Source organism: Acinetobacter sp. PFS20 (assembly GCF_052261015.1).
Taxonomy (GTDB): Bacteria; Pseudomonadota; Gammaproteobacteria; order Pseudomonadales; family Moraxellaceae; genus Acinetobacter.
Window position 1 is genome coordinate 1,210,711 of the sequence record NZ_JBPVZE010000001.1, and the last position, 57,671, is coordinate 1,268,381.

A 57,671-nucleotide genomic window follows, 5' to 3' on the forward strand; every position below is an offset into this window, starting at 1 on the left:
TCCGTTCTTTTAGCCATGTTTGTACATCTTGCAAACGTTGGGCAAGCACTGGATTATCGTGATAATTAAATGTTTTATATTGTTGTAAAAGTTCATCAAAAGCAGCGAGTTTAGACATTTAAGGCTCTAATATTGGGCTATTTGTAAAAAATCATAAGAGGCATTGTAACCTTGTACTATGGCGAGTAGATGTAAAAAAAATGATTCATGCGTCAATTCTTAGACAGATTTTTGTCGCAATGACATAATTTGTATAGCAATTCATCATTTAACCGCATAAGTTAAAGATCATCGAAATTAAACAATAAAATATTAGAGCCGTGGACTATGAGTGAACAACAACCAAAATTTGAAATTCGAGATGAAGAACTGCTTTCAGTTGACTTGATTGAAGCACAATATGCGTTAAAAGAAAGTCGGGGAAAACCCAATGCGAAAAGCACGCTGATTTTAATGAGTGGTATTGAGCTGGCAGGTAAAGGGGAGGCAGTTAAGCAGCTCCGTGAATGGTTAGACCCTAGATATTTACGAGTCAAAGCAGACGCGCCACGTGTGCTGACAGATACAGAAGCATTTTGGCAATCTTACTCGGAGTTTATTCCTACCGAAGGTCAAATTGTGGTGATGTTTGGTAATTGGTATAGCGATTTGCTCGTTACAGCAACACATGTGTCTGAACCTTTAGATGAAGCACGCTTTGATGCTTATGTTGAAAATATGCGGGCATTTGAACAAGATTTGAAAAATAACTATGTCGATGTCGTTAAAGTCTGGTTCGATCTTTCATGGAAATCACTACAAAAACGTTTAGACAAAATTGACCCGTCAGAGCAACACTGGCATAAGCTCCATGGTCTAGATTGGCGTAATAAAAAACAATACGACACTTTGCAAAAGTTACGCCGTCGCTTTACCGATGATTGGTACATTATTGATGGGGAAGATGAAAAACAACGTGATCAATTTTTTGCTCAATACCTTTTACAACATATGCGCCAACTCCCTGATCATGAAACTGAAGTAAAGGGGAAATGGCCTCAGGCAAAAATTCCAGAGAGTTTATTAAAGCCTTCTAATGAACCACTTGAAAAAGCTGACTATAAAAAAGAGCTCGATAAATTAAGCAAAAAAATTGCTGATGCCATGCGTTTCGATAAACGCAATGTCGTCATTGCTTTTGAGGGAATGGATGCTGCCGGTAAAGGGGGTGCAATTAAGCGAATTGTTAAAAACCTAGACCCGCGTGAATATGATATTCACTGTATTGGAGCACCTGAGCGCTTTGAAGCACGACATCCTTACTTATGGCGCTTTTGGAACCGCATTAATGAAGCCGAGAAAATCACGATCTTTGACCGGACATGGTATGGACGTGTACTCGTTGAACGTGTTGAAGGATTTGCTTCACCTTTAGAATGGCAGCGTGCCTATGACGAAATTAACCGATTTGAAAAAGATTTGTTTGATAGTCAAACCATTGTGGTAAAAATTTGGCTTGCGATTAGCAAAGATGAGCAAGAGCAGCGCTTTAAGGCTAGAGAAGAAACACCGCATAAACGTTTTAAAATTACCGCAGAAGATTGGCGTAATCGTGATAAGTGGGACGATTATTTAAAAGCGGCAGCAGATATGTTTGAGCGAACCAGTACTGACTACGCACCTTGGTATATTATTGCAACTGATGATAAATATACAGCACGTCTAGAAGTATTAAAGGCGGTGTTAAAACAGCTGAGAGCAGATTAAGCTCTCAGCCATAAGGCATAGATTAATTTACAATGGTGGTGCGGCTTTTTTGCTGAATACGTTTTGCAAGATTGTAACTGTCAGTTAGATGTGTTTCTGCTATTTTTTTCATCATGAAATAGCCTAAACTAGCTGCTACAATTTGTCCGCCTAGCGGTATAAATTTAGTGACTTGTTTCGTTACGATTTTGCCAAAAAAGCCATTAAATGTTTTTTTAACGGTAGTGCGTGCCACTACAAAGCCTGAAAATTCAAAACCGCGTTTACGTAGCTCATCCCAGTGAATTGTTTTAGTTTTTGGGTCATAGACACTTACGTGTTCAGGTGCTAAACCAAAACGGGAATTGATATCTGGAATGAGGTGCGACAAAATTCCTAAATCTACCACCACGTCAAAAAATGGAATCGGTACAATTGCCGCCCCAGCTGACATGTAAGCTCTTTTTTTGATGAGGTCATGACACTCATCGCGAATTTGTTCCAGATTTAGGCTAGGATCAATATAGTCAGGAATATTATCAATTTTCATCATGTTTACCTGTATCAGTTTCTTGATGCTTCTTCAAAACCAAGTGTAAGTGACACTTAAAGTTAGATTATGCTGTGTTTAAACCAACGTGACATAGTCAGATTCAGTTGTATAGTAATGAATGTTTATGATTTTGTGCATAAATTATGCAAGCAGGAAATGAAATAAATGGGGATCCACGTTATTCAAAGTCAACGTATTGATGTGTTGTTACAAGGTGTATTGGCGTCTACATCTCAAGCTTCAACGCATCCATTACAGGTTTTGAAAACCCAGCATTTTATTGTTCCAAGTCCTGCGGTCGAGCAGTGGCTGATACAAAAACTTGCAGAACAACAAGGCATGAGTGCCAATTACCAGTTTCACCAACGGGTACGCGGCTTCCAGTGGTATGCCTATCAGCAAGTTTTAACTGCGCATAAAGAACAGGTCCGTAAAGCTAACATTCCACGTTTGATTTTTAAATGGCGGGTTCATCAGGCTCTACACGAATTTATTCAACCTGACACGATGAGCATAGACACGTCTCATCCTTTACATTCTATTGTTCAGCGTATTTATGACAGTGCAGATCGACTCGAACAAGGCATAGATAAGCAATTAAAAAAACAAAAAATGCTGTATTGGGTCGCTGAGCAGGTTGCTGATCTATTTAGCAACTATATGATTTATCGGGGACAGTGCCAGCGTGGTTGTGAAAATAGTTGTACTTGCCCAGAAAACTGGTTGTCTGCTTGGGGGCAGGGCCGATCACTAGATATTGAAAAGTATATTGTACAAAAAGATGAAGAAGTGACTGCTTTTGCATTGCATCAAACGCAAGAGCTAGAACGTTGGCAGCGTTGGTTATGGCAACAACATTTTCATGATGACTTTTTGCAGATGCAGCAAATCGATGAGTTGTTTTGGCAAGACTTAGATCATCCGGACCGTAGTAAGCGTGCTATTTCAAGATTACCTAATCAAGTGGTGATCTTTACGTTGTTAGATTTACCGCCAAGCCAATTACAGTTTTTGCGCCGTTTAGGTCAATATATTGATGTATTGATTTTGCACTATAACCCTTCACAAGAATATTGGGCCGATAGTGTCGACCCACTCTGGAAGCAGCGATATGACTTAGGGGTAAAAGAGCGGTTTATTACGAAAAATCCAAAGGCAACAGATGCTGAAATTAGCGATTTCTTTAATAAATTTACGCTCAACTTTAATGCTGAAGCGCGTGAGTCCAGACATCCGCTTTTAACCAGATTGGGTAAACAAGCCCGCGACCACTTTTCACTATTATCGAATTTGTCTACGGGCGAAGAAGGTAAGTGGGTTGATGCTTTTGTGGATGATTTCCCTGAAAGTTTACTCGGTAAAGTTCAGTCAGATATTTTGCATTTAGTGGAGCCGCAAGCTAAACAATATGAGCTTGCCTCCGATGATGACTCTATTCAGATTCATGTTTGTCATTCGACTCTACGTCAACTTGAAGTATTAAAAGAGCAATTAATCTGTTGGTTGGCTAAACCACATGAGCAGCCGCGCCGTCCAAACGACATTTTAGTTTTAGTTCCTAATTTGGCCGACATAGAGCCTCTAATTCGAAGTGTATTTCCCGCTACTGCCACTGAACAGGGAGTGCATTTGCCCGTAAAAATCGCAGGTGTTGCATCACTCGATGCACTTAATGCTTGGCGTGCCGTGATTGGACGTATTCAACTGATGCAGGGGCGTTTTAGCTTTGATGATTTTGCTGACTGGTTAAGTTTGCATGCGACCCAGCAACGTTATGAACTTGAGTATGTTCAGGTTGAGCGAATTTTAAATTTACTTGCCGATGCGGGCTTTAAACGAGGGCTAGATGCAGAGCATCTCAAACGCAGTTTATGTGAAGGGGATGACGATTACCGATATAGCTTTAAATTTGCATTAGAGCGATTGGCTCTTGGTATTGCCGTGCCTGTACATGCGACGTTTAATCAGGTCTTGAGTTATGCCAAAGTTCAGCCCAGTGATTTTGAGCTGGTTGGTACACTTATTCAGATTTATCAAGATTTGAATGAGCGCCGTGATTGGTTAACTCTACATGAACAAGGGAAAGTCTATACGGTTGAATATTGGCTTCAAGTGCTAGGCAAAGATATTGTTGAATTTGAGCAGGTCGGTGTTGCAGCTTTAAAAGCTGTGCGGGAAATTGTTAAAAAACAAGAACGAATGTTGACACTCGCAAGCTATTACGCCGAGACAGAAACAGGAACTTTGCGCAAAATTACCTTGCCTCTGCCTTATATTATTGAAGAAATTCAACGAACTTTAGAAAGCCAAAGTGCACAAGCTGAACCGACAGGGCAAATTACCTTTGCTCAAATTGGACACATTCGACCATTACCTTATCGCTTAATGGTCATGCTAAATCTAGATGCAGGGCAATTTCCAAACCGTGACACCCATGTGCCATTTGATTTAATGGATGCACTGCGGCAACAGTTGGGTGATCGCTCTCGACTTGAAGATGATCAAGGTGCTTTTTTAGATGCTTTATTATTGGCCCAAGACAATTTATGGCTGTTTTATAACGGCTTTGATGTGAACGATGGTGAGGTGCGAGAACCTTCCAGTATTCTTCAAGAGTTCTGTGAACACCTTGCCCTGATTGTGAAAGCTGAAGGTGACGTACCTGAAAATGTAGTTATTGAAGGAATTGAGATTCCATCACAGTTAACACAACTCTATCACTTACATGACTTACAGCCCTTTGACCCAAAAGGATTTACTGTAGAAAAAAGTGTGATCCGTTATCAAGATCACTGGTTTAAGGTCGCTTCACAAATTCAGCAAGTCTCAGGAAACCGCCAACCTTGGGCGAATACGACCTATCCGCTACAAGCCCCTGATATGCTGGTTTTAGATAGCCAGCAGTGGATACAGGATGTGACGTTCCCTGCACGGTTATATTTGAAAACTTTAGGGGTAGAAAACTTAGGAAGTGTCGGAGTGCTCGACCAAAATGAACCTTTATTATTAGATGGTTTAGGGCGTTATGCGATTCGACATTTTTTACAGCAATCCGAACAGCAAGCACAACCTGAAGTATTAATTGATCAGTTACCTGTAGGTAAAGTCAAATATAGCGCATGGCAACAAGGTGTGTTTGAGCAAGAATGTTTACTTGAACGCCTACATCATTATGCACCCGCAGTGACACAAACCACGCAGCGTATTTGGCGCATTGCTAAACAGCTTCATATGAATATTACGGTTCCAAAGTCTGAAACTCAGGATTGGGTGAGTATGGAACCTTCAAGCGCCCGAGCAAAAAGACGCGCTAAAGTCTGGCTGGAACACCTACTTTGGTTAGCTTATTTGAATGAGGGAAGTGCAGGAGCTGAAAAACGTCGTATTGTGGTTTTTAGCGATCAAACTGTGATTTGTAGTGGTGTAAGTTCTGAGCAAGCTCGGCAATATTTACAACCATGGTTTAAAATCTGGCGCCACGCACAGCAACAACCATTGGTTCTACCAGCAGCCTTATTATTAAAACCATTAGAAAAAGCCAAAGAATATCAGTGGGAAACAACAAATCAGGCAGAAAAAGCAAAACTGGATGAGAAGAGCTATGCTGAGCTGTTAAAATACTGGAATGAAACAGGGTCATTTACCACAATGGATATGACTCAAAATGAAGCTTGCAAGTTGCATCGAGACTGGAGCTTTATTTTACAAGAACAAGATGCACAAGCTTTGCTTCAACATGCTTGTGATGAGTTTGCGTATGATCTGTATCATCCGGTTTTTCAATTTCAACATTCGGAGTAAGGCATGAACTCAAGAGTACAGGTGTCTTATCAACCTATTATTGATATTGAATTTAGTGGCTTACACTTAATTGAAGCTTCGGCAGGTACAGGAAAAACCTATACCTTATCAAGTTTGATGGTCCGTATCTTTCTTGAAAAATACTTGCCTAGACAAGTCATTGCGACCACATTTACCCGTGCTGCCGCTGCTGAGTTAAAAAGTCGTATTCGCGCCCGTTTGGTCGAAACGTATCGTTACTTAGAGACCAAGCGTAGTTTTACAGAACACGAATTAATTACACAGGCCGAGCAAGAGCCAGACTTATTACTTCAACATATTCTAAAGCATTTTGCGACGCGTATTGCCTACGCGTGTGAACGTTTAAAACTGGTTATAGATCAATTAGACGAGTTATTTGTTGGAACACTTGATAGCTTTAGCCAAAAACTATTACGTGAGTTTGCCTTTGAGAGTGGCAAAATTGAACGCGCTCAAATTACCGATGATGCCAAAACTTATAGTCGACAACTAATTCATGATGTTTTACGTGAATGGATACAGTCTCAACCTCAGACCGTGATTGATGCGTTATATCTGGCAGGTGAACTCAAGAGTGTCGATAGTTTTGTCAAACTTGTTGAAGACTCACTGAATTTTAGTTCGGCTCACTTTAAACTTCCTGAAAAACCAACCATTCAATTTGAACAACTTGCACAGCTCAAACAGTTAGCAACAGAAATTGACTTAAGCCTTTTAGAGCCGTATTACTTGCTTGATGGCGAGCACTATAAGCATGTGAGCGGGACAGTATTTAGAAATGGGGCATTTAATAAACTATTTAGTGAATGTTTACCGCAGCTACTACAAGTTCTAAAGCAAAGCGATATTATTTTAGTTTTTGACGGGTCATTAGCCGCACAACGAGAACTTATTTTTAAGTTTTTAGGTCAACTTGCCGATCAGAAAGTTTTTAAGAAATGTCCTGCTGAAATTTCAGATGATTTCTATCAACATCCTTGTATCCAACAGATTCAACAGCTATTTGGTGTGCTGAAAAACTACGCCGAGCAGTTCGACCAGCTTCATATTTTTTTAAAAGCCTATTTGTGTGTAGAGGTGAAAAAACGTTTACCTCAGGTTTTGCAAAATAAAGGTGAAACTACTTTTTCTCAGCAAATTCGTACACTTTCTGAAGCTTTAAAAGGTGAGCAGGGGCAGCGTTTTGCTGTATTTGTTCAGGCACGTTATCCCTTAATTCTGGTCGATGAATTTCAAGACACCAACCAAGATCAAGACGACATGCTCGCCAGCATTTGGCGTCATCCTGAGCGCTACCAAAAAGGTTGCATGATTATGGTGGGTGACCGGAAACAGGCGATTTACGGTTTCCGCGGTGGGGATATGCTCACCTTCTTAAATGCCTATAAGGATATTCAAACTAAACATGGTCGTGAATATAAGTTAATTCATAACCATCGTTCCGTTGCAGATCTGGTTGAAGTGGTCGATGCCTTATTTCAAAGACAAATTGATTTCGGCGAAGAGGTTCAATATGACCCAATTCGAGCAGGAACTCGGCCTCATCCTGTATTAATTGAGCAGAACAATCATAATCCTCACCCTTTACGCTGGTTAATGCTCAAAGATAAAGAAACAGAGGCTCAGCAAGTTGCATGGAAGATTCGAGATCTACTTAACCAGTCACATGCTGGACAACTATATTTTCAAAAAGATACTCAGACTCAAACCTTAAACGAAGATGATATTGCGGTATTGTCCCGTAATCATGATGGCCTCGATAAAGTTCAATTTGAGCTAGAACGTTTAGGAATTCGGGTTAACAGGCCATCAAAACGAAGTGTTTTCGATTGCACGATTGCCCGAGATGTTGGTGCTTTGTTGACAGCCATACTTCATCCTTACGATGAGGCAAAAGTGAAACGAGCTTTAATTAGCCGTCTATTTGCCATGGATTTAAAACAACTCTTGCAGCTTGAGCAGACAGCCGAAGGGTTAAGCCAGTTTATGACCGGTTTTGATACTATTAGAGAGTTGTGGTCCGCTCAAGGTTTTTTAGTGGCATGGCAACAATGCCTCATCCAGTTTGATATATGGCAAAATTTGGTTGCAGCTCAAAGTAAAGATAATGAGCGGGTTGTGGTGAACTTGCGTCATTTAACTGAAATTTTGAGTCAGCACAGTGAAAAATACTCAGGCGCTCAGAACCTTTATCACTGGTATCTCAAACAGTTACGTTCTCCTCTTGACCGTGATTGGGAGTTAGAACGTAAATTATCGAGCGAAGCTGGTGTTCAGCTTATGACAATTCACCAGTCGAAAGGACTGGAATTTAAGATTGTATTTTTATTAGGTGCAGATAAGCCCTTTCGAGAAAATAATAAAACACTCAATTTTTCAACCCAAGATATTGTCAAACCAGACTCAAACCAGACTTTGACTCAACGTGTCGTTGCGATTGCTGACAAAACTTATTTGAATGAGATTGAACTTAAGCAACATGAAGAGCGAGCACTCGCTGAACAGAATCGTCTTTGGTATGTCGCTTTAACGCGAGCAAGCCATCGCGTCTATGCTGTTTTACAAGATATTGATGGTAAATCGGTATCAGGTCTCGCATTTTGGAAAAATAGAACTGAACCTTTTCAACACCGTTGCTGTACGGATGAAATGGTTTTGGAACAGATTCCACAAGCAATTCATTTAACCAAGCAAACCAGTGTTATTGAAATACAAGCAAAACGGTTTCCTGAACAACGTTTTTATTCGAGAGGGAAAACCAGTTTCAGTTATTTGGCACAGCATTTAAAACATAAGGCTGGCACAGATTTATTGGTCAGTCAGAGCAATGATGCTGTGTTAGCAGAAGATGAGTTGGACTTAATTCATACTGCTGAAGCAATCAGTGCTCAGCCGATTGACTGGATCAAGAGTAACTTTCCGCGAGGAACGCTTGCTGGTAATTTCTTACATGAAATCTTTGAGCATATCGATTTTCAATGTTCAGATGACTGGGTAAGTGAAATACGTCGTCGTTTTAAAAATGACTATAGTAGTCTTTGGCAAGATTTACTTAATAAATATAACGAGAGCTTCCCAGAACAGGAAGATGCCGAAAATCTGCTTTACCAGTCAGTTGCAGAATGGCTGAAAGACATTTTGCAAACGCCACTTTATCAAGGTTTCCAACTAAATCAGCTTCAACAAGAGCAGTATTTGTCAGAGTTTCCTTTTTATTTGGCATTGTCAGATCGGGTTCTAGCGATGACACGTATTCAGCAGCTTTTCGCTGAGTATGGTTTGAATATGCCTGAATTACTTGAAGCACGTTCAGCGCGTTACCTCAATGGTTCTATCGATTTGGTTTATTTTGATGGACAGCGTTACCACATTGCCGATTATAAAAGTAATTACTTAGGTGATGATCTTGCAGATTATCGTAGTGATAGCATTGCTCAAAGCATGTCTTTAGCAAGTTATTGGCTACAGGCTGGTTTATATCTCGTTGCATTACATCGCTATTTGCAAGTCAAAATGCAGGATTACCAAATTGAGCAACACTTAGGTGGGGCAACTTATCTTTATTTACGTGGCATGAATGGTGAAGCTGAGCAGGGCTATTATTACTGGCAGCCTAGCATTGAGTTTATTCTGCGTCTTGATGCCATTTTAGGGTATTTTGCTGAGGATAAAATTGCATGAAAAATGCTGATAAAGTATGTAATTTTAATATTAACAAATATTTGGCATGTGGATAAGCCTGTCTATAACCATGTGGACAAGCGTGTGGAAAACTAGGTGGATAAGTGTGTGGACAATCTAAATAGCTCTGAACAGGCCGATTTAAGCTGGTTAACAACGTGGAGTAACTTCTTAAATCAGGCTCCATTTACTGAGCAATCGCAAGTGTCAGAAGCCACTTGTTACTTGCAGCAGCTTATTGAAGCGAGCTTACAAGGCGATAGCTGTATCGATGTCAGTTTTGAGCAAATTGCAGCACTTGGTCAGCTTGCTATATCTGCCGATCAAGCAACCTCAAATGTTGCCCCATGCGTCTACGATGAGCAGGGGTTGGCATTATACCGATATTGGCACCTAGAGCAACGACTTGCAGAACAAATTTGTCGATTAAAACAACAATTAATTCAACCTGTATCTTGTGATGACCACTTAGACTTACTCACAGACCCGCATCAACAGGCGGCTTTACAAATGGTTGCTCGGCAGAGCCTGAGTATTATTACGGGTGGGCCAGGTACGGGTAAGACCTATACGCTTGCACGTATTATTGCTGTACTTAGCCAAGCGATTCCGAATATTCGTGTAGCGATGGCTGCTCCAACAGGTAAAGCAGCACAGCGCATGCAAGAAGCCTTACAGAACTCGTTTAATGACCCTAAACTGCTTGAGTCTGGATTAATTAGCGAAGAGCTAAGGAATCAGGGAACACAAACCATTCACCGATTATTAGGGATGGGACATAGTCAAACACCACGGTTTAATCAAAAACAACCGCTTCCTTATGACGTGATTGTCGTGGATGAGGCTTCCATGCTGGATTTAAATCTAGCTACTCTTCTATTTGAGGCGGTGCCAGAGTCTTGTCGAATTATTTTATTAGGAGATGCAAATCAGCTCGCTTCCGTGGACGTCGGAGCGGTACTTGCTGACTTGCAACAAATACAGGCGTTGGCCGACAACAGGGTACAATTACAAACCAGTCGCCGTTTTGCTGAAGGGGCGTTGATTGGGCAGGTTGCTAAATTTATTCAGGCACAAACCTATCAACAGGATCATGCAGCTGTTTTGCAACAGTTTGAAATTGATATTGTTGAGGTTTCTGAATTAAAGCCTATAGTTTTACAAAGTGACATGCCAGATGTGGTTCAGCTTGAGTATTTGCCGGAAGGGAATCACGCAGAAGTCGAAATTTATTATCAGAAGCTCATGCTCGGTTTCCAAAGCTATGTAAAAAGCCTGAAAAATTATTTAAAAGAAGAGCGTTCAATTGAACAGGTCCAAAACGTAGTAAAAGCATTTGATGACTACCGTATTTTAACGGCTGTTCGTCATGGTCCATTTGGGTTACAGCAGTTAAATCAATATGCGCAGCGTTGGATACAGCAACAACTTTCAATAGTGACAGCAGGGGGATGGTATGTCGGTCGTCCGGTAATGATGACTTATAACGACTATCAGCTCGGTATTTCAAATGGTGACATTGGTCTGTGTTTTGAACACAGAACTCAACCTCAGCAGTTTGAAGTATATTTTCCAAGTTTGAATAAATGGGTGGCTGCAAATCGATTACCTAAAAGTATTCAAAGTGCTTTCGCTTTAACAATTCATAAATCGCAAGGGTCTGAATTTACACACACTGCTGTCGTTTTAGATCAAGCCGCAAAGAATTTATTAAGCCAAGAGCTTATTTACACTGCGATTACACGCGCTAAAAAAGTAGTAAGTCTTTTGGTTCATCCCGAAGCTTTACTACAGTCCTTTACAGTTCGTACGACACGAAAAAGTGGTTTAGTTCAGAAAGTTAATCGATTAGTTCGTTAAGCCAAACTTAATATTTTTATCCTTGTAAGAAAAAGCTTACATAGATTCGAGATATTTGCTGCTAGAGTACACCCCACGTTTTTGAGATTATAAACGCACAACGAGCTTGGCAAGGAATGTCGGGCAAAATCGCACAATAATAATAGCTTAAGTCGAGAGACTGCGAACTTACAATGACGTAGGTGTATAAAGAGGAAACTTACAGCCGCTAAGCCTTGTAGTTTTGGGAGAGACTACAGGGCTTTTTTATATTCTCAATTTTATTTACTTCTAAAAATTATCAGAAAAGTTCGGATTTAAGCCAATATTGAATGTAATTTCTTTTAAAAATTTATATCAATAATATCAATATATTTATCTGTAATATGATTTTTAAACAGCCATTTTTCCTGTGAATTGTTAAGTTAAATGTTATACAGAACTGTACGATAATGGGGCAAAAACCGTTATTTATTAAATATTAGACAGACCTGTACGTTTTTTCTTACATGATGATAAGAAAAATACTACTTTTCTTCATAATTGGATGTGTCACAATACATCACATAAGGAAATAGAAACAAAACAACGGAAGTCAGTTAAAACAACAAGAAGGATGTGACTAGCATCTCACCAACGATAATAAAAATAGAAATAACACGATAAACAAAAACTACAGCGCAAAAAACCCAAGCAGAAATGCTTGGGTTTTTTATTTGATTTACACTAAGTTCGTTTCATGAGCGTCGCTGCCAAACAAAGATCGGCGCTGATCTCTAGGAATGCGTGGGCATTGGGTTGAAATCTGATAAAGCACGTTGGCTAAAGCAGGAAGGTGAGTGCCCACGACCGATTTGCCCGTTGTTAATAAAGAAACACTAATATCTCTTTCAGGGTCGGCCCAACATAAAATGTTGGAGAATCCTAAATGACCAAAAGCTTGCCCCGTCATTGGACCAAAAAGGCCTATAGGATTACTACCTAACATTGGACCTAAGGCATAGCGCATTGGAATGAGTAAAGTACGGTCAATATTAACGCCTGTGGTCGGCAGTGTTGCCCTGAAAATCGTTTTCTCACTGAAGATTTGCTGACCGCCATAGCTTCCACCACTTAAAAGCATTTCAAAGAAACGTCCAGCTTGTTCTGCACTGGTATAAATGTTGCCGGCTGGGCAAATTGTGTCCATGAAACGACTATCGTTAGTCACATCAACTGCAAGTTGTAACCCTCCACCTAATACATGGTTCAGGTAATGATCTGTACCAAGCCGAGGGTGTAGACCCGTTGCACAGTTTAAGGCTACCTCTGAGCGGTATTCTGGTTTTAAGCCATAATTGAAATAAGGCATTCCCATTGGCTTTTCGATAGTTTGATGCACAAACTCACGTAAATCTTGCCCAGTCACTCGCTCAATGACTTCTCCTAAAATATAACCCGCCGTAACCGCATGATAAGCAAGATGGTTACCAGCCGGAGATACAGGCTTGGCAGCATATAAACGTTTTAAAATTTCGTCTTTATCAAATAGAAGTTCGGGCGTGACATCGCCATCAATATAGGGGATGCCGCCACGATGTGCTAATAAATGAAAGAGTGTTGCACGGCGCTTACCATTTACGCCGTATTCCGGAATATAGTAGCTCACAGGATCAAGTAAATTGATTTCGCCCTTTTCATCTAGTAGATGAATCAGCATGGCCGTGATCATCTTCGATGCTGAAAACAGACAAACGGGTGTATCTGGAGTCGCAATCAGAGCATTCTGTTGTAATCCTGCCGGAGAGTTCCCTTGAGCATATCCAATGCTTCTGTTCAGCAAAATTTTACCTTGTCTACGTAAGCAGAAGGTAATGAGTGGATAATTTCCGGTTTTATATAGTGCTTCTATACTGTTCCAGATTTTTTGAACCTGGCGCTCAGTCATTCCACCCTGTTCAGCAGCAACTTCATCTTGACGACGAATAACTTGCTCAATATTGTCCGGTACTGGACAAGTGTTGGTTGAAAAAATTTTCACACGTCCCTCGCGCTTCTTTCTTTTTATTCAAAGCTAGTGTGCAGGGTTAGTATGCTTGTGTCAGTGTCTAAAATGACAAGTTACTGAAAACTATTTTGCAATCCACCTATAGATACCTTAAAATAGGCAACTTGCTGTAGTGATGCACGGCAGTCAGTTGCCTCAACTGATTCATATCGTTTACTTTTTTAAGCATCTCGGAGAAATCGAATGGCTTTAACTAATGCAGACCGCGCAGAGATCATTGCTAAATTTGCTCGCGCTGAAAATGACACTGGTTCACCAGAAGTACAAGTAGCTTTATTGACTGCTCAAATCAATGATTTACAAGGTCACTTTAAAGCTCACAAACACGACCATCACAGCCGTCGTGGTTTGATTCGTATGGTTAACCAACGTCGTAAATTGCTCGACTACTTAAATGGTAAAGACCACGGTCGTTACACTGCTTTGATCGGTGCTTTAGGTTTACGTCGTTAATTCGATTTTCACTTTGTTTTCGCTATTTCGCATGTCGCAATGCTTTATCGCTGAAAAGAGAGTTTCACTTAATTTTAGGTTAAGTGATGTTTAGAAGGGGCGCTTGTGCGCTCCTTCTTTGCGTTTAATATTATTTAAAATTTTTGGCCTAGTGTGATGGCTTCTAAGCTTTGTCATTTATCTACCAACAGTTGTAGTCTGAATGCCAAACCTTAGGGGTCTCACTAGAATAAAATTAGGAAAATACAATACATGTCAATGTTTAATATCGTTCGTAAAGAATTCCAATTCGGTCAACATCAAGTCGTTTTAGAAACGGGTCGCGTTGCACGTCAAGCAAACACAGTTTTAATTACAATGGGTGGCGTAACTGTTTTAGTTGCAGTTGTTGCTCAACCTAAAGCAAAAGCGGGTCAAGACTTCTTCCCGTTAACAGTTAACTATCAAGAAAAACAATATGCAGCTGGTCGTATCCCTGGTGGTTACGGTAAGCGTGAAGGCCGTGCTTCTGAAGCTGAAACTTTAATTTCACGTCTTATTGACCGTCCAATTCGTCCATTGTTCCCAGAAGGTTACTTCAACGAAATCCAAGTAACAGCAACAGTTGTTTCTTCTGACAAAACTATGGATGCTGATATTGCAGCAATGCTTGGTACATCAGCAGCATTATCTATTGCTGGTACTCCTTTCCGTGGTCCAATCGGTGGCGCACGTGTTGGTTTAATCAACGGTGAATATGTTCTTAACCCGAACTTTGAACAGTTGAAAGAAAGTGATCTTGACCTTGTTGTTGCTGGTACAGAATCTGCTGTATTAATGGTTGAATCTGAAGCGAAAGAGCTTTCAGAAGACCAAATGCTTGGTGCTGTGCTTTTCGGTCATGACGAAATGCAAATCGCGATTCAAGCAATTAAAGAATTTGCTGCTGCTGCTGGTGCAGTTGAATCAACTTGGGTTGCTCCAAGCAAAAACGAAGCACTTCTTGAGCAATTAAAAGCAGCTTTCGAAGCTAAAATTTCTGAAGCATATACAATTGCGGTTAAACAAGACCGTTATGCAGCACTTGATGCACTTTATGCAGAAGCTGTAGCTCAGTTCGTTCCTGAAAATGACGAAACTGGTATTGCTGACGAAGTAAATGAATTATTTGAAGACCTTAAATACCGTACAGTACGTGACAACATCTTGTCAGGTAAACCACGTATTGATGGCCGTGATACTAAAACTGTTCGTGGTATCGACGTTCAAGTTGGTGTATTAGACCGCGCTCACGGTTCTGCATTATTTACACGTGGTGAAACTCAAGCGTTGGTAACAACAACTTTGGGTAATACTCGTGATGCATTAATGGTTGATACATTGTCAGGTACTAAAACTGACAACTTCATGTTGCACTACAACTTCCCTGCATACTCTGTAGGTGAAACTGGTCGTGAATCTGGCCCTAAGCGTCGTGAAATCGGTCATGGTCGTTTAGCTCGTCGTGGTGTTCAAGCTGTTCTTCCTGCTGCTGACCGCTTCCCGTACGTAATCCGTATCGTATCTGACATTACTGAATCTAACGGTTCATCTTCAATGGCTTCTGTATGTGGTGCTTCATTATCACTTATGGATGCGGGTGTTCCACTTAAAGCACCAGTTGCTGGTATCGCAATGGGCTTAGTGAAAGAAGGCGAGCGTTTTGCAGTACTTTCTGACATCTTGGGTGACGAAGATCACTTAGGTGATATGGACTTTAAAGTAGCAGGTTCTGCAAACGGTATTACTGCGCTTCAAATGGACATCAAGATTGAAGGTATTACTGAAGAAATTATGGAAGTTGCATTAAACCAAGCATTTGCTGGTCGTATGCACATCCTTAATGAAATGAATAAAGTGATTTCACGTGCTCGTGCTGAAATCAGTGCTCATGCACCGACGTTTGAAGTGATTAACATCAATCCAGACAAGATCCGTGATGTTATTGGTAAAGGCGGCGCAACGATTCGTGCCATTACTGAAGAAACTAAAGCTGCAATTGATATTGAAGATAACGGTACAGTTCGCGTATTTGGTGAAACTAAAGCTGCTGCTCGTGCTGCGATTGCAAAAATTCAAGCACTTACTGCTGAAGTTGAACCAGGTAAGATCTATGACGGTAAAGTAATCCGTATTGTAGAATTCGGTGCGTTTGTAAATATCATGCCGGGTACTGATGGTCTTCTTCACATTTCGCAAATTTCAAATGAACGTATTGCGAACGTAACTGACGTTCTTAAAGAAGGTCAGGAAGTGAAAGTACAAGTTGCTGATGTTGATAATCGTGGTCGTATTAAATTGACTATGAAAGACATTGAACAAGCATAATTGTTCTAGTGACATGAAAAAGTCCGCTTGATGCGGACTTTTTTTATGGCATGATGCAAGTAATATAAAAACAGATCGTTGTGGTATGCAGGTTTATTATTTTTATCGCCATCAAGCTGACGGCTATGTCTTTTTAAGCCGAGAACAGCATAGTGAACATGTTCTGGAGTTTTTCTGGATTGACAGTGTCAGAACGGATGTGGTGAATCATAACGAAGAATGGCAACAAAGGATTCATCAGCTTTCGGGTGTGGTTATTAATGAGTTTCATATGCGGGATATTGCCAATATTGAACATCCCTGTGCATTTGACACACTTGAAGAATATGACCTGCTCATTTTTAAAAAGCTGGTTACACCTGATGATGAAATTAAACATGCTGAATCCCAAGATAGTGTTTTTGGATTAGCGACGACACCCATCAGTTTTATCTTGACGCCTGATGTACTGATTAGCGTGCGTGAGCAGGGCAATAAGTCGATTGAAAACTATATTCAACGTCTCGAAAATATTTTATGTAAAACTTTAGAAGAACAAAACAAAACCCGTAAATTACCGAATTCACCCGTCGATTTATCGTTACGCTTGTTAAATAGTATGGTTGATGGTTATCTTGATATCCGTTCACCATTGACGAGAAGAGTCGAGCATTGGCAGCAACAACTATTACAGGGTAATCGTCGTTTTAAACAATGGCACCAGTTGTTCCATGAAAATATGGCCTTTCAACAGGTCGAAAATTTATGTGAAGAACAAATCGAAACCCTTCAAGAATTTCGAGATGAAATTGTAGAAAATTACCATCATGTGGTTGGTGGACATATCCGCAATTCACAAGATATTCTACTAGTTCGTTTAAATGATTTAATGAGTCATGTGGAACGTATTCAGAAACATACTTTACGGTTACGTAGCGCAATTCAGTCGGCCATTGATTTACATTTTTCTGCTATTGCAAACCAAACCAATGAAAACATGCGGATTCTTGCAATTATCACGGCAGTTTTTGCGCCGCTCACCCTTTTAACGGGCATTTATGGAATGAATTTTGAGTTTATTCCTGGTCTTAAATCACCAGTTGGTTTCTGGATTATGTTAGGGGTCATGCTACTGAGTACGATTTTGCTTTTGTACTATTTTTATCGGCAGCACTTGGTTGGGCGTGGTGAAAAAAGTGTGATTGATTTACTGGCTCAACAGCATCGTCAAGATCGGATGAATTTGTTTTGGTTTTTGGAATATGAGCCGATTAAACAGACTGTGAAGGAATTAGAGAAGATTACTCGGTTGAAGTAATAAGAATTTTCAAAAATCAGTAAATTTGAGTTGTTAGTACTGCCTCAAATTTAAGGATGAATTAGATGTTTTTTGTATAGGCGTATCCTTACTTTTGACTGGGCAAAAGTAACAAAACCCCTTTATTGGACTAACGGTACATCCATATTACCGCAGTCCAAAAGGCGGCATCCATGCCGCCCATCACGTTAGCTCATGCCTTTTTGAAAAAGCTATTGAGAAAAAATCTTAATGAAAATGCTTCAACTGTTTTCTAAGTTGTTGTACTTCATCAATCAAATCTAGCATCACCGCAACTGCTGCCAAACTTGCGTCAAAGTCACGTTGCAGACGATATGCTTTACGTGCACGTGCGACATCTTCGCCCATAAACTGATGTGCTTCAGGCGTATTGTCGACCGATAAAATGTCATATTCAATTAACTGAATAATCCAGTCAGGGCTTTGACCACAAGCTTGAGCAAATTGTTGCAAGTCAAATGTAGATTGTTCATCAACGACCTCCGCACTAAAGGTACGGCCGTCATATACAATTTCGCGATAATGAATGGTTGTCATGATCTTGCTCCCTAATGAGATGAACGAGGTTCGAATGAAGCGAAGGCTTCAGCCAGTTGCTGATAAGCTTGTTTTTCTTTTTCAGAATGTGCTGGTGGGAATACAATATTTAAAATTAAATAGAGATGGCCTGGCGTTTTATTTGGTATCCCTTTGTCTTTTAAACGTAGCTGTTGTCCTTGTTTTGCGTTGTGAGGTAAGTTGACGTTTAAAGGTCCAGCTGGTGTTTTTACCTCAATACCCTGACCTAATGCAGCTTCCCACGGCGCCACATCTACAGTCAAATATACATCGCTACCTTCAACATGAACGCGATCTGTATCTTTATACTGAATTTCAATATAAAGATCGCCGTTGGCACCGCCATTGATACCACTTTGTCCTTGTCCACTTAAGCGGATTTGCTGACCTTCTTTCATACCTTTTGGTATTTTCACCTGCAAGGTTTTACGTTGAACTTCAGGCTCGCCATAAGCATTCATGGTCGGGATTTGCAGGGTAATCTGTTGCGTTGATCCATGATAGGCAATATCAAGATCGACTTCTATGCTGGCATGTTGGTCTTCACCGCGATAACTACGCTGTTGTCTTTGGTACTGCTGCTGACCACCACCAAATCCTGCACCAAAGCGCCCAAATAAATCTTCAAAACCGCTAAAGTCTGCTTGTTCACCACCTGTAAAGCCTTGGCGATAAAACTGTGCTCCATCAAAACCACCTTGTGCAGCACCCTGACCAAAGTTATTAAAACCTTGAGGATGATCTAACATCTGGTCATATTCAGCTTTTTTTTCTGCATTGCTTAACGTGTCATAGGCAACATTAATGGCCTGCATCTTTTCTTCTGCATCTTTTTCTTTGCTGATGTCAGGATGATATTTACGGGCTAGTTTCCGATAAGCTTTTTTAATTTCATCAGCAGAGGCTTTGCGTGTAACCCCTAATTCTTCATAATAATTTTTTGCCATAATGTTTTATCACGATGGAGTTGTTTATTTCATTATGAAACGATTTTTAGAGTTTTCAATAAGCTAGATTGTATAAGAGTTGTTCTATTCCAAAATAAAATTAATAGAAAAAGGTATAGGCAAATGAGGCTCATACCTTTCATGATTTAGATGAAACTTTGATATAAGCCGTAAAGGGCAATAAGTAAAAGTAATAAACCGCATAGCCCTAATATTTTTGGGTATAAATGACTGTTAGAAAGGCGACGGAAGAATATATAAACCAAAGATAAAGTGAGGAAGTCTAAAACAATCCATGTCAGGGTCAGTATGGTTAGACTTAAATTTAATTGTGGGGTAATAGACACAAATTGCGGAAAGAAAGCCGAGAAAAAAATAATATCTTTAGGGTTTGAAATACCGACGAGAAAGCCTTTTTTAAAGCCGCCATTTTGTGCTGAAACTGTTTGTATTGCTTCTGGGTGAGGTGCTTGAATGACTTCTTTGAGAATACTAAAACCCAAATAACCAATATATAGGCAGCCTAAAATACGAATGATATTGAGATAACTATCGTTAACGCTCAGTACTCCCTTTAAAACGAGTACTGAAATAAAAATTAAGACAAGGGATGCGAGATTTGTACCAAAAATGGTTTCAAGTGCTTTTTTATAGCCTCCTTTAAGTCCAGCGCTTGCAACTAAAATCATGACGGGGCCAGGGGTCGCAATCATAATAATTACGCTAAAAATAAAGAGAAAATAATCAAAATAATTCATGGCGTTTTAAGCATCTATTTATAGGCTATAAAGTAGCCTTATCTTATCCTATTTAAAATAAAATATTGAAAACTATCATCAAAAGTACAGATAAATAAAAAGGCGGTAAATCCGCCTTTTTATAAATTTTAATAATTAACTTAAATGTTCACCAAATAATGCTAAAGCTTCTTCAGCAGTAAAGGTGTATTGAGTATTACAGAACTGACAATCCATACGAATAGGGTTCTGTTCTTCTAAGGTTTCATGAACAGCGTCTACACCAATTTGAATCAGCGCATTTGCACAGCGTTCTTTTGAACATGTACAGCCAAATTTTAGTGCTTCAATTTCTGGTAAACGAACTTCTTCTTCGTTATATAAACGATATAAAATTTCGTTTGCATCTAAATTGGTCAGCTCTTCGGCTTTTAATGTTTCGGTCAACATCGTCAAACGTGGCCATAAATCTTCATCGACCAAGTTTTGCTCTTCTTCATCATGACGTGGTAAAAGCTGAATCAGTAAACCACCAGAGCGTTTGGTCGTACTTGCTAACACAATGCGAGTTGGAATTTGTGCAGACAAATCGTAATACTGCATTAAACAGCCAGCTAAAGTTTTTTGATCAAGAGGGACAATCCCTTGATAACGCTCACCAAATTCAGGTTCAATATTAATAAATAAAACTGGATTAACTAAAGCGCCAAGAACTGTACTACTGTCTGTTGCTTCGATGAAGCGTGGGTCTGTTTCGTAATCAGCTAGAGCACGGACTTCACCCAAATGATTACATTCAGCCATTGCCCACTTAAAGGTGCCGCTAGCCTGGATTTGCAAGCTGATACGGCCTTTGATTTTTAGTGTACTTGCAAGTAATGCAGTCGCACTCAACATTTCACCTAACAGAATTTTAACCGCAGGCATATAGTCACGTTGAGCTAAGATAGTTTGTAGTGCTTCTTCTAGATGAACTACTTCCCCACGAACCGGAAAGTTCTCAATATAAAAGCGTTGGCGTAAATCAGACATAATATTCTCCAGGGCCCTAAGCAGAGTATAACTATTTCGTTTTAATCAAGCTTAGGAAATGCAGCGAAGCCGCAAGCCGGACAGGGGCAGCTTTGTGCCCATTGTCCAATTATTTAGGCAATGTGAATAAGTCCTTAATATAGCCATTTTCTGAAATCTCAAGTTATTCTAGATGATCTCTTGTAATGTCGATGCGATTTGGCTGTAAATGACGCTTTAAATTCACATCATGTTTTGACGTAGCCTGTTGCTGTGCATCACTTTCAAACAAATGTTCAAGTTCGGCTAAGGCATTACGATGTGTTTCAAAGATCTTCTGTTCATCAGTATAAATACTTTGCTGCTGTATGAGCAATTTCTCATCATAATCCCGAAAGATTTCGATATTGTTATAGGCTTGTTCATCTGAGATGCCGAGTTCTCGTAAGGCGCGATAAGCCATTCCTAATGAAGATAAATACGTCTCACGCCAAATGTATTCAACACCTAAATCTCTTAAAAGATGTACATGGTGACGGTCACGAGCACGAGCCAACAGCTTTAAGTTTGGATAATTTAATCTAAGATGGCGAGCGACATTCATTGAATCTTCGACATCATCAATCGCTAAAATAAATACTTTGGCTTTTTCAATACCAGCAGAACGCAATAAATCTGGCTGGGTCACATCGCCATAATAAAGCTTCCCGCCGTATCGACGAACAAAGTCCACTTGATGAAGATTGTTGTCGATTGCGGTAAAGCCCAAATGTTGCAGGCGGGCAATACGCGCGATAATTTGTCCAAATCGCCCAAAACCTGCAATGATAATCGGATTATCCTGCTGAGGAATTTCATCGTACTCAGGTGGACGTTCTTTATTAAACAGAGGAATGACCTTGGTTGCCATAATCCAGTAAATCACTGGGGTAAGTACCATCGACAACGTCACAATAAGGGTCACTGGTTCTAATAGAGCTTGAGTTAAAATTTTCTCACTTTTGGCAAGACTCAGAATTACAAAAGCAAATTCTCCGCCTTGTGCCAAGCAAGTGCCCAAAAGCAAACTATTGTTCCAACTGTATTTTTTATAGCGGGCAATGGCAGTCAATATCAGTGTTTTGATGAGCAATAAGCCGACTGCTCCACCAATAATAAGTAAAGGCATTTCAATCAGTAATGACAGTTGAGTGGTCATACCCACGGTCATAAAGAATAAGCCAAGTAGTAAACCTTTAAATGGTGCAATACTCGCTTCAACTTCGTGACGAAATTCTGAATCGGCTAATAATACACCTGTGAGGAACGCGCCTAACGTCGTGCTAATTCCTAAAGTATCCATAAGCAAGACAACAGCAAGAATAATAAATAATCCTACTGCTGTAATAAGTTCAGTCGCGCCACTTTTGGCAACAAAGCGGAAGAATGGACGCATCACATAGCGACTAAACAAAAACAAACCCGTAAAGGTTGCAATAATCGCCGCAAAATAAGCAATCCCATGATGGGTTGATTCTGTTCCTGCCAATAATGGAATGATGGCAAGTAAGGGAATCGCCGCTATATCTTGAAAGAGCAAAATCGAAAAAGACTGCTGACCATAAGTCGTGTTGAGTTGCTGCTTTTCAGTCAGAAGCTGTAATACAAAAGCGGTAGAAGACAGTGCAAGGGCAAAACCAATGACAAAGCTAATAGAAAGCTGCTGCTTAAAGAGTAATAGTATGATCAGCATAAGTACGCCACCGCTAATGAGGACTTGCAGACTTCCCATTACAAAAATAGAGTCACGCATTTCCCACAACCGCTGTGGTCTTAGTTCTAAACCAATCAGGAACATCAATAAAATGACACCGAATTCGGCAAGTTCCATAATTGCTTCAGGGTCATGTGCAATATTTAAAACACTAGGACCTAGAAGTATTCCTGTAAATAAATAACCTAAAACTGTTGCTATCCCTAGGCGTTTGCCAAGAGGGACTAAAATCAGAGAAGCTCCAAGAAAGATTGTTGCTTGCAGTAGGAATGACATTCATTGCCTCGAATGTATTAGTCTCTTTTAAGTGTAAAGCCAAAAAGGCTTCTTCACACCATGATATTCAAATCATCTAATTAAATTCTTGCGGATCGACATCAATTGATAGCCTGAGTTGATGCTGTCTTGGTGCATGAACCAATTGAGACCACCATTGTCTTAAGTAAAAATGTAGGCGAGCACGGTCGGCAGATAAAATAACCATGTGAGCACGATAGCGTCCCGCTTTACGTTCCATCGGTGCAGGAATAGGTCCCCAAATATCAACAATCTCACCAGCGACTTGGCGAAGTTGCTCGGCAGCTTCATTTAAAAATTGTAAGGTATAGTCTCGATCTTTGGACTCTGCACGTATTAGTACGGCATAGCGATAAGGTGGCAGCAAAGCTACTTTACGTTCAGCCAGCGTTTGTTTGGCAACCGCGCGATAATCTTTTTCGATGAGTGTAGTCAGTAAAGGATGATCAGGTCTTAGCGTTTGTAAATAAACATGGCCTTTGTGTTCACCACGGCCTGCACGACCAGCGACTTGTACAATTAACTGGGCAGTACGTTCAGGCGCACGGATATCTACGCTGAGTAAACCCGCATCAATATCTAAAATGGCAACTAAGGTCACATGTGGAAAATGATGACCTTTTGCCAACATTTGAGTGCCGAGCAAAATTGTTGGTTTGTTTTGATGAATACGGTCATAGATTTTTTGCCAGCTCCCGACACGACTGGTACTGTCACGATCAACCCGAATAACATCATGATCTGGAAATAATTCTTGTAAGTGTTCTTCAACTTTGGCTGTTCCTGCGCCTAAAGTTTTTAAACTCTTTTGCTGACATTCAGGGCAATGATCTGGCAAGCGATGAATGGTCCCACAGTGGTGACAATGTAAATAAGAATAAGGCTGAGTGTGCAAAGTAAAATGCGCGTCGCAATGCGGGCAATTTGCTTGCCATCCACAGCTTTCACAAACCAGTACAGGTGCATAGCCACGACGGTTTAAAAAGATTAAAACCTGTTCTTTTCTAGCTAATGTATGTTTGATTTGTTCAATAAGGGGCTGGCTAATTCCATGCTGTTTTTTGACAATTTTAAGGTCTATCAAATGCATTTTAGGCAAAAGTGCATGTCCAGCACGTTTGTTGAGTTGCAGTGTAGTTAATTTGCCAGTCTCGACCAAATAATAACTATCAATACTTGGCGTTGCTGAACCTAAAATAACAGGGCAGCTTTGCAAGTGACCGCGGTACAGTGCGACATCACGTGCATGGTAACGGAAGCCTTCTTGCTGTTTATAAGACAAGTCATGCTCTTCATCTAAAATAATGAGGCCCAAACGTGGCAGTGGCGTATAGATGGCAGAGCGCGTTCCTAAAATAATAGACGCTTTTCCGGTCTGTGCCTGTTGCCATGCTTGTAAGCGTTTGGAGTCATTTAAGCCAGAGTGCAATAAAGCAATATCACAGTTAAAACGAGACTTAAAACGGGAAATCGTTTGAGGAGTTAAACCAATTTCAGGTACTAATACCAGTACTTGTTTACCTTGCTTTAGCACCTCGTGCATGATGTGCAGATAAACTTCAGTTTTACCACTTCCTGTTAAACCATCTAGCAAAAATGCTTGGTATTGATGTTGTGCGTTTACGACGTGCTGGGTTGCTTGCTTTTGGTCTTCATTTAGCGTGAGCGGCATTTGGGCTAATTGAACAGGTGTCGGGCTAAAGTCGTGTGGTTCGAGCGTGCAGTCAACCAGTCCTTTCTTTTGAAGCGCTTTAAGAGTGGCTGTTTCTACACCACTTAAATTTAGAATATTCTCTGTGGTGCCGGCAGGGTGTAATTTTAAAATTTGATACGCATCTTGTTGCTTAACAGAACGCTTTAGTAGGGCTTCAACATTGTCACAGGGTGTGATTTTCCAAAGATGGAACAAAACATCCATCGGTTTGCCCTGACGCAATAACGCGGGTAGGGCGGTTTGCATGACCTCACCAATTGGAAATTGGTAATATTGTGCGGACCATGTCAATAAACTTAAAACTTGTTCATCTAAAATTGGTTCTTCATCTAAAAGTTCAGAAATGGCTTTAAGCTGAAATTTGCCTGTAAATGGCTCATGTGGATCTACTTTTTCTGTAATGATGCCAATCAGGTTTTGGCGTCCAAAGGAAATAGCGACGCGTGAGCCTACGTGAGCCCGTTCATATTGTGCTTGGGTGAGTGTATAGTCAAAAGTGTCGTACAGATGCACAGGTACGGCTACACGCACACGATAAACAAGTGAATCAGGCTTTGGCGTTATGGTCATAGAGGCTCATTTCGTCAATTTTAAAAAACGGCATAGCGTCGTGAAGAGGACTTGGGTATTCTACACAGGCTATAGAACGAATATGAATGATTGCGTAGCATAGATGCAACAGCAGCGACTATTATTTTTGGAAAATTAGAACATTACCATGCCTGCATATCAATTTACTGCCATTGATGCTTCAGGGAAGCAGCAAAAAGGAGTGCTTGAGGGAGACTCAGCACGCCAGATTCGCCAACAATTACGTGATAAAGCATGGACACCAATTAGTGTTGACCCTGTTGAACAAAAAGATAAACATCAGAGTCAGGGATTATTCCAAAAAAAGTTTAGTGCTTATGATTTAGCGCTCATGACCAGACAACTATCTGTTTTGGTTGCAGCGGCCATTCCTCTAGAAGAAGCTTTACGTGCGGTGAGTAGGCAAAGTGAAAAACCGCATGTGCAAAACCTTTTATTATCTGTCCGTTCTCGCGTTTTAGAGGGGCATTCACTCGCACAAGGTATGCAGCAATCTGGACGGTTTCCTGATCTTTATATCGCAACGGTCGCAGCAGGTGAGCGTTCTGGGCATTTAGATCTAATTTTAGATCAGCTTTCGGATTACACTGAAAACCGTTTTGCCATGCAAAAGAAAGTTCAGGGCGCTATGATTTACCCAATCATTTTAATGCTGATGTCTTTTGGTATTGTGATGGGTTTAATGACTTATGTTGTGCCAGAGATTGTAAAAACGTTCGACCAAAGTAAAGATGCCTTGCCGTGGATTACAGTTGCTTTAATGAAAGCCAGTGATTTTATCCGTCATGCTTGGGTGTTTATTATTATTTTTGCAGTTGTGGGAGTTGTCGCATTCGTAAGATTTTTAAAAACGACTGCTGGGCATTATGCTTTTGATCGATTAACACTCAAATTGCCATTATTCGGTAAACTGTCACGTGGTATTAATTCTGCACGATTTGCCAGTACATTATCTATTTTGACTCGTTCAGGCGTACCTTTGGTCGATGCCTTAAAGATTGGTGCAGCAGTGACCAGTAATTGGGTCATACGCGATTCAATTGCCCATGCAGCTGAGCGTGTTACTGAAGGTGGTAACTTGGGTACACAGCTTGAGCGCAGTGGTTATTTCCCACCAATGATGGTACAAATGATTCGAAGTGGTGAGGCATCAGGCGAACTGGACCGCATGTTAGAACGTGCATCGACCATGCAAGACCGTGAGGTTACAACATTTATTTCAACCTTACTGGCATTACTTGAACCACTTATGCTGGTTCTAATGGCAAGCATTGTACTGGTTATTGTAATCGCGGTTATGCTGCCAATCGTAAATATGAACAATATGATTTAATAACTTTGATATTAGAGATAATGATGAAAGTAAAAAATATTCAAAGCGAAATAGCGATGGAACAACATAGTGAATCTGCGGTTCCAAATCAGTTTGAGCCAACGTGCCATTCCGAGCATAACTCTCAATCAGATGTTTGCTCCTCAAGCACAGCTTTCGGACTTGCGGCACGTTCGAGCGGTGCTCGAATGAAACGTGCCTCAGGATTTACCCTCATTGAAGTCATGGTCGTGATTGTAATTTTAGGCGTGTTAGCAGCGTTAATCGTACCCAATGTCATGGGGCGTAGTGAAAAAGCTAAAATTGATACCACCCAAATTACATTAAAAGGTGTAGCTGGTGCTTTAGATCAGTACAAGCTTGATAACGGACATTTCCCAACCATGCAAGAAGGCGGACTAGATGCTTTAGTTAATCAACCTGCAACAGCGAAAAACTGGATGCCGGGTGGCTATGTAAAAGGTGGTTATCCTAAAGACAGTTGGAAAAACGATGTTCAATATGTAATTCCAGGGGCGGATGGTCGCGCTTTTGATTTGTATTCATTTGGCGCAGATGGCAAAGATGGTGGTGAGGGTAATGATGCGGATATTTATTATCAGCCTTAATTGAAAATATAATAGAGATTATCAATTCAGTTAAAAAGATAAACCGATAAATTCGAATTGATAATCTCTCTCAATCAGAAAAATATAATAAATATTTGAAAAATATAAATTAAAATTAATAATGATATTTGAGATTTATAATAAGAATTATTCCCATATTTAATAGTTACAAGAAAGTTAAAATGTAGAGAAAAATAAGCTATATATTTAAATAAAAGCTTTGCATAATAAATAAAAAGCACTTTATTCAATTAAAAAGGAGAGATTAAATGAAAGCATTTCTCATATTAGATGAACTGACTCAGTTTCATTGGGTAATGCTCAAGTCTGTCCTATTGATTTTGGGTTTATTGCCGCTTGCTGAATTTTCATTAAAGCTATGGCTGAGTACAGAGGGAAGTAGCCAAATTATGATTGGCTTCTTTGCATTAAGTATTGTGAGTGCATGGTTGATGGTGAGCTTCTTTACCGCATTAAAAGCGAGTGTCTGGCAAGTTAAACAAATATCTACTCAATATGAGCAATTACTGTTTAAAGCTTATCGTTATGTCCCAATGGCCTTTTTATCAAGCTTAGTTGCTTATTTATCTTTGGAACTATCTATCGCTTTTTAATGATATTTTAAAACCAGATTTTTAAATAAAACGTAGACTCAACATCTACGTTTTATTTTTTAACTGGAAATAAAAAGAGGGTGTTTCTTTATTTGTACATATTATATGCTTCAAATCAGATATTTAAGAACATGAGAAAAAGTAAATGGAACAAATCGATTGGAATGATTTTTTAAAAGTAGAGCTTCGCGTTGGTAAAATTATTGAAGCTGAGGTTTTTGAAAAGGCGCGTAAACCTGCCTATATTTTGCATGTAGACTTCGGTGAAGAATTGGGTGTGCGTAAATCAAGTGCACAGATTACCAAGCTCTATCAGCCACAAGATTTAATTGGTAAATTAGTTGTTGCTGTAGTGAATTTCCCTAAAAAACAAATAGGGCCTATTCAGTCAGAATGCTTGGTGACAGGGTTTCATAACGCAAATGGGGATGTCGCACTTTGTATCCCAGAGTTTGAAGTTCCTCTGGGTACAAAACTATTATAATTTAGCGACGTGATTTAAAAGAAACGTCAACTTTACGTGGACGATACACCCAACCTAAAATCAGCAGTAATACTGCAAATCCTAACACTGGATAATCACCTAAACGGTTATAAAGGGTTTGACCTTGCATGGCAGGTAAATCACCTCTCAAGACAAACTCTTTATCGAGCGGTGCTTGTTCAGTGATATGACCATTTTGATCAATAAAAGCTGTTACACCAGTGTTGGTTGCACGAATAAACCAACGTCCATTTTCTTTAGCACGCATCTGCACCATCTGTAAATGTTGCCACGGCCCAGCAGTACCCGTAAACCAAGCGTCATTAGATACAGTAACCAAGAAGTCGCTGTCTTCTGCATTACGTCGGGTAAGGTTCGGATAAGCCACTTCATAACAAATCGCAGCAGCAAGCGCATGTCCTTTGATCATGAGGGGTTTCTGGTTACTCTCCCCACGTGAAAAACCGCTCATGCTAATATCATTTTGCATGGCTGGTAATACCCATGAGAGTAAACCTGACAGTGGAATATATTCACCAAACGGCACAAGACGCTGCTTTTTATAGAGACCGCTTGAGTCGCTACCAGAAGCCATAATACTGTTGTAATACAGCGGGCTACCAACTTCATGAGATTTGGTAACATCCCAGTAGGGAATTCCGGTTACCCATGCAGTGTGGTTTTTTTTAGCTTGGGCATCCATTGCATCCAAAAACGGTTCAATATCAGTTTGGAAGAGTGGAATTGATGATTCAGGCCATACAATTAAGTCACGGCCCCATTCAGATTGAGTCAGACCAGCGTAAATTTCTAATGTTCTAACTTGATATTCAGTCAGCCATTTTAAATCTTGTGGAATGTTGCCTTGAATGAGCGAAACACTAAGCGGTTTGGCAGCTTTAGGTTTTACAAACTGTATATATGATGCTCCCCATGCACCCAAAACCAACAGGGCAGAAGGGATAACCCAGAAAATACGCTTGCGTAGAACTTCAACTAAAGCACATGCTAATACAATGACAACGAAGGAAATTGCGTAAATACCGAATAGAGGTGCGTAACCATCGAGTAAACGTTCAGTAAAAGCGTAACCTACAAACAGCCATGGGAAACCTGTAAATACCCAAGTTTTTGCCCACTCAAAAACAATCCAGAGTGGTGCAAAAGTCAGGGGTGTTTCAGGGAAGAAACGTCGGTAAACCCAAGTCTGAAGTGCGGTAAATAAACCCATCACAAGGGCCATAACAGCAATCATACCCACGCTTAGAACAGCATTGGTGTCGCCATATACATGGATGGAAGTGTAGAGCCAAAAAGCCCCCACAAACCATAAGCCGAAGCCATAGCTCCAACCAATAGCAAATGCTTGTTTGGCCGAACGTTTATGTAATGATGCATAGAGTAGGGCTGGAGATAAAATTGCCAACCACCACCAATAATAAGGTGCCAGTGAAAAACTGAACACGGCACCTGAAAATAAAGCAATGAGTAAAGGAAAAATTAAAGGAAGCTGTTTTTGTTGTTGCGAAGAATCTAACAGCTTTTCAAAGTATGCTCTCATTGACGTACAGCTCGAATCAGATGAATAGTGCGTGCATCTGCTTCAACGATTGTAAATAACCAATTTCCAAGCTCAACAGTTTGACCTTGTAAATCACTTACCAGACCAATCTCTTGAAGCAATAAACCGCCGACAGTTTCTACTTCATCGTCAGAAAAATCAGCATCTAAAACAGTATTAAAATGTTCGATTGGTGTAAGTGCTTGCACCATCCATGCATTTGCTACGGTATGGTCATTGTCTGGAACAATGTACTGAGCATCTTCATCAGCAGTGTCATGTTCGTCTTCGATTTCGCCAACGATCTCTTCAAGAATATCTTCAAGCGTCACAAGACCCGCTGTTGAACCATATTCATCAATCACAATAGCAATGTGAGTCTGAGTATGTTTCAACATGCGTAGTACCTGATCGGAACGTGCACTTTCTGGAACAAATAAGGGCTGACGCATAAGAACTCGAATATCAACTTTGGTATTCGGTTCGGTTAGAAACGGCAACAAATCTTTTGCGAGCAAAATCCCGACAACATTATCAGGTTGATCAGAAGAGAAGACTGGAAAGCGTGAGTGAGCAGACTCAACCAGTACATCAAGAATATCAAGTAACTGATCATCTTCTTGCAAACTGATCATTGCTGTTCGTGGTGTCATGACTTCACGAATTTTTGTAGCTGGAAGGTCAAGAACGCCTTCAAGCATGGCAACAGTATCTGGTTCTAAAAAGCGGCGTGAATTTTGGACTAATTTTAATAATTCATCACGGGTTTCTGGTGCTGTACCTAACCATTTTCGTAAGCCGCGCATTCCCCACGACGGACCTGGTTCCTCTTGCATGATCTTTCCTAAAGACTCAATCTATCAAATGAATACTTTGAATCATACCGAAGAAAAGATGCTTATGCATCTATAAAACAAGCTAAAAGACAAAACGCATATTGTTATGTAAAAGCCAGTTACAGTTAACAGCTCAGTAATTTGTTTATGCTAAAATGTGAAAATTCTATTTGTTCGAGTTTGTTATGTCAGAGCAACCCATTTCACCTACTGTACAACTCAATACGCGTGGTTTACGTTGTCCGGAACCTGTCATGATGTTGCATCAAGCCATCCGCAAATCTAAATCTGGGGATGTGGTTGAAGTCTTCGCAACAGATAATTCGACCTCGTGGGATATTCCTAAATTTTGTATGCATTTAGGCCATGAGTTGTTGTTGCAAGAAGAACGCTTAGATGAAAATGGTCATAAAGAATTTCATTATTTGGTGAAGAAAGGGTAATAGAATAATAAGGCTTCTAATAAAGACGATTAGAAGCCATTAATAATTCACATTTAATTTGAAATGATAATTTTTTACAAATAAGAATCGTTATATAATTTATAAAATTAAGTATATAAATGTCGTATAAAAATGAATGAATATTTTGTAAAACGAAGCTTATTTATTTTTCTTTGGTTTTTCTCTATTGCTGGTTTATTAAATCTAAAAACCCCTTGGTTATCTGAAACTGTTGCTACCATTATTTTAGTTACTGTTATTATTGTTGGCTCAATTCTGTTGGGCTATAGAAATACATATTTTGCTCCCAAACCAAAAATAAAGATGAGTCTGATTTTGCATACAAGATTCATGGGGTTCATGTTAATTCTTGATTTATTGTTTGGGAAATCAGTTTGGTATTTCGATTTAGCACGAAACTTTGGTTTTCTTGGCCTGTTTTTATTAGGTACATTTATTTTCTATAAAAAGAACTTCAATTTAAACGTAGCAAAAATACCGCCTTTTCAATAAGCAGATTCCAATAAAAAAGCCCCAAATAATCGGGGCTTTTTTTTATTACATATTAGGGTAATTTGGACCACCGCCACCTTCTGGCGTTACCCATGTGATGTTTTGAGATGGGTCTTTAATATCACAGGTCTTACAGTGAACACAGTTTGCTGCGTTAATCTGGAAGCGTTTAGAGCCATCATTATCTTCCATAATTTCGTAAACACCAGCAGGACAGTAGCGCTGTGCAGGCTCATCCCATTTCGGTAAGTTTACGTTCACTGGAATTGAAGGATCAGTAAGCTTCAAGTGAGCTGGCTGGTTTTCTTCATGTACAGTGTTTGAGATAAACACAGAAGATAAACGGTCAAATGTAAGCTTGCCATCCGGTTTTGGATAGTTTGGCTTAAAGCTGGTTGCATCAACAGTTTTCAATGCAGCGAAGTCTTGCTTCAAGTCATGTAAAGTGAATGGCACTTTAAAGACATTCTGGTCGATAAAGTTAAATGCACCACCAATCCATTGACCAAACTTATGCATTGCTGGACCAAAGTTACGAGAGCTGTAAAGCTCTTCTTTTAACCAGCTGTTGTTGAATTTGTCAGTGTATGAAGTTAATTCTTTAGTGAATAAATCTTCGCCTTCAGTCACACGTGCAATCGCAAGGTCACCGCCTTTTTCTACACCAGCAGCAATTGCTTCAAATACAGCTTCACCACATAACATGCCTGATTTCATGGCAGTGTGTGAGCCTTTGATTTTTGCAAAGTTTAAGAAACCTGCATCATCACCAATCAAGCAGCCGCCCGGGAAAGTCAATTTAGGCAATGAGTTGAAACCGCCTTTCACTACAGCACGTGCACCGTAAGAAATACGCTTACCACCTTCTAAATATTGTTTAATGAGTGGGTGTGTTTTCCAGCGTTGCATTTCCATGAATGGATACATGTGTGGGTTTTCGTACGACAAGTCCACGATCATACCCAAAGTCACTTGGTTGTTTTCAGCGTGGTATAACCACCAGCCACCAGAAGAAGCTGTTTCAGCCAATGGCCAGCCAGCGCCGTGCATGACTAAGCCTGGCTTATGTTTTGCTGGGTCAATTTCCCAAAGCTCTTTAATCCCGATACCGTAGTGCTGTGGATCAACATTTTTATCGAGGTTGTATTTAGCAATGAGGCGTTTGCCTAAGTGACCACGGCAACCTTCAGCAAAGAGGGTGTATTTAGCGTGAAGCTCATAGCCCGGAGTAAAGTTATGCGTTGGTTCGCCATCTTTACCAATACCCATGTCACCCGTTTGAATACCTTTTACAGTACCGTCTTCATGATAAAGCACTTCAGATGCAGCAAAGCCAGGGAAGATAGAAACTTCTAATTCTTCAGCTTTTTGACCTAACCAGCGAACCACGTTACCTAATGAGATAACATAGTTACCGTCATTGTGCATGGTTTTAGGAACCATCCAGTGAGGTACTTCTTTAGAAGTGGTGTCTGAAAGTAAGAAGAAAGTTTTGTCTTCAGTTACTGGTACGTTAAGAGGCGCGCCTTCTTCTTTCCAGTTCGGGAAAAGTTCATTGATGGCACGTGGCTCAAGCACAGCACCAGACAAGATATGCGCACCTACTTCAGAGCCTTTTTCAACTACACAAACAGAAAGATCGGGTAAGTTTTTTTCAATCGCTAATTGACGGATCTTAATCGCAGCAGACAGACCGGCAGGTCCTGCACCTACGATGACAACGTCAAACTCCATCGATTCACGTTCGATGTGTTCCATGTAGGACTCCTCAATACTTAAAGGTGGCAACCGTCATATTCAGAAATTCGGTGCTGCCGTGAGTGTTTTAATCCATAGGCGCAAATATGCTATTGTGCCTTTTATCGTTTTGGCTAGTATAGTTTTAAACCATGATCTAGCCAATTGGCTGAGTCGTCATATTTTTTCGTCAGCAAGGCATAAACTATGGTAAATCAAAATAATTCCCCATCGGATATGGGAAAAATACCGTTATCTGATGATAAAAACTTAATGAACATTGCACAATACTTAAAAGGTGTACAGCAAAGTCACAAAAGGTCAATTCCACCTTTAGAGCAGTGGCATCCAAAGCATTGCGGCAAAATGGATTTGACGGTTAAAGCCAATGGAGAATGGTGGCACGAAGGTCAATTAATTAAGCGCCAAGCCCTATTAGATCTATTTACCAAAGTCCTATGGAAAGAAGAAGGGAAATTCTACCTGAAAACCCCCGTAGAACAAATTGAAATTGAGGTTGAAGATGAACCTTTATTAGTCAATCAGGTCGATCAAGTTGAAATTTCAGGTGATCAATTTTTACAACTGACCACGACCAATCAAGATGTGATTTTGGTTGATGCCGAACATCCAATTTTTATGCGTGAATATGCAGGGGAGTTACGTCCTTATGTGCATGTCCGATTTGGTATTAATGCGCTTATTCAACGCCAGTCTTTTTATCACTTAGTGAACTATGGAACACTCATCGAAAAAGAGAATGGTGAAACCGTTTTAGAGTTAAAAAGTGGTAATTTGCTCTTGCAATTAGGCACTTGAGGTTTAAGCTTTAGGAAGTGAAATTTTCTGACACTTCAGTACAGCTATGACCGCCATACAACCCCTATTTACCGATCTAGAACCTATGCCTAAAGCATCAGCAGATGCCCCAATTGGTATTTTTGATTCGGGAATTGGGGGAATGTCTGTTGCAGCAGAAATAGCTAGATATTTGCCGAATGAACGCATTGTGTATTATGCCGACACAGCCTACGTTCCTTATGGCCCACGTTCTGATGAAGAAATTAGAGAGCTCACAGCTCGCGCAGTCGATTGGTTATACCGCCAAGGTTGTAAAATTGCAGTGGTTGCCTGTAATACAGCTTCCGCATTTAGCCTTGATCATTTGCGTGAGCATTATGGTGAGCACTTTCCAATCGTAGGGTTAGTTCCAGCATTAAAACCTGCCGTATTACAGACACGTTCTAAAGTGGTTGCTGTGTTGGCGACACCTGCTACTTTTCGTGGGCAACTCATTAAAGATGTTGTCGAGAAGTTTGCTGTTCCGGCGGGTGTTAAAGTGATGACCTTAACCAGCCTTGAACTTGTTCCTTGTGTAGAAGCAGGACAGCAAATGGGAGAGGCATGTTTAACGGCATTAAAAGCGGTTTTACAGCCTGCTGCTGAGCAAGGTGCAGACTATTTAGTGCTCGGTTGTACGCATTATCCTTTCTTAAATGAAGCAATTCATCATCTTTTTGATAACCAATTCACACTGGTTGATTCGGGATTCGCAGTTGCCCGACAAACAGCCCGTATTTTAATAAAAAATGCGTTATTATGTGACCAAATAGGTCAGAATGTTGCACGTATTGAATGTTACGTCAGCGGAAATAATGCTGATGCACTGCAACCTGTTTTACAACATATGATTCCACAAGAGTTAACTTGGACACTTTATAATCTGAATTGATCTTTTAGCATCATTTAGAAAATAGTGTTTTTTTATATTTATTATTTTATTTGGGGCGGTTCATGATCTTGGCTGATTTTAAGTCATGTACAGATCGTGGGGCGAAAGGGTATTGTTATGCTCGATACACGCTATCAGATTTTTATTTCAACGTCTGGCCGCGATATGCAGCCAGAGCGAATGGTTTTATCTCAAACCTTGGTGGGGATGGGTTTCTTTGCTTGGGGACTAGAACATCGAACACCTTTAACAACCACACTTGCACGTCGACAAATTGATGAATGTGATTATGTAATCTTACTTCTAGGAAGTCAGTATGGAGAACAATCGATTTCTGGTGTGAGTTATCTGTCTTTAGAATATGAATACGCGTTAAGTCAGGCTAAACCTATTATTGTGTTCATGCATGAACAGCCTGAAAGCCGCGAAATAGATTTACAAGAAACACATCCACAACTTAAAGATAAATTTCTCGCATTTAGAAAAAAGTTATTACACGAAGCAAAGCATATTTTTTACTTTAAAACTCCACGTGAATTGGAGTTGGCTGTCCGTTTAAATATTCCTTTAATGGTTGAGCAACATATGGGACAAGGTTGGGTTCCTGCTCATCAAGCTCAGCAGTTAGAAGATGAAATTAGACTCTTAAGAAGTAAAATTTTGCATTTAGAACAGCGAGTAACTGAGCCATCAATACAGTTAAAGGAAGTTGCACCGCAAGATATTTTTGCATTTGAATATCAGATTCAAGCATTTCAGGATGGCAACTTTAAAGAGCTTAAACGACAGAGACAAATGACATGGTCTCAGTTGTTGAGCGTGCTGGCAAAACGCTTTGAAACAGCTGTGCCAGAAGAGAATTTTGGAATTTGTCTGAATGAATATTTAAATCAGGCAGGCTTAGAAGATGCTCGTCAGGAATTACCTCGTGCACATGCAGTGGCTGGTGCACAGATTAATCATAAAGCGCTGTTTCGAATTAAAAATCAAATGCAATCACAAGGCTGGATTGTCCCAACACAAATTGAGCAATCATATGGCCTTTGGAAACTAACCACTAAAGCTCAAAAGATATTGCTTAGTTATAAATGGAATCATCGAGGCGTTCGATTAAAAGCTTAGAGCGATTCAATTTATATATGACACTGAAAACTGTTACATTAGTGTCATAAGATGAACTGAAAGGCATTTACACATGTCGTTTGAACAAAAACCGAAAGTTACTGTCATTTTAGCGAATTTAGGCACACCAGATGAGGCGACTGTGCCTGCGGTGCGCCGTTTTTTAAAGCAGTTTTTATCTGATTCACGCGTGATCGAAATACCGAAACTGATCTGGTGGATTATTTTAAATCTGTTCGTTTTACCTTTTCGCCCGAAAAGAGTAGCGCATGCCTATGCTTCGGTATGGTCAGCAGATTCGCCAATGCGCGAAATTGTGTTTGAACAAACCAAACGTGTGCAGGCTTATTTAGAGCAAGAAAATAAACAGTTTGATTTAACCGTTTTACCCGCAATGACTTATGGTAATCCGGGTATTGATGCAGTTTTAGAAAAATTGGCGACGAACCCACAAGAGCATGTCATCTTATTGCCTTTATTTCCTCAATATTCTGCAACGTCTACTGCGCCGTTATACGATGCATTTGCCAAGTGGATTCCAGCTCAGCGGAACTTGCCGGGTCTGACCATTATTAAAGACTATTATCAGCATCCTATGTTTATTCAAGCATTGGCAGAAAGCGTTTTAGCCTACCAAGAGCAGCACGGTAAACCTCAAAAACTGTTGATGTCATTTCACGGTATTCCACAGCCGTATGCAGATAAAGGCGACCCTTATGCAGACCGTTGTCGTATTACAGCAAAGTTAGTCGCTGAAGCCTTACATTTAAAAGATGATGAATGGGCAATTAGTTTCCAATCACGTTTTGGAAAACAAGAATGGGTTAAACCTTATACAGACCAGCTTTTACAAGATTGGGCGAAGCAAGGCGTTAAGTCTGTTCAGGTATTAAGCCCAGCTTTTTCTGCCGATTGTTTAGAAACACTTGAAGAGTTAGCCATTCAAAACGCTGAGTTATTTCAAGAAGCAGGTGGTGGTAGCTATGCTTATATTCCAGCTTTAAATAGCGATCAGGCTCATATTGATTTGCTTGCAGGTTTAGTTCAGGCTAATCTTGATGCCCTTACCCATACCTTAGCCCACCGTTAATTGCGTTTTAGCCAGAGGTTCTTATGCTGCAAGTCAAAATTGTTCCCGTTACTGCATTTGCTCAAAACTGTTCCCTTGTTTGGGACAGTGAAACGAAAGAAGCAGTTTTGATTGATGCAGGTGGCGATGCTGCAGTTTTGAAAAAAGAAGTAGAAGCCTTAGGTTTAAAAGTGAAGGCTTTGTGGCTAACTCATGGGCATTTAGATCATGCGGGAGCGGTAGGCGAGCTTGCCAAAGAATGGAGCGTTCCGGTTATTGGTCCGCATAAAGAAGACCAGTTCTGGCTAGATATGATTCAGGAAGTATCAGCACGTTATGGCTTTCCAATTCCACAACCTGTCAAAGTCGATCAATGGCTCGAAGGCGGTGAAGTGCTAAAACTGGGTGAAGATGAGTTTGAGGTACGTTTTGCCCCAGGGCATACGCCAGGTCACGTAGTTTTCTATAATAAAAATCATGGCTTGCTTTGGACTGGTGATGTCTTGTTTAAAGGCTCGATTGGCAGAACAGACTTCCCGCGTGGTAATCACGATCAGTTGATTGAATCGATTAAACGTGAGTGTTTTAGTTTGCCAGATGATACTCAGTTTATTTCTGGACATGGTCCAATGAGTACCATTGGCTATGAAAAGCAATTTAACCCGTTTGTCGCGGGTAAAGCAGGTTAATCCTCATAATCATCTTCATTTTGACTACCCTTGTTTTGCTGAGGAGCATCTTGGGTAGGCAGTCTATATTCATCATTTGCCCAAGCACCTAAATCAATTAATTTACAACGCTCTGAACAAAATGGACGAAATTCATTGCCTTCCCAAACACTTGGTTCACCACAACGTGGGCAGGGAAATGTACGTGGCATAAAGCGATATCCTCAAAGTGAAGAGAAATAGATTAGGCAAAAGTCAGGTGACTTGTTAGACTTATGCCGATTTTTATTTAGTTTGATGTGATTATGCCGATTCGTCAATTTCAAGCACAACGTATGCAAGCGCCTCGCGATTTTACTCCAATTGAAAATACCCCAATTTGTGTAGAAATTGGAGCGGGCAAGGGTAAACATGCTTTGCTTTTTAGTGGGCAACAGCCACAGCACACGTTGTATGCGATTGAACGAACCCGAGAAAAATTCTTGGCAATGCAAAAGCAGCATGGTTTAGAACCAAGAGATAACTTGGTGCCTGTACATGCAGATGCTTTACCTTGGGTAGTGTATGCTTTGCATCCTGCTCAAGTTGAACATTTCTTTATTCTCTACCCAAATCCAGAACCACATAATCCAGCACAGCGCTGGTTGAATATGCCATTTTTTGAGTTCTTAATCTCGCGTCTGCAAACAGGTGGAACCATTACTCTGGCAAGTAATATTCCCGAATATATTGAAGAGGCAGAGCAGCAGTTATTAAATATATGGAAGCTGCCTTATCAAAAAGAAAAAATTGCCCAAACCTCTGCACGTACTCATTTTGAGATTAAGTATTTAGAGCGTGGTGAGCTTTGCCAGCAACTCATTATGACCAAGCCTGAGAATTATAAAACTCGATTTGATGAGTTCGCGCCATTGCAAGGGCAAACACATGGCGAATAAGCGGGTTGCCATTATTGGGGCAGGCCCAGCAGGTCTTATGGCTGCTGAGGTGCTTAGCCAATACGCTTATGATATTGATGTCTATGAACAAAAACCTTCAGCGGCACGCAAGTTTTTGATGGCAGGTAAAACGGGCTTAAATATCTCACATGCTGAACCTTTAGCCCAGTTCATTGAACGTTATGATCATGTAGAATGGCTCAAACCGTGGGTTGAAAAATGGGATGCACTCTGGATTCAAAGCTGGATGAAAAGTCTGGGAATTGAATCTTATGTGGGCACTTCAGGTCGCATTTTTCCTGTCGAAATGAAAGCGGCACCTTTACTGCGTGCTTGGCTAAAACGCTTGGCAGAGCAACAAGTTAAATTCTTTTATCGTCATCGTTGTATTAATTTACAAAGTACAACGGTGACTTTAGAAAACCAAAATAATCAAAGCAGCGAGACTTTTACCCAGCAATATGATGCAGTCGTGTTGGCTTGTGGTGCGGTGTCGTGGTCACAATTAGGTAGTGATGGTGCATGGCAGCAATGGGTTAATCAATCTGATATTGAGCCTTTCCAGCCAAGTAATGCAGGGGTATTGCAGGCTTGGTCAGCTTTTATGGAAAGCTGTTTTGGTGAACCTTTAAAGCGTATCAATGCGTGGGTTGAGCCGAGCCAAGTTACTCATGGCGATATTGTGATTACTCACTATGGTTTAGAGAGTGGCGTTATTTATAAACTTGGACGTGCCTTAAGAGAACAACAAAAACAAGGAAAAAGCTTAAATCTATTTTTGGATTTATTGCCCGATGTAGAGTTATCCCAGTTAATTAAAAAATTACAGGCTGGTAAAAAACAATCGCTCACCAATATCTGGCGTAAAGCAGGCTTAGATACAGCTAAAATTAACTTAATTAGAGAAGTCGTTGATAAAGCGTTATGGAGCCAACCAGAGACTATGGCTCAGCAAATTAAAGCACTTCAAATCAAGTTAGATGGCTTTAGACCTATTGAGGAAGCGATTAGCTGTGCTGGTGGTGTTAAGCAAAAAGCATTAACTGAGAACTTGAGCCTTAAACAAATCTCAGGTGTGTTTTGTTGTGGTGAAATGTTGGATTGGGATGCTCCTACGGGCGGATATTTACTTACAGCATGCTTTGCTACAGGGCGAGCGGCTGGTGAAGGCGTGCATTTATTCTTAGAAAAATAACAGCGAATTTGGTGCTATTTTTGATATGTGAAAAGTGTTATTTTTGAGCGATCAATAATAATAGGATTTACGAGAACATGTCTCAAGCATCACCAGTTTATCAAGGAAGTTGTTTGTGCCAAGGTATTCGCTATGAAATTAAAGGCGATATCGGGGATATCATTCAATGCCATTGTCAACGTTGCCGAAAATCCAATGGAACAGCATTTGCCACGAATGCTCCTGTTAAAAGTACAGATTTTAAAATTACCCAAGGTGAAAACTTAGTCAAAAAATTCGCTGTGGAAGGTGTATACCGCTGGTTCTGTAGCGAATGTGGTTCACCTTTGATTAGCTCGCGTGATGCGCAGCCTGAACTGTATCGTGTAAGAATTGGGACACTGGATACACCATTAGACCAAAAGCCGACAATGCATATTTTTGCTGCTTCAAAAGCAGAGTGGGAAAGCATTTGTGACGATTTACCGCAATACGATGAACGTCCATGATTTTACAAAGTATGTTTAAATCAAATTAAAGATGATCTAATATACTTAAAACGGGGAGATGGCATTCCTCCCCTGGAAAACCGCCCTATTGGCTAATGATGCCTACGTTACCCTCATGTATTTATATATCGCTGGGTACGTAGATTATTGCGTACTCTGGTTATTTTGGAGTACGCCATGTCATATTTTCCTTCATTATTTTTTGCTCTTTTAGCGTCTATCTAAAGGGGTGGTCTTATGTATTATTCTCTACTTTCAATTGCTTTAGGCTCAGTTCTAGGGGCGTGGTTACGTTGGTTTTTAGGTTTAAAACTTAACCCGATTTACCCGCAAATTCCGCTCGGTACTGTCACTGTTAATTTGGTCGGTGGTTTTATTATTGGTTTTGCGATTGCCTACTTTTCTCAAAGTGATTTAAGCCCGAACTATAAACTTTTTGTGATTACTGGTTTTTGTGGTGCTTTAACTACCTTTTCAACGTTCTCCATTGAGATTGTGACTTTATTACAAAGTGGTAAGTTGGGAATGGCGATGTTGGGAATTTCCATTCATTTAATTGGGTCGTTAATTTTTACGTGTTTGGGGTTGGCGACTTATTATTGGGTAGCGGGACATTGAGTGTTTGTTTTGGTTGAAAGGTTTACTGCTGAGTCTTTTCAATAAAGTTTTATGTCTGGGTTAGCCGTCGGCTCGACCTACTTTTGTTTTGGCAAAAGTAGGCAAAACCATTTTCATCAACAGAACCTGTTATCTGTTTACAATTATCAAATATGTCGCAAAAATATTATATAGCTGATTTGAGTCAGGCTGTTGATGACTTCCCGAGTATCGAATATAAGAGATAGATCAAATAATTTAATTAATAATTAGTCATTTACTATCGTGATAGACGGCATGGATGCCGTCGTTTCGCTGTGCTACATGGATGTAGCATCAGCGGAACAAAGGGTTTTGTCACTTTTGCCCTCAAAAGTGAGGCATTGCCTAATAACAGACTTTAGAAAATCTCATAATTTGAGGCTGTGCTAAAAAAATGATTAAGCTTTTTCAGTTAAAGCTTGACCTTCAAACTTCACACCATCCCAACCATTTTGCATAAACTGACGAATATTTTGATGGTCAGTGCCCTCAGGCGTAGCCAATACAGATGCGTAGTGTTCTGCAAATAAAATTAAAGTTTGAGCTTGGTCTAAACCTTGTAACTTGGCAAAAGAGAAAACTTTCGCACTGCCTTGATTTTCAGTTGCAGCGTTATGCTGTGCGCCATTTTGAAAAGCTGTCGGGGTATGTTGGTAACGTGCTTCAATATGAGCTAAAACGTCTGAAAATTTTGCTGTGCCTGCTTGTAATTGGGCAAGTAACTCTTGTGCCATTATCTTAAATTTCCTATCAAATGAGGGTTTAAGCATAGCATCGAATAGCAACTTTGAAAGCTCGGCGAATGCAAAAAAAAAATGGGTTGTGGGAAAAATAAGAAGAGTTTTTATACAAGTTGTGGATAAGTTCTCTTTTATACACAACATAAAAAGATCGAAAAAATACACATAAAAAAAGAAGCCTAAGTGGAGGAGATAGTCTTAGGCTTCCAATGATTTAAGTGTATTGGTCAAATCTTAACGTAAGATTAACTCTTACGATTAAAGCGAGCGAAGCGTTTATTGAAGGTTGCAACGCGGCCTTCGTTACTTGCTTGACGTACTTCACCTGTGTAGAAAGGGTGAGATGCACTTGAAATATCAAGGGTTACATAAGGATAGACTTTTCCTTGATATTCTTTGGTTTGTTTAGACTGAAGGGTACTACCAATTAAGAAGTACACATCTGCATTGGTGTCATGAAATAACACTTGTTGATAAGCAGGATGAATATCTTTACGCATGAGAGATTGTCCTAAATTATTTTTGATTAAAGAAATGTTATAACATAACAATTAAAAAGTCAATGTAACCCTACAAGGCTACATTGATCAGTAAATTAAGTTAGTTAGAAGGTGGGACAAGCTCTTCAAATAGACCGTTCAGATTGTCATGTACTTTTAAGTGAATGAGGTTCCAGTAGTGTCCTGAAATGGTTCTGTTGACCATCAAAGTGTCTGGTGAAGGCTTAAAGACATCCCAGTACTTCAAAGATTTTTTCACAAGCAACATGCCATCATGATGTGATGAGTTCTCGGCAAAATCATAAGTGGTGGTAAGCGGGCGTAATAACACTTCAATCCAGAGTTTATATAGATCAGTCGGGAATTTACCTTTTTCAGAAATTGAATGTAGCTCAAGTAACTCAGTTTCAATCAAATCAATATTTTCATGGCGAGCTGCATTTACTAAACATTTAAAGTGCTGCACGATTTCGTTTGAAAGCGTTTTAACACTGCCATAGTCATAAATAATGACACTACCGTCTTGGCGGAAGGCAAAGTTACCCGGATGAGGGTCACAGTGAAAACGTTTTAGAAAGAACATTTCCTGACCTAAAGCACGAATCAAACGACGTCCAATCGTATTTCGAATTTCAATAGGCCATGCACTGGCAGTTTCAATACTGTCACCTTGTTCGAGGCTCAAAGTTAAAATACGCCGCGAAGAGTAATCTTTATAAACGGTCGGGATGATGATTTTGTCATCTAACTGGCTATGAAAGGTTTTAAAAACTTCAAGGTTTTGAGCCTCGATTTCATAGTTAAGCTCTGCTGAAAGACTATCTTGAATTTCTGCAAAAAGCTGATCTTGTAGCTTTTTATCAATTTTAAGTACACCCATTAAACGCAGTGCTAAACGCACTTGTTTTAAGTCACTTTCACAGGCTTCATCAACACCCGGATATTGAACCTTAACCACAACTTGCTCACCGCTAGGCAGCACAGCTTTATGAACTTGGCCAATTGAAGCAGCTGCAAAAGGTTCTTGATCAAAAGATTTAAAGGCAACATTGAGCGGTTTTCCAAGCTCACGTTCAACTTGTTGCTGAATGGCAGCAAAAGGCATGGCTGGAGCTTGGCGTTGTAACTTTGAAATTGCTTTAGCGACTTCGGGTGGGAAAATATCTTTATATTGAGATGCAATTTGGCCGACTTTCATGACGGCACCTTTCATTTCACCTAAGGTGTCGGCAATTTGCAAACCAATATCCTGAAATAACTTGGTTTTTGAAGCCAGCTTTTGCTCTTCATCTGCGGTCAAGTTTCGAATCGAGTTAGAAACGGTTTTCGTTGCAATGCTCGCGGTCATTCCTGCAAGTTTCATAAATCGTTTGCCGGGTGAACTTGCATTCTTTGCCATATCTTCGATACCTCATTGACTACAACATAATATTGCCTAGTTTTGATCATAGGTGACTAAGCTTAAAAAGCCTATATGAAATTGTTTATCTCATGTAAGAAAATTTTCGAAAAACAAAATGTTATTTTTATAGTAAAAAATATGAAAAGCTTGTGAAAATCCATTTCATAAACAAAGCTTTAATATCTATAAAGTGTCTGTTTTTTTGGTGCTAATGTGAATGGTAGGTTAAATAAAAATAGAGATAACAAAAGTTATGACAAGTTTAAGTTCAGCCCATGGGCGGTCTCAGGCGGTTCCTTTATCTGTGTTTGAGCAGTCAAAAGATGCGCATATTATTCGTTCTGATGAAGAAGCAATTGAGGTTGCCAAACAACTTGCGCAAGAGTTCGCACACGAAGCATCCGATCGAGACAAGGAGCGCCGTTTACCCCTAAATGAAATTCAACAGTTCTCACAAAGCGGCTTATGGGCCATTACAGTTCCCAAGCAATTTGGTGGTGCACAAGTCAAATATCGAACTTTGGCTGAGGTCATCAAAACAATTGCGAGTGTTGATCCATCTCTTGCACAGCTTCCCCAAAATCACTTGGCTTTTATTGAACATTTACGTCTTGATGCAGGCCCAGAACAACAACAGTTCTTCTTTAACTTAGTGTTGAGAGGGATTCGTTTTGGCAATGCATTTTCGGAAAAACATAGCAAAACGGTGGCTGACCTCACTACCACATTAAAAAAGACCGAGCACGGTTATGAAATTAAGGGGAAGAAGTTTTTTGCAACAGGCGCATTGCTTGCACATTGGGTTCCAATTGTCGCTGTAAATGAACAGGGGCAGCCTTATGCGGCGCTAGTTCCTCGGGAAACTTCAGGGGTTAATATTATTAATGACTGGTCTGGCTTTGGGCAACGAACCACGGCCAGTGGAACCGTTGAACTTAATCAAGTTCCAGTACGTGAGGAATATCTAATTCCGATTTATCAGGCTTTCGAACGTCCTACACCGGCAGGTGCAATTTCACAATTTATTCAAGCTGCTGTTGATGCTGGTATTGCACGTGGTGCAATTGAAGAAACAATCCACTATGTCAAAAATCATAGCCGTGCATGGGTTGATTCAGGTTTGGAAAAAGCGAGTGATGATCCCTATACGATTGCAAACATTGGTGATTTAAAAATAAAACTTCGTGCAGCAGAGGCAGTATTAGATTTGGCAGGAGATGCGATTGATCAAGCGATTGCCGACACGACAGAAGAATATGTAAATCAAGCGACATTACTAGTTGCAGAAGCAAAAGTACTCACTACAGAAGTTGCAATTTTAGCAGCGAATAAGCTTTTTGAGTTGTCTGGAACACGTTCTACTTTGTCAGAGCTTAATCTGGACCGCCATTGGCGTAATGCGCGTACTCATACCTTGCATGATCCAGTGCGTTGGAAATATCACATTGTCGGTAATTACTACCTCAATGGCATCCATCCACCTCGTCATGCATGGAGCTAAAGTGAATAAAAAATAAGATTAGGAGAATAAAGATGACAATTACTCAAATTGAATTAGAAGAGCTATCGGTAGGCGCCGATTATGAAAAAGTAGCAAGTAGATTTCGTCCAGTTTTTGAAAAAATTGCCCAAGGTGCAATTCAACGGGAAAAAGAACGAATCTTGCCTTTTGAGCCGATTCAGTGGTTAAAAGAACTCAAATTAGGTGCAGTACGAGTACCTGTTAAATATGGTGGAGATGGGGTGTCATTGCCACAACTTTTCCAGCTTCTAGCAGAACTGGCGCAGGCAGATTCGAATATTGTGCAAGCGTTGCGTGGACACTTTGCTTTTGTTGAAGACCGTTTAGTTGCGCATAAAGAGCATTCGCAGGAAGTCTGGTTTCAGCGTTTTGTACAAGGTGATTTAGTTGGAAACGCATGGACCGAAGTTGGAAATGTACAGATTGGTGATGTCGTTACCCGAGTAACCAAAGATGCTTCGGGTAACTTGGTGGTGAATGGTGAAAAGTACTATTCGACAGGAAGTATTTTTGCTGACTGGATCGATTTATTTGCTTACGATGAAGTGAGTGACCGTCATGTGATTGCTGCTATTTATCGCCATGAAACTGGGGTAAGTGTTATTGATGATTGGGATGGCTTTGGTCAAAAGACAACGGGCAGTGGTACTTTAAAAGTACATCAGGTTCATTTACCAGCTTCGCACCTTATTCCATTTGATCAGCGTTTTAAATATCAGACCGCTTTTTATCAGGTTGTCCACCTTGCAACCCTAGCTGGGATTGCGCATGCTGCGGTCGAAACTTTTAGCCAAGAAATACGTGAGCGAAAGCGTATTTTTAGTCATGGTAATGGCGACCTTGTCCGTCACGACCCACAAGTTTTACAGGTGGTGGGTAAAGCCTCTGCTCAAGCCTATGGAAGTCTAGCAATTACGATTAAAACAGCAGAAGCATTACAGAAGGCTTATGAAAGTCACTTTAGTGAGTTAGAGGTGAAAGAACATCAGTTTAATGTAGATGCAGAGCTTGAGTCGGCACAAGGGCAGGTGGTGATTTCTAATTTGGTATTGGATTTAACCAGCCAGTTATTTAACGCTTTAGGTGCATCGGCAAGTAGTCAGGTTAAACAACTCGACCGTTTCTGGCGTAATGCACGAACAGTCTCTTCTCACAATCCACTCATCTATAAAGAAAAGGTGATTGGCGATTGGGAAGTAAACCGTACCGATTTACCCTTTGTCTGGCAAATTGGAGCAAGCCCGCGGGCAAAGTCTGCATAATGAAAAAAAGCCGATGTTTCATCGGCTTTTTTATTAGGTCTGGCTCAAACGTTTGGTATTTAAATAAAGCCTTGAAAGTAATAAAACACAAGCAATGCTCAAACCAATAATCAAACCTAGCCACACACCAGCCACGCCCCAATGGGTATAACGCGCTAAATAAAGCCCAATAGGGAAAGCAATCACCCAATACGCCATAAGCGTAATCCACATCGGTGCTTGAGTATCTTGCATACCTCTTAAACAGCCTGCGGCACTTACTTGTAATGCATCCATCAGCTGATAACCCATTGCAAACCAGAGTAAATACATCGCAACAGGAGCTACGTTTAAATCTTGAGTATAAATCGAGATAATTTGTTCACGGCATAGAGCAATAAAAGTCATGGTTAATATGGCAAAAAATATTGCTGTGCTGAGACCAATTTTTTGTACTTGGTACATTGAAGCCCAGTTCTTTTCACCATAATAAGTACCGACACGGATGGTTAAGGCAATGGCTAGTGAAAGCGGAATCATAAACAGCACAGAGGTAACGGAAATTGCGACTTGGTGTGCAGCAATAAACACTTCACCAAGTGGGCTAAGGACCAATGCACCTGTACTAAAAATACTAATCTCAAAGAACACAGCTAAACCGATTGGTAGACCAAGCTGTAAAATTCTTTTAACTAAAGCCATATTAATTTTATCAAATCGGCCAAAAATAGACGTGTTTTGATAAGCCGAGGCTTTATAAATATAGCCAGCTAAAGTGATCAGCATGAGCCACTGTAAAATGGAGGTTGCAAAACCGCAGCCAGCACTACCCAACGCAGGTATTGGCCCTAATCCATGCATAAAAATCATGTTAAGAGGAACCAATACAACTAAAGCTAATAGGCTAATAGCTGTGACAGGGCGTGGATGGCCTAATGCTTCTGAATAGCCACGTAATGCTGCATACATGGTCACAGCGGGCATACCTAAACCAATTGCATGTAAGAACAAGCTTGCTTTAGGTCGTAAGCTCTCTGGTACGCCGAACACATGCAAGAAAAACGGCATAAGCTGCAAAATGAGCATTGCCAGTACACCTAAAATGACAGCAACCCACAATGACTGACGAACAACGACAGGGATCTGCTCTGTATTTCTTGCGCCTTTTGCTTCAGCGACCAAAGGTGTTGTTGCAATCATAATGCCGCTGAACAGGAGCATGATTGGAACCCATAAACCGACCCCTACAGCAATTGCTGCTAAATCGGTTGCAGATAAATGCCCAGCCATAATAGTGTCAATTAACCCGAATCCTGCTTGAGCAAACTGGGTAATTAAAATCGGTAGCATTAAGTGGAAGAGTTGTTTTAATTCAGCCCGAAAAGATGTGACATTCGACACAAAAGGTACTCTTTTTAAATATAAAAAATGAAGCTAACGCTGCAAAGTGAGTACCACACCGACAAAGATGATGACTCCACCAAGAAACCGTTGCCATGTAACAGGTGTCTTTTCTGTGCCCAACCAACCAAAATGATCAAGTAACATAGAAATAACGATTTGCCCAAAAACGACTAGCCCTGTAAAGGTTAAAAAACCAAGCTTAGGTGCAGTATAAATGCTCATGCTGATTGCATAAACCCCAAGAAATCCTCCAGTCCAGAGAAGCCATGGAATATTTGATATTTCACTTAAAGAGGGCTTCTCGGCACTTTGAAAGAAAACCATAATGGCTAAAACAATAGTACCTATGAAAAATGATAATAAAGCTGCTTGTAAGGGTGAGTGTAGTTGCTCGCGCAGTTGAGCATTAATTGCGGTCTGAAAAGCCATGGCAACACCGATTCCCATAGCTAAGGGTAAGATCAGGAAAAGTTGACTAGAGAATTTCATCATTTTTATCAGTATTTAAGAATGTTTAAATTTAGTCTAAAGCAATTAAGGTATGTTTTCATAAGCCCATTGATGCAGTCATGTTAAAATAGAAATATTGTGTAAATTGGACCTGCTCCTTGGCCGTATTAAACCCTGCTTCTATTCCTCTATCTTTATATATCCATATGCCTTGGTGCGTGCGTAAATGTCCATATTGTGACTTTAACTCGCATGCCGTACCAGACGGAGCACTTTCGTCAGAACTTGAGCAAACCTATTTAAAAGCATTGGTCGCTGACTTTGAAACTCAACTAGAGATGGCACAGGGACGCCCAATTCATAGTGTGTTTATTGGTGGAGGAACCCCTTCACTGATTTCGGCACAGGGTTATGTATGGTTATTTGCAGAACTTAAGTCATTGCTTAAATTTGAAGATGGCTGCGAAATTACCTTAGAGGCAAATCCGGGAACGGTAGAGCATGACCCATTTGCAGGGTATTTAGAGGCTGGCATTAACCGCTTATCGATAGGTGTTCAGAGCTTTAATACTGATCATTTACAAAAGCTTGGACGTATTCATTCTGCAAACAATGCAATTGAAGCGATTCAACAAGCAAAGCAGGCTGGCTTTAAGCGAGTGAATGTAGACTTAATGCATGGTTTGCCTGAGCAAACGCTAGAGCAGGCGCTCTATGATCTCAAGCTTGCTGTAGAAAGTGGCGCAACTCATATTAGTTGGTATCAACTTACCATTGAACCGAATACCGTTTTCTTCCGTACTCAACCCGTTTTACCGCAAGATGAAATGCTTGAAGACATTCAAGAGCAGGGTGAGGCATATCTTAAGGCAAATGGTTTTATAAATTATGAAGTTTCGGCATGGCGTAAAGAGCTGCCCTCAGCACATAATTTGAATTATTGGGAATTTGGTGATTATCTTGCGATTGGAGCAGGTGCACATGGCAAAGTGACACGACCAGATGGTGTGTATCGTTTCCAAAAAACTCGTTTGCCAAAAGACTATTTAGCTAAGGTTCCAGCCGAACATCTGCAAATGAAAAAGATCGAGGCAGAAGAGCTACCTTTTGAATTTATGATGAATGCTTTACGGCTAAATGACGGTGTAAACGCTGGGTTATATGAACAGCGTACGGGCTTAAGCTTAGATCATTTAAATGAGGTACTCACTTCACTGCGAGCTAGAAAGCTACTGGTAGAGGATAGTTCTCGTTTGGCTTGTACAGAGCAGGGACATATTTTCTTAAACTCGGTACTAGAAGAGTTCTTGTAAGAAGCAAACTAAAAAGCCGCACTATGAGATGCGGCTTTTTTTATTTTAGCGAGTGGTGTAACCACCATTTGCAAAAATTGTTTGACCGGTAATCCACCAACCATCGGTCACCAAAAAGCGAACTAGAGGCTCAATATCTTCAATTTTGGTTAATCCACCTAAAGCGGAAGCTGATTTGTGGTAAGCCACTGCCTCGGCAGATTCCTGCCCATAAAAGAATGGTGTATCCATAGGCCCTGGAGCAACAGCAGTAACAGAAATCTGACGATCACCAAATTCTTTTGATGCAGCACGGGTATAGTGTTCAACAGGAGCTTTTAAACCCTCATAGGTTGAATAGAGTCCAGTGTAAGCTGCAAGAAGAGAAGTCACGATTGAGCAGATCTTTCCGCCGTCATTTAAATGACGACCCGCCGATTGAATAAAGAAGTAGGCAATTTTTGAGTTGATATCGCTCATGCTATCAAACTCTTGTTCTGTGGTGTCTAAAAACGATTTCTTTAAAACCTTTCCAACTGTATTAATGGCAATATCAATTCCGCCAAAATGCTGCTTAGTATCTAAGAAGAGCTTTTCAATATTATCAATATCCGTTAGGTCTGCTTGAATTAAAACAGCGTCTACACCGAATGCAGTTACATCTGCGAGCGTCTGTTCTGCATCTGCTTGAGTTTCAGTGCTATTGTAGTGAATTGCAATTTTTGCACCTTGCTCTGCAAATTTACGGCTAATAAGTCCGCCTAAGTTTTTTGCACCGCCCGTAATCAGTACAACTTTATCTTTCAGAGTATGAGTTGTCATGATGATTGTTCCTATGATGACTTGTTTTAATGTGTTTTTAGTCTAGATTGGCGGTAATTTTTGATCAATTATGCTAGTTTGGTTTAACTATTCAGAAAATACGAACAATTAAATGGATCGGTTGCAGCAATTTTTTATTTTTTCAGAAGTCGCTAAACGACAAAGCTTTAGTGAGGTAGCAAATCAGCTTGATTTACCTCGCTCTACAGTGACGAGTGCAATTCAACAATTAGAAACTCACTATGGGGTACGTTTATTTCACCGAACTACACGTAAAGTAAGCCTCACTCAAGATGGACAAAGAATCTTGCCTGAATGTCAAAACCTATTGTTTGACTATGAACAGCTTGAACAACTCATACAAACGCAAAAGCAGCATTACCGTGGCACGCTAAAAATTTCAATGCCCAGCCGAATCGTGCATCAAGTGATTATTCCTGAACTTCCCGATTTTTATAGCCGCTATCCAGACATTCATTTACAACTGAATAGCTCAGATGACATGACTGACTTGATCGAGAAGGGAATTGATTGTGTTGTTCGGGTGGGGCAGCTAGATAATAGTAGTTTGATCGCGAAGTTCGTCGGTAACTTGATTATGGTGAACTGTGCAAGTCCCCATTATTTAGAACAATATGGTATTCCTGAACAATTAGAAGATCTATCTCAGCACAAACTCATTAACTACGCAGGAGCCGTAGGAGAAAAACAAGGCGTATTTTTATATCAAGATGGAACAGTGATGATCGATAGTGCTTTAAGTGTAAATAATACAGAAGCCTATGTTGCTGCTGCTTGTGCTGGCTTAGGGATTATTCAACTTCCATACTACGATGTTCAGGATAAAATAGAGCAAGGAAACTTGGTTGAAGTACTAAGTGCACATACTGCTCAATCTTTGCCACTCAATATTTTGTATCCGAACCGAAGTTATATTCCTAAACGTTTAGAAATCTTTATGAATTGGGTTAAAGACATTTTATATAAGAAATGCATCGTCATCTTTTAGTCATGAAACTAAAATAAGATAACAATAAAAAAAGCCTCTCGTAGTGAGAGGCTTTTTAGAATTTGGTGGGTCGTCCGCGACTCGAACGCGGGACCAACGGATTAAAAGTCCGCTGCTCTACCAACTGAGCTAACGACCCAAATAGGTTCAAAACAGATAAGTGGTGGGTCGTCCGCGACTCGAACGCGGGACCAACGGATTAAAAGTCCGCTGCTCTACCAACTGAGCTAACGACCCGTATCGTTTTGATGTCGCGTATTTTAGCAAGTTATTCAACTAACACAAGAGGTAAATCAAAAACATTTGCATGATTGCCTATAAAAAGCACGATTTCCTCTTGTTTAGCTAAAAAATGAACTAAAAACGGTATTTATATGCCTGAATGTTGTCAAAAATTTCAGTTGTGACGTCACAATAACTGTTTGTACCAGGTAATAAAGCGAGTAAACGTTCAGAAGTTTTGCTTGGATTAAACGAATCTTCCTTCAATTTATTCTTTTGATATTTAAAAGTACCTGTTGTTTCAACTTTAGCTTGCACACGTAAAAATACGGGTACTGCATAAGCAGGGAGGCATTTTTTAAATATAGTGACCATTTCGGTTAAATCAGACTCATTTAACTCAGCGCCATCAGCAAGTGTGATTGCTGCCATACCAGCACGACCATTGGTATTTGGAATTTCTACCCCATAAACCACCGCTTCAGCGATCTTGTCATATTCACAAACCATGTTCTCAACTTCAGTAGTAGATACATTTTCGCCTTTCCAGCGGAAGGTATCGCCTAAGCGGTCAACAAACTGAGCATGACGGAAACCAATATTACGAACAAGGTCACCTGTGTTGAAATATGAGTCACCTTTTTTAAAGACATCTTTCATAATCACAGATTTATTCTTTTCTGGATCTGTATAACCATCAAAAGGTGAGCGACTAGTAATTTTCCCTACTAGCAAACCAATTTCACCTGCTTTAACTTTTTTACACCAACCCTTTTTATCGCGTACAGGTTCATTTTTCTCTTTATCAAACTCAATAATGGCATATGGTGTAGGAGAGAAACCTACTGTGTTGTCAAAGTTAAAAATATTACTAAACCCGACATTGCCTTCACTTGATGCATAAAGCTCAAGAACTTCTTGCACACCAAAACGTTGTTTGAACTTATCCCAGATGTTTGGACGCATGCCATTACCGATCATTTTGGTTACGCGGTGGACACGGTCAATTTCTGTAGGAGGGGCATCCATTAAGTAACGGCAAAGCTCTCCTACATAGCCAATTGCAGAGGCATTAAATTTCTGAACATCTTTCCAGAATGCACTGGTTGAATATTTACGTCGAATTGCAAGGGTCGAACTTCCCGCAATCACACCACACCAGCAAACTACGACACCAGTTGCATGGTAAAGCGGTAAAGTGACATACATCACATCATCTGGGCCAAGGTTTAAAATGTGCCCATAGGTACCATAGGCAAGTGTCCAGCGACTGTGTTTGAAAATAACAGCCTTTGGTAAGCCTGTAGTGCCCGAAGTATAAATATAAAACAGGCCATCATTTCCATGAACAGATTGCGTAGTCGATGGGTTAAATTTTGGAAATTGATCAATTTCTATTGCAAGATTGGCATAACCTTGAGGTGCTGTACCCGCATCTTGGCGTGTAGCCTGATCTGCAAACCAATGAAAACGGTCTTTAGGAACATTTAGATCCTGACGAATTTCATCAATTACAGCTCTAACTTCTTCACCTGCAATTACGGCGATTGGTTTTACAAGATTGATACTATGAGCGAGGACCTTACCTACTTGAGAGGTATTAACAAGCGCAATCGTTACCCCAATTTTAGCTAAACCTACAATCGTGGCAATAAGTTCAGAACGGTTCTCAACCATTACGGCAATCACGTCACCTTTTTGTGCGCCAAGAGATAGATAATAGTGAGAAATCTGGTTAGCCCATTCGTTTAAAGCTTCATATGAATAACTTTGATCTTCAAATAATAAAGCAATGCCTTGCGGATTTCGCTTAACAGCTTTTTCAAAGGCTACACCTAATCCCGTTGGTGTATTTGCTGTTCTTAAGTAAGCCTGTTTAAGACCATTCAGGATATGGGGTACTTTGGGGATGAAGCTAGGAAGTCTTGTTGCAACATCACCAAGCGTAATGATATCGGTCTGTGTTGTCTGGCTCATATCAATCCTATTTATTTTTCGATCAATCCAAAAAAGGTTGCGTTGGCAAAAGTACAGTGTTTTTCATGGTTCACCATGCTTTTAAAACTTTTCTTCTAGTGCAATCAACCTAATTGGTTAAAAATAACAAAAAAAACCTAGTCATCGAAATGGCTAGGTTTGTTTAAATTAGCTGCAATTGAGCAAATGATTTACTCAGCTACAGGATTTGCTTTCTTTGGTGGACGACCACGAGGGCGACGAGGAGGACGACTTGGTTTGTCCTGATCTGCCTTAGAATCGTCTGATTCAACTTCTGTAGTAGCTTCCGTTGGTGCTACAGCCTGTTCTGCGGCAGCTTTTGCTCTTGCAGATGCTTTAGGTTGTTTAACAACCGGAGCTTCAACTACAGTTGTCGCTGGTGTTTCTTCTACGCTTGTTTCACTTTGAACTACTTCAGCCACTTGATTAAGCTCAAGCGGTTGTTGTTTTGACTCAACAGGTGCTTGTGTTTCAGCAGCAGGAGCAACAACCGTTTCTTCAACAGCTGGAGCTACAGGTGCAGCTTCTTCTGGTGCGGCGTGTTGTTGTTTAACTTGCTCAAAAGCTTGTTCAGCAGCAAGTTTCGCTAAACGACGACGCTCACGTGGATCATTAGCAACACGTGGTGTTTGCTCTTTTTGTGGTGTTAATGCAAGTACAGGCGCAGGCTCTGCTTCTTGTGATGGCTTGTTGCTTGGAAGCTCTGCATCACGAGTAACAGGCTTTTTGTCTTCAGCATCAGACACGACTTCTGTTGCTAGCGTACTAGCGTACTGTTCAGCAAACTTCTGCAATGCACGATTGAATGTTGGAACTAAACCAAACTGTTCAATCAATACTGTGCAGTCTTCACCATAAACATGACGAATCAAGCTACCAATCGTATATTGCGCCAATGTTGGAATTTGCGATGGGGCAATTGATGGTACCGCAGCTTTAGCACGTTTCGCGTTGCGTTGTTCACGACGACGCATACGAGGGTCATTGCTTGCACGTTGAATTTGCGGTTGAGTTTTGCTGTCTGCAGGAGGAGTAGTTTCTTCTGCTTTAACAGTGACTGCTTCTTCTACAACTGCAACTGGTGCTGGAGCTGACTCTTGAGCGACTTCAACAACAGGTGCTGTTTCAGTGCGTTCAATAGGTTGCTCTGGAGTCAAAGCAATAATTTCGCTTTGTGCCTGATCAACATTGATCACTAAGGCTGTATTCATGACTTCATGCTTTGGAGCATCAATCAAATCAACCTTAATTTGTTTCTCATCAACAACTACTGGTGCCGCCGGTGCATTTTGATTTTCATTCAATACACTTGGATCGCGGTGGCGATTTGGACGGTTCGGACGTTGTTGATTATTACGGTCACGACGCGGCACGGCATTTTCAGTTTGTTGTCCATCATTTTGATGTTGTTGATGTGACTGATCTGGGTGCTGACGTTTTTGTTGACGTTTTAACTCACGTTGTTCTTGACGTGATAACTGTACAACTTCTTCATGAACCTGTTGTGGTTGTTGCTGTTGTTGTGGCTCTTGAGCATGATGATGTTGTTCACGTTGCTCTTTGTGCTTACGTTTTTTGTTGTTTGGACGTTGTTGTACTTTATCGTCTTTTTCAACATTTTCACGAACTTCCTGTTTAGCAGGAGACTGTGAAATGTAAGCATTATTAGATGGAGCCGTAACAGTTTCAGCAACTGGCGGTACTGCAACTTGTCCAAACTGGCCACGGCTTACAGCGCCAGTATTGACCATTTGTTCAATTGTCGCAGCAGCATTTTGCGCTGAACGAGATTGATCAATAGTTTTAGCTTGTTTTTGAACAAAAAGGTTCTCTAACCATGCAAGAGGGCTTGCTGCTTTTTGAACGCTTGCCTGAGCAACAGCAGGTTGAGCTGCTTGATTTACTTTCTTTTGACCAGCCGCATTATTTGCAGCAGGAGCATGGCCATGATCAGCTTCTTCTAAATGCCATTCAGAAGATTCATAACCTAACTCTTTTTCACTTGAGCGAGTTGCTTCAGTACGTTCATAGCTAGATGGTGCAAATCCATCTGGATTGTACTGAATTTCATAGTGAGGTGTTTCTAAGTGCGGGTGAGGTAAAACAGTCACACGAACACCAGAAGTTTGTTCTAAATAAACAAGGCTATGGCGTTTTTCATTGAGTAAGAACGCTGCAATTTCAACAGGAACTTCTACTTGTACTTCACCATGACGTTCACGAAGAGCAATTTCTTCTACTTTACGCATAATTGAAAGCGAAAGTGAACGTAAGTCACGCACCATACCCGTGCCATGACAGCGTGGGCACACATATCCAGTTGCTTCTTCAAGTGATGGGCGTAAGCGTTGACGGCTCATTTCCATTAAGCCAAAACGAGAGAGTTGGCCAAACTGGATACGTGCACGGTCGCTTTGTGTTGCTTCACGAAGTTTTGCTTCAACCATGCGTTGGTTGCGTTCTTTAGTCATATCGATGAAGTCGATAACAACCAAACCGCCAATGTCGCGAAGACGAAGTTGGCGAGCAATTTCTTCTGCTGCTTCTAGGTTTGTATTAAGCGCAGTTTCTTCAACGTCATGTCCACGAGTCGATTTCGCAGAGTTAATGTCGATTGAAACTAAAGCTTCAGTCTGGTCAATTACGATTGAACCACCAGAAGGAAGTTTTACTTCACGCTCGTAAGCAGTTTGAATTTGGCTTTCAATACCAAAATGAGCAAACAACGGCTCGTTTAAAGTATAAGTTTTAAGTTTGTCTAATTGACGTGGCATAACTGCTTTAACAAAGTTATACGCTTCGTTATAAGCTTGTTCGCTATCAATTAAAATTTCTGCAACGTCATCACGTAAGTAATCGCGGATAGCACGAGTAACTACGCCAGCTTCTTGATGAACAAGCATTGGAGACGGACCAGAACTTGCAGTGCTTTGGATTTGTGCCCAGAGGTCAAGCAAATGCTGTAAATCTAACTGTAATTCTTCTTGAGTACGACCAATACCTGCGGTACGCACAATAACACTCATGCCGCGAGGTAAATTTAAAGAAGCTAAAATTTCTTTTAATTCTTCACGTACAGAACCTGAAATTTGACGGCTAATACCACCGCCTTTCGGGTTGTTTGGCATAAGAACCAAATAACGTCCTGCGAGTGAGATGAATGTAGAAAGGGCAGCGCCTTTGTTACCACGTTCCTCTTTTTCAACTTGAACAAGTAATTCAGTACCTTCAGTGATGAGTTCACGAATGTTTGAAGTTTGTCGCGGGTCTGCTTGGAAATAACTATTCGCAATTTCGCGCATAGATAAGAAGCCTTGACGGCCTGCGCCATATTCAACAAACACAGCTTCTAAAGAAGGTTCTACGCGGGTTACATGGCCTTTATAGATATTGGATTTTTTCTGTTCTCGGGTACGATTTTCTAAATCAAAATCGTAAAGACGATTACCAGTGATAAGTGCAACGCGGACTTCTTCTGCGTGAGTTGCATTAATCAACATACGTTTCATGGGTGTGACACCTAATAGTGACCCACACAAACATATCGCACAAACTTAAAGGTTCTGAACGAACATCGAACATGACGGATCATTTCCCAGATCTCAAAATATTTGTGGTCTGAGTCATCTGTTACCGGCTACATTTAGCCTTAACTTCGATTCTCGTCTGTGATGTAGGCAATACTGCTTCAACCTTT

At 40.4% G+C, this 57,671-nt stretch carries 47 protein-coding genes, 2 tRNA genes and 1 riboswitch (1 of these 50 running past the window's edge); of the genes, 26 read left to right on the forward strand and 23 right to left on the reverse strand.

Annotated elements, in window-relative coordinates; genetic code table 11:
- Positions 1 to 118, reverse strand: partial view of an FFLEELY motif protein gene (locus ACS125_RS05780; protein WP_151964069.1) — the beginning only. The gene continues 590 nt to the left of window position 1, outside the view; only the first 118 of its 708 coding nucleotides appear in the window; its start codon is at positions 116 to 118; its stop codon lies off the left edge, out of view.
- 209 nt (positions 119 to 327) lie between these two features.
- Here ACS125_RS05780 and pap point away from each other — a divergent pair, with 209 nt between their 5' ends.
- Complete coding sequence (pap, locus tag ACS125_RS05785; RefSeq protein WP_353156515.1) at positions 328 to 1,746, forward strand: polyphosphate:AMP phosphotransferase; 1,419 nt, start codon at positions 328 to 330, stop codon at positions 1,744 to 1,746.
- A gap of 22 nt (positions 1,747 to 1,768) precedes the next feature.
- On the opposite strand, the gene ACS125_RS05790 is transcribed toward pap, so the two are convergent.
- On the reverse strand, positions 1,769 to 2,275 hold the full coding sequence (locus tag ACS125_RS05790; protein WP_034596465.1) for a hypothetical protein: 507 nt from the start codon (positions 2,273 to 2,275) through the stop codon (positions 1,769 to 1,771).
- A 168-nt stretch (positions 2,276 to 2,443) separates the two neighbouring features.
- On the opposite strand from ACS125_RS05790, the gene ACS125_RS05795 reads away from it, so the two are divergent.
- From ACS125_RS05795 to recD, 3 genes are all read left to right on the forward strand, one after another.
- On the forward strand, positions 2,444 to 6,079 hold the full coding sequence (locus ACS125_RS05795) for an exodeoxyribonuclease V subunit gamma (protein ID WP_443271013.1): 3,636 nt from the start codon (positions 2,444 to 2,446) through the stop codon (positions 6,077 to 6,079).
- A gap of 3 nt (positions 6,080 to 6,082) precedes the next feature.
- Positions 6,083 to 9,781, forward strand: coding sequence for a UvrD-helicase domain-containing protein (locus ACS125_RS05800; RefSeq protein ID WP_443271015.1), 3,699 nt, complete (start codon positions 6,083 to 6,085; stop codon positions 9,779 to 9,781).
- A gap of 108 nt (positions 9,782 to 9,889) precedes the next feature.
- Positions 9,890 to 11,641, forward strand: a complete 1,752-nt coding sequence (gene recD, locus ACS125_RS05805; RefSeq protein ID WP_443271017.1) for an exodeoxyribonuclease V subunit alpha — start codon at positions 9,890 to 9,892, stop codon at positions 11,639 to 11,641.
- A 700-nt stretch (positions 11,642 to 12,341) separates the two neighbouring features.
- On the opposite strand, the gene ACS125_RS05810 is transcribed toward recD, so the two are convergent.
- On the reverse strand, positions 12,342 to 13,640 hold the full coding sequence (locus ACS125_RS05810) for a serine hydrolase domain-containing protein (RefSeq protein WP_004794967.1): 1,299 nt from the start codon (positions 13,638 to 13,640) through the stop codon (positions 12,342 to 12,344).
- 210 nt (positions 13,641 to 13,850) lie between these two features.
- Between ACS125_RS05810 and rpsO the strand changes: the two genes are divergently transcribed.
- From rpsO to ACS125_RS05825, 3 genes are all read left to right on the forward strand, one after another.
- A complete protein-coding gene (rpsO, locus tag ACS125_RS05815) occupies positions 13,851 to 14,120 on the forward strand; it encodes a 30S ribosomal protein S15 (protein WP_002114951.1) in 270 nt (89 codons plus the stop codon).
- A 258-nt stretch (positions 14,121 to 14,378) separates the two neighbouring features.
- On the forward strand, positions 14,379 to 16,466 hold the full coding sequence (gene pnp / locus ACS125_RS05820) for a polyribonucleotide nucleotidyltransferase (RefSeq protein ID WP_171056879.1): 2,088 nt from the start codon (positions 14,379 to 14,381) through the stop codon (positions 16,464 to 16,466).
- A gap of 85 nt (positions 16,467 to 16,551) precedes the next feature.
- Positions 16,552 to 17,763, forward strand: a complete 1,212-nt coding sequence (locus tag ACS125_RS05825; RefSeq protein WP_107880648.1) for a magnesium transporter CorA family protein — start codon at positions 16,552 to 16,554, stop codon at positions 17,761 to 17,763.
- A gap of 228 nt (positions 17,764 to 17,991) precedes the next feature.
- Here ACS125_RS05825 and ACS125_RS05830 read toward each other — a convergent pair whose 3' ends face one another.
- From ACS125_RS05830 to ACS125_RS05855, 6 genes are all read right to left on the reverse strand, one after another.
- Positions 17,992 to 18,321, reverse strand: coding sequence for a chaperone modulator CbpM (locus ACS125_RS05830; protein ID WP_443271020.1), 330 nt, complete (start codon positions 18,319 to 18,321; stop codon positions 17,992 to 17,994).
- 11 nt (positions 18,322 to 18,332) lie between these two features.
- A complete protein-coding gene (locus ACS125_RS05835) occupies positions 18,333 to 19,289 on the reverse strand; it encodes a DnaJ C-terminal domain-containing protein (protein WP_013199061.1) in 957 nt (318 codons plus the stop codon).
- Between the two features lie 146 nt (positions 19,290 to 19,435).
- Positions 19,436 to 20,047 (reverse strand): LysE family translocator, encoded by a 612-nt coding sequence (locus ACS125_RS05840; RefSeq protein ID WP_005301917.1) that lies wholly within the window; start codon positions 20,045 to 20,047, stop codon positions 19,436 to 19,438.
- Between the two features lie 135 nt (positions 20,048 to 20,182).
- The gene (gene hslO / locus ACS125_RS05845) at positions 20,183 to 21,058 is read right to left on the reverse strand and encodes an Hsp33 family molecular chaperone HslO (RefSeq protein ID WP_005301920.1); all 876 of its coding nucleotides are present in this window, start codon (positions 21,056 to 21,058) and stop codon (positions 20,183 to 20,185) included.
- 163 nt (positions 21,059 to 21,221) lie between these two features.
- Positions 21,222 to 23,066 carry a monovalent cation:proton antiporter-2 (CPA2) family protein gene (locus tag ACS125_RS05850; protein ID WP_322901755.1) on the reverse strand — a complete coding sequence of 615 codons (1,845 nt, stop codon included), beginning with the start codon at positions 23,064 to 23,066 and terminating at the stop codon, positions 21,222 to 21,224.
- 76 nt (positions 23,067 to 23,142) lie between these two features.
- Positions 23,143 to 25,371 (reverse strand): primosomal protein N', encoded by a 2,229-nt coding sequence (locus ACS125_RS05855; RefSeq protein ID WP_443271023.1) that lies wholly within the window; start codon positions 25,369 to 25,371, stop codon positions 23,143 to 23,145.
- A gap of 148 nt (positions 25,372 to 25,519) precedes the next feature.
- Here ACS125_RS05855 and gspF point away from each other — a divergent pair, with 148 nt between their 5' ends.
- The 4 genes from gspF to ACS125_RS05875 all read left to right on the forward strand — a co-directional run bounded on the left by gspF (position 25,520) and on the right by ACS125_RS05875 (position 28,431).
- Complete coding sequence (gspF, locus tag ACS125_RS05860) at positions 25,520 to 26,725, forward strand: type II secretion system inner membrane protein GspF (RefSeq protein WP_004794948.1); 1,206 nt, start codon at positions 25,520 to 25,522, stop codon at positions 26,723 to 26,725.
- Positions 26,726 to 26,748: 23 nt separating this feature from the next.
- Complete coding sequence (gspG, locus tag ACS125_RS05865) at positions 26,749 to 27,333, forward strand: type II secretion system major pseudopilin GspG (protein ID WP_004794946.1); 585 nt, start codon at positions 26,749 to 26,751, stop codon at positions 27,331 to 27,333.
- A gap of 269 nt (positions 27,334 to 27,602) precedes the next feature.
- Entirely contained in the window at positions 27,603 to 27,947 is a 345-nt protein-coding gene (locus ACS125_RS05870; protein WP_443271026.1) for a hypothetical protein, read from the forward strand.
- 145 nt (positions 27,948 to 28,092) lie between these two features.
- Positions 28,093 to 28,431, forward strand: a complete 339-nt coding sequence (locus ACS125_RS05875; RefSeq protein WP_443271028.1) for a tRNA-binding protein — start codon at positions 28,093 to 28,095, stop codon at positions 28,429 to 28,431.
- Position 28,432: 1 nt separating this feature from the next.
- Here ACS125_RS05875 and lnt read toward each other — a convergent pair whose 3' ends face one another.
- The gene (gene lnt / locus ACS125_RS05880; protein WP_238612056.1) at positions 28,433 to 29,992 is read right to left on the reverse strand and encodes an apolipoprotein N-acyltransferase; all 1,560 of its coding nucleotides are present in this window, start codon (positions 29,990 to 29,992) and stop codon (positions 28,433 to 28,435) included.
- The gene (locus ACS125_RS05885; protein WP_009393056.1) at positions 29,989 to 30,828 is read right to left on the reverse strand and encodes an HlyC/CorC family transporter; all 840 of its coding nucleotides are present in this window, start codon (positions 30,826 to 30,828) and stop codon (positions 29,989 to 29,991) included. Before ACS125_RS05885 ends, lnt begins: the two co-directional genes overlap by 4 nt.
- 185 nt (positions 30,829 to 31,013) lie before the next feature.
- On the opposite strand from ACS125_RS05885, the gene tusA reads away from it, so the two are divergent.
- Positions 31,014 to 31,271: a sulfurtransferase TusA gene (gene tusA, locus ACS125_RS05890; RefSeq protein WP_002053527.1), complete on the forward strand. Its 258-nt coding sequence runs from the start codon at positions 31,014 to 31,016 to the stop codon at positions 31,269 to 31,271.
- 132 nt (positions 31,272 to 31,403) lie between these two features.
- On the forward strand, positions 31,404 to 31,784 hold the full coding sequence (locus ACS125_RS05895; protein WP_443271032.1) for a hypothetical protein: 381 nt from the start codon (positions 31,404 to 31,406) through the stop codon (positions 31,782 to 31,784).
- A gap of 45 nt (positions 31,785 to 31,829) precedes the next feature.
- Here ACS125_RS05895 and ACS125_RS05900 read toward each other — a convergent pair whose 3' ends face one another.
- A complete protein-coding gene (locus tag ACS125_RS05900; RefSeq protein WP_174731196.1) occupies positions 31,830 to 33,542 on the reverse strand; it encodes an electron transfer flavoprotein-ubiquinone oxidoreductase in 1,713 nt (570 codons plus the stop codon).
- A gap of 186 nt (positions 33,543 to 33,728) precedes the next feature.
- Here ACS125_RS05900 and ACS125_RS05905 point away from each other — a divergent pair, with 186 nt between their 5' ends.
- The 5 genes from ACS125_RS05905 (at position 33,729) to ACS125_RS05925 (ending at position 38,133) form a co-directional block, all read left to right on the forward strand.
- The gene (locus tag ACS125_RS05905) at positions 33,729 to 34,340 is read left to right on the forward strand and encodes a DUF1285 domain-containing protein (RefSeq protein WP_004794931.1); all 612 of its coding nucleotides are present in this window, start codon (positions 33,729 to 33,731) and stop codon (positions 34,338 to 34,340) included.
- A gap of 46 nt (positions 34,341 to 34,386) precedes the next feature.
- A complete protein-coding gene (murI, locus tag ACS125_RS05910) occupies positions 34,387 to 35,253 on the forward strand; it encodes a glutamate racemase (RefSeq protein ID WP_443271035.1) in 867 nt (288 codons plus the stop codon).
- Between the two features lie 117 nt (positions 35,254 to 35,370).
- Positions 35,371 to 36,375 (forward strand): DUF4062 domain-containing protein, encoded by a 1,005-nt coding sequence (locus ACS125_RS05915; protein ID WP_443271037.1) that lies wholly within the window; start codon positions 35,371 to 35,373, stop codon positions 36,373 to 36,375.
- A 73-nt stretch (positions 36,376 to 36,448) separates the two neighbouring features.
- Positions 36,449 to 37,465: a ferrochelatase gene (gene hemH / locus ACS125_RS05920; RefSeq protein ID WP_174758833.1), complete on the forward strand. Its 1,017-nt coding sequence runs from the start codon at positions 36,449 to 36,451 to the stop codon at positions 37,463 to 37,465.
- A 23-nt stretch (positions 37,466 to 37,488) separates the two neighbouring features.
- Positions 37,489 to 38,133, forward strand: coding sequence for an MBL fold metallo-hydrolase (locus ACS125_RS05925; RefSeq protein WP_005045031.1), 645 nt, complete (start codon positions 37,489 to 37,491; stop codon positions 38,131 to 38,133).
- Here ACS125_RS05925 and ACS125_RS05930 read toward each other — a convergent pair.
- Positions 38,130 to 38,324 (reverse strand): DNA gyrase inhibitor YacG, encoded by a 195-nt coding sequence (locus ACS125_RS05930; protein WP_004794921.1) that lies wholly within the window; start codon positions 38,322 to 38,324, stop codon positions 38,130 to 38,132. The two genes, ACS125_RS05925 and ACS125_RS05930, sit on opposite strands and share 4 nt — an antisense overlap.
- Positions 38,325 to 38,411: 87 nt before the next feature.
- On the opposite strand from ACS125_RS05930, the gene ACS125_RS05935 reads away from it, so the two are divergent.
- The 4 genes from ACS125_RS05935 to crcB all read left to right on the forward strand — a co-directional run bounded on the left by ACS125_RS05935 (position 38,412) and on the right by crcB (position 41,351).
- Positions 38,412 to 39,050 carry an SAM-dependent methyltransferase gene (locus ACS125_RS05935; RefSeq protein ID WP_174758832.1) on the forward strand — a complete coding sequence of 213 codons (639 nt, stop codon included), beginning with the start codon at positions 38,412 to 38,414 and terminating at the stop codon, positions 39,048 to 39,050.
- The gene (locus tag ACS125_RS05940; RefSeq protein ID WP_443271040.1) at positions 39,040 to 40,245 is read left to right on the forward strand and encodes a TIGR03862 family flavoprotein; all 1,206 of its coding nucleotides are present in this window, start codon (positions 39,040 to 39,042) and stop codon (positions 40,243 to 40,245) included. Before ACS125_RS05935 ends, ACS125_RS05940 begins: the two co-directional genes overlap by 11 nt.
- 77 nt (positions 40,246 to 40,322) lie before the next feature.
- On the forward strand, positions 40,323 to 40,733 hold the full coding sequence (locus tag ACS125_RS05945; protein ID WP_151766763.1) for a GFA family protein: 411 nt from the start codon (positions 40,323 to 40,325) through the stop codon (positions 40,731 to 40,733).
- 45 nt (positions 40,734 to 40,778) lie between these two features.
- Positions 40,779 to 40,845: riboswitch (Fluoride riboswitch) on the forward strand.
- Between the two features lie 125 nt (positions 40,846 to 40,970).
- Positions 40,971 to 41,351, forward strand: coding sequence for a fluoride efflux transporter CrcB (crcB, locus tag ACS125_RS05950; RefSeq protein WP_057105397.1), 381 nt, complete (start codon positions 40,971 to 40,973; stop codon positions 41,349 to 41,351).
- 419 nt (positions 41,352 to 41,770) lie between these two features.
- Here crcB and ACS125_RS05955 read toward each other — a convergent pair whose 3' ends face one another.
- The 3 genes from ACS125_RS05955 to ACS125_RS05965 all read right to left on the reverse strand — a co-directional run bounded on the left by ACS125_RS05955 (position 41,771) and on the right by ACS125_RS05965 (position 44,011).
- Positions 41,771 to 42,106: a HopJ type III effector protein gene (locus ACS125_RS05955; protein WP_443271043.1), complete on the reverse strand. Its 336-nt coding sequence runs from the start codon at positions 42,104 to 42,106 to the stop codon at positions 41,771 to 41,773.
- 251 nt (positions 42,107 to 42,357) lie between these two features.
- Positions 42,358 to 42,612 (reverse strand): type B 50S ribosomal protein L31, encoded by a 255-nt coding sequence (locus ACS125_RS05960; RefSeq protein ID WP_005301976.1) that lies wholly within the window; start codon positions 42,610 to 42,612, stop codon positions 42,358 to 42,360.
- Positions 42,613 to 42,712: 100 nt separating this feature from the next.
- Positions 42,713 to 44,011 carry an ABC1 kinase family protein gene (locus tag ACS125_RS05965; RefSeq protein WP_443271045.1) on the reverse strand — a complete coding sequence of 433 codons (1,299 nt, stop codon included), beginning with the start codon at positions 44,009 to 44,011 and terminating at the stop codon, positions 42,713 to 42,715.
- Positions 44,012 to 44,267: 256 nt separating this feature from the next.
- Here ACS125_RS05965 and ACS125_RS05970 point away from each other — a divergent pair, with 256 nt between their 5' ends.
- The gene (locus ACS125_RS05970) at positions 44,268 to 45,515 is read left to right on the forward strand and encodes an SfnB family sulfur acquisition oxidoreductase (protein WP_443271047.1); all 1,248 of its coding nucleotides are present in this window, start codon (positions 44,268 to 44,270) and stop codon (positions 45,513 to 45,515) included.
- 32 nt (positions 45,516 to 45,547) lie between these two features.
- Positions 45,548 to 46,798 (forward strand): acyl-CoA dehydrogenase family protein, encoded by a 1,251-nt coding sequence (locus ACS125_RS05975; protein ID WP_144733969.1) that lies wholly within the window; start codon positions 45,548 to 45,550, stop codon positions 46,796 to 46,798.
- 33 nt (positions 46,799 to 46,831) lie between these two features.
- Here the strand turns inward: ACS125_RS05975 and abeM are convergent, their stop codons facing one another.
- Positions 46,832 to 48,178, reverse strand: a complete 1,347-nt coding sequence (gene abeM / locus ACS125_RS05980) for a multidrug efflux MATE transporter AbeM (protein ID WP_174758349.1) — start codon at positions 48,176 to 48,178, stop codon at positions 46,832 to 46,834.
- 33 nt (positions 48,179 to 48,211) lie between these two features.
- Complete coding sequence (locus ACS125_RS05985; RefSeq protein ID WP_004794898.1) at positions 48,212 to 48,673, reverse strand: DMT family transporter; 462 nt, start codon at positions 48,671 to 48,673, stop codon at positions 48,212 to 48,214.
- Positions 48,674 to 48,789: 116 nt separating this feature from the next.
- Between ACS125_RS05985 and hemW the strand changes: the two genes are divergently transcribed.
- Positions 48,790 to 49,944 carry a radical SAM family heme chaperone HemW gene (hemW, locus tag ACS125_RS05990; RefSeq protein ID WP_443271050.1) on the forward strand — a complete coding sequence of 385 codons (1,155 nt, stop codon included), beginning with the start codon at positions 48,790 to 48,792 and terminating at the stop codon, positions 49,942 to 49,944.
- A 45-nt stretch (positions 49,945 to 49,989) separates the two neighbouring features.
- Here the strand turns inward: hemW and ACS125_RS05995 are convergent, their stop codons facing one another.
- On the reverse strand, positions 49,990 to 50,745 hold the full coding sequence (locus ACS125_RS05995) for an SDR family oxidoreductase (protein WP_443271052.1): 756 nt from the start codon (positions 50,743 to 50,745) through the stop codon (positions 49,990 to 49,992).
- Between the two features lie 112 nt (positions 50,746 to 50,857).
- Here ACS125_RS05995 and ACS125_RS06000 point away from each other — a divergent pair, with 112 nt between their 5' ends.
- Positions 50,858 to 51,754, forward strand: a complete 897-nt coding sequence (locus ACS125_RS06000; RefSeq protein WP_353156428.1) for a LysR family transcriptional regulator — start codon at positions 50,858 to 50,860, stop codon at positions 51,752 to 51,754.
- 63 nt (positions 51,755 to 51,817) lie between these two features.
- Here the strand turns inward: ACS125_RS06000 and ACS125_RS06005 are convergent.
- From ACS125_RS06005 to ACS125_RS06020, 4 genes are all read right to left on the reverse strand, one after another.
- A tRNA-Lys gene (locus ACS125_RS06005) sits at positions 51,818 to 51,893 on the reverse strand.
- 22 nt (positions 51,894 to 51,915) lie between these two features.
- Positions 51,916 to 51,991: transfer RNA gene (locus ACS125_RS06010), tRNA-Lys, on the reverse strand.
- A 120-nt stretch (positions 51,992 to 52,111) separates the two neighbouring features.
- Positions 52,112 to 53,953 (reverse strand): long-chain-acyl-CoA synthetase, encoded by a 1,842-nt coding sequence (locus ACS125_RS06015; RefSeq protein WP_353156425.1) that lies wholly within the window; start codon positions 53,951 to 53,953, stop codon positions 52,112 to 52,114.
- A 191-nt stretch (positions 53,954 to 54,144) separates the two neighbouring features.
- Positions 54,145 to 57,483, reverse strand: a complete 3,339-nt coding sequence (locus ACS125_RS06020) for an Rne/Rng family ribonuclease (protein ID WP_353156423.1) — start codon at positions 57,481 to 57,483, stop codon at positions 54,145 to 54,147.
- Positions 57,484 to 57,671 lie beyond the last annotated feature (188 nt).

What these genes read in the sequence shown, in the direction of transcription:
- pap (WP_353156515.1), top strand. Translation starts at nt 328, where the DNA reads ATGAGTGAACAACAACCAAAATTTGAAATTCGAGATGAAGAACTGCTT.
- ACS125_RS05790 (WP_034596465.1), bottom strand. Translation starts at nt 2,275, where the DNA reads ATGAAAATTGATAATATTCCTGACTATATTGATCCTAGCCTAAATCTG.
- ACS125_RS05795 (WP_443271013.1), top strand. Translation starts at nt 2,444, where the DNA reads ATGGGGATCCACGTTATTCAAAGTCAACGTATTGATGTGTTGTTACAA.
- ACS125_RS05800 (WP_443271015.1), top strand. Translation starts at nt 6,083, where the DNA reads ATGAACTCAAGAGTACAGGTGTCTTATCAACCTATTATTGATATTGAA.
- rpsO (WP_002114951.1), top strand. Translation starts at nt 13,851, where the DNA reads ATGGCTTTAACTAATGCAGACCGCGCAGAGATCATTGCTAAATTTGCT.
- pnp (WP_171056879.1), top strand. Translation starts at nt 14,379, where the DNA reads ATGTTTAATATCGTTCGTAAAGAATTCCAATTCGGTCAACATCAAGTC.
- ACS125_RS05825 (WP_107880648.1), top strand. Translation starts at nt 16,552, where the DNA reads ATGCAGGTTTATTATTTTTATCGCCATCAAGCTGACGGCTATGTCTTT.
- ACS125_RS05830 (WP_443271020.1), bottom strand. Translation starts at nt 18,321, where the DNA reads ATGACAACCATTCATTATCGCGAAATTGTATATGACGGCCGTACCTTT.
- ACS125_RS05835 (WP_013199061.1), bottom strand. Translation starts at nt 19,289, where the DNA reads ATGGCAAAAAATTATTATGAAGAATTAGGGGTTACACGCAAAGCCTCT.
- ACS125_RS05840 (WP_005301917.1), bottom strand. Translation starts at nt 20,047, where the DNA reads ATGAATTATTTTGATTATTTTCTCTTTATTTTTAGCGTAATTATTATG.
- hslO (WP_005301920.1), bottom strand. Translation starts at nt 21,058, where the DNA reads ATGTCTGATTTACGCCAACGCTTTTATATTGAGAACTTTCCGGTTCGT.
- ACS125_RS05850 (WP_322901755.1), bottom strand. Translation starts at nt 23,066, where the DNA reads ATGTCATTCCTACTGCAAGCAACAATCTTTCTTGGAGCTTCTCTGATT.
- ACS125_RS05855 (WP_443271023.1), bottom strand. Translation starts at nt 25,371, where the DNA reads ATGACCATAACGCCAAAGCCTGATTCACTTGTTTATCGTGTGCGTGTA.
- gspF (WP_004794948.1), top strand. Translation starts at nt 25,520, where the DNA reads ATGCCTGCATATCAATTTACTGCCATTGATGCTTCAGGGAAGCAGCAA.
- gspG (WP_004794946.1), top strand. Translation starts at nt 26,749, where the DNA reads ATGAAAGTAAAAAATATTCAAAGCGAAATAGCGATGGAACAACATAGT.
- ACS125_RS05870 (WP_443271026.1), top strand. Translation starts at nt 27,603, where the DNA reads ATGAAAGCATTTCTCATATTAGATGAACTGACTCAGTTTCATTGGGTA.
- ACS125_RS05875 (WP_443271028.1), top strand. Translation starts at nt 28,093, where the DNA reads ATGGAACAAATCGATTGGAATGATTTTTTAAAAGTAGAGCTTCGCGTT.
- lnt (WP_238612056.1), bottom strand. Translation starts at nt 29,992, where the DNA reads ATGAGAGCATACTTTGAAAAGCTGTTAGATTCTTCGCAACAACAAAAA.
- ACS125_RS05885 (WP_009393056.1), bottom strand. Translation starts at nt 30,828, where the DNA reads ATGCAAGAGGAACCAGGTCCGTCGTGGGGAATGCGCGGCTTACGAAAA.
- tusA (WP_002053527.1), top strand. Translation starts at nt 31,014, where the DNA reads ATGTCAGAGCAACCCATTTCACCTACTGTACAACTCAATACGCGTGGT.
- ACS125_RS05895 (WP_443271032.1), top strand. Translation starts at nt 31,404, where the DNA reads ATGAATGAATATTTTGTAAAACGAAGCTTATTTATTTTTCTTTGGTTT.
- ACS125_RS05900 (WP_174731196.1), bottom strand. Translation starts at nt 33,542, where the DNA reads ATGGAACACATCGAACGTGAATCGATGGAGTTTGACGTTGTCATCGTA.
- ACS125_RS05905 (WP_004794931.1), top strand. Translation starts at nt 33,729, where the DNA reads ATGGTAAATCAAAATAATTCCCCATCGGATATGGGAAAAATACCGTTA.
- murI (WP_443271035.1), top strand. Translation starts at nt 34,387, where the DNA reads ATGACCGCCATACAACCCCTATTTACCGATCTAGAACCTATGCCTAAA.
- ACS125_RS05915 (WP_443271037.1), top strand. Translation starts at nt 35,371, where the DNA reads ATGCTCGATACACGCTATCAGATTTTTATTTCAACGTCTGGCCGCGAT.
- hemH (WP_174758833.1), top strand. Translation starts at nt 36,449, where the DNA reads ATGTCGTTTGAACAAAAACCGAAAGTTACTGTCATTTTAGCGAATTTA.
- ACS125_RS05925 (WP_005045031.1), top strand. Translation starts at nt 37,489, where the DNA reads ATGCTGCAAGTCAAAATTGTTCCCGTTACTGCATTTGCTCAAAACTGT.
- ACS125_RS05930 (WP_004794921.1), bottom strand. Translation starts at nt 38,324, where the DNA reads ATGCCACGTACATTTCCCTGCCCACGTTGTGGTGAACCAAGTGTTTGG.
- ACS125_RS05940 (WP_443271040.1), top strand. Translation starts at nt 39,040, where the DNA reads ATGGCGAATAAGCGGGTTGCCATTATTGGGGCAGGCCCAGCAGGTCTT.
- ACS125_RS05945 (WP_151766763.1), top strand. Translation starts at nt 40,323, where the DNA reads ATGTCTCAAGCATCACCAGTTTATCAAGGAAGTTGTTTGTGCCAAGGT.
- crcB (WP_057105397.1), top strand. Translation starts at nt 40,971, where the DNA reads ATGTATTATTCTCTACTTTCAATTGCTTTAGGCTCAGTTCTAGGGGCG.
- ACS125_RS05955 (WP_443271043.1), bottom strand. Translation starts at nt 42,106, where the DNA reads ATGGCACAAGAGTTACTTGCCCAATTACAAGCAGGCACAGCAAAATTT.
- ACS125_RS05960 (WP_005301976.1), bottom strand. Translation starts at nt 42,612, where the DNA reads ATGCGTAAAGATATTCATCCTGCTTATCAACAAGTGTTATTTCATGAC.
- ACS125_RS05965 (WP_443271045.1), bottom strand. Translation starts at nt 44,011, where the DNA reads ATGGCAAAGAATGCAAGTTCACCCGGCAAACGATTTATGAAACTTGCA.
- ACS125_RS05970 (WP_443271047.1), top strand. Translation starts at nt 44,268, where the DNA reads ATGACAAGTTTAAGTTCAGCCCATGGGCGGTCTCAGGCGGTTCCTTTA.
- ACS125_RS05975 (WP_144733969.1), top strand. Translation starts at nt 45,548, where the DNA reads ATGACAATTACTCAAATTGAATTAGAAGAGCTATCGGTAGGCGCCGAT.
- ACS125_RS05985 (WP_004794898.1), bottom strand. Translation starts at nt 48,673, where the DNA reads ATGATGAAATTCTCTAGTCAACTTTTCCTGATCTTACCCTTAGCTATG.
- ACS125_RS05995 (WP_443271052.1), bottom strand. Translation starts at nt 50,745, where the DNA reads ATGACAACTCATACTCTGAAAGATAAAGTTGTACTGATTACGGGCGGT.
- ACS125_RS06000 (WP_353156428.1), top strand. Translation starts at nt 50,858, where the DNA reads ATGGATCGGTTGCAGCAATTTTTTATTTTTTCAGAAGTCGCTAAACGA.
- ACS125_RS06015 (WP_353156425.1), bottom strand. Translation starts at nt 53,953, where the DNA reads ATGAGCCAGACAACACAGACCGATATCATTACGCTTGGTGATGTTGCA.
- ACS125_RS06020 (WP_353156423.1), bottom strand. Translation starts at nt 57,483, where the DNA reads ATGAAACGTATGTTGATTAATGCAACTCACGCAGAAGAAGTCCGCGTT.